This is a genomic window from Clostridium bornimense, from assembly GCF_000577895.1.
GTDB lineage: Bacteria > Bacillota > Clostridia > Clostridiales > Clostridiaceae > Clostridium_AN > Clostridium_AN bornimense.
This window is the reverse complement of the sequence record NZ_HG917868.1, coordinates 1-57,671: the sequence shown is the minus strand read 5'-3', so window position 1 is coordinate 57,671 and position 57,671 is coordinate 1. Positions and strand designations below refer to the sequence as shown.

42 protein-coding genes, 9 tRNA genes, 8 rRNA genes, 1 other RNA gene and 1 other annotated feature (1 of these 61 running past the window's edge) are annotated in these 57,671 nt (G+C 33.8%); of the genes, 5 read left to right on the top strand and 55 right to left on the bottom strand.

Annotated elements, in window-relative coordinates; genetic code table 11:
- From CM240_RS00295 to CM240_RS00275, 5 genes are all read right to left on the bottom strand, one after another.
- Nucleotides 1-1,302 (bottom strand): 23S ribosomal RNA (locus CM240_RS00295) (it extends 1,599 nt beyond the left edge of the window).
- Nucleotides 1,303-1,737: 435 nt separating this feature from the next.
- Nucleotides 1,738-3,251, bottom strand: a 16S ribosomal RNA gene (locus CM240_RS00290).
- The 16S and 23S rRNA genes sit together here, the layout of an rRNA operon.
- Nucleotides 3,252-3,838: 587 nt before the next feature.
- Nucleotides 3,839-4,978, bottom strand: a complete 1,140-nt coding sequence (locus tag CM240_RS00285; RefSeq protein ID WP_044035719.1) for a pyridoxal-phosphate-dependent aminotransferase family protein — start codon at nt 4,976-4,978, stop codon at nt 3,839-3,841.
- 94 nt (nt 4,979-5,072) lie between these two features.
- The gene (locus CM240_RS00280) at nt 5,073-5,522 is read right to left on the bottom strand and encodes a VanZ family protein (RefSeq protein ID WP_044035718.1); all 450 of its coding nucleotides are present in this window, start codon (nt 5,520-5,522) and stop codon (nt 5,073-5,075) included.
- Nucleotides 5,522-5,818, bottom strand: coding sequence for a hypothetical protein (locus CM240_RS00275; RefSeq protein ID WP_044035717.1), 297 nt, complete (start codon nt 5,816-5,818; stop codon nt 5,522-5,524). The genes CM240_RS00280 and CM240_RS00275 overlap by 1 nt, the downstream gene beginning before the upstream one ends.
- 129 nt (nt 5,819-5,947) lie before the next feature.
- On the opposite strand from CM240_RS00275, the gene CM240_RS16615 reads away from it, so the two are divergent.
- Nucleotides 5,948-6,436 carry a LysM peptidoglycan-binding domain-containing protein gene (locus CM240_RS16615; protein ID WP_051483604.1) on the top strand — a complete coding sequence of 163 codons (489 nt, stop codon included), beginning with the start codon at nt 5,948-5,950 and terminating at the stop codon, nt 6,434-6,436.
- A gap of 117 nt (nt 6,437-6,553) precedes the next feature.
- Here the strand turns inward: CM240_RS16615 and CM240_RS00265 are convergent.
- From CM240_RS00265 to CM240_RS00215, 12 genes are all read right to left on the bottom strand, one after another.
- Nucleotides 6,554-6,629, bottom strand: a tRNA-Lys gene (locus CM240_RS00265).
- A 5-nt stretch (nt 6,630-6,634) separates the two neighbouring features.
- A 5S ribosomal RNA gene (rrf, locus tag CM240_RS00260) occupies nt 6,635-6,752 on the bottom strand.
- A gap of 56 nt (nt 6,753-6,808) precedes the next feature.
- Nucleotides 6,809-9,709 (bottom strand): 23S ribosomal RNA (locus CM240_RS00255).
- Nucleotides 9,710-10,144: 435 nt separating this feature from the next.
- Nucleotides 10,145-11,658 (bottom strand): 16S ribosomal RNA (locus CM240_RS00250).
- 515 nt (nt 11,659-12,173) lie between these two features.
- Nucleotides 12,174-13,226 carry a collagen-like domain-containing protein gene (locus CM240_RS16610; protein ID WP_051483603.1) on the bottom strand — a complete coding sequence of 351 codons (1,053 nt, stop codon included), beginning with the start codon at nt 13,224-13,226 and terminating at the stop codon, nt 12,174-12,176.
- Nucleotides 13,227-13,334: 108 nt separating this feature from the next.
- Entirely contained in the window at nt 13,335-13,613 is a 279-nt protein-coding gene (locus tag CM240_RS00240; RefSeq protein ID WP_044035716.1) for a YaaL family protein, read from the bottom strand.
- 62 nt (nt 13,614-13,675) lie between these two features.
- Nucleotides 13,676-14,272 (bottom strand): recombination mediator RecR, encoded by a 597-nt coding sequence (gene recR, locus CM240_RS00235; protein ID WP_044035715.1) that lies wholly within the window; start codon nt 14,270-14,272, stop codon nt 13,676-13,678.
- A gap of 15 nt (nt 14,273-14,287) precedes the next feature.
- Nucleotides 14,288-14,632 carry a YbaB/EbfC family nucleoid-associated protein gene (locus tag CM240_RS00230; protein ID WP_044035714.1) on the bottom strand — a complete coding sequence of 115 codons (345 nt, stop codon included), beginning with the start codon at nt 14,630-14,632 and terminating at the stop codon, nt 14,288-14,290.
- 54 nt (nt 14,633-14,686) lie between these two features.
- A complete protein-coding gene (gene dnaX / locus CM240_RS00225; protein ID WP_044035713.1) occupies nt 14,687-16,300 on the bottom strand; it encodes a DNA polymerase III subunit gamma/tau in 1,614 nt (537 codons plus the stop codon).
- 141 nt (nt 16,301-16,441) lie between these two features.
- Nucleotides 16,442-16,705: signal recognition particle sRNA large type (gene ffs / locus CM240_RS17095), an RNA gene on the bottom strand.
- A 3-nt stretch (nt 16,706-16,708) separates the two neighbouring features.
- A tRNA-Ser gene (locus CM240_RS00220) sits at nt 16,709-16,800 on the bottom strand.
- 158 nt (nt 16,801-16,958) lie between these two features.
- A complete protein-coding gene (locus tag CM240_RS00215) occupies nt 16,959-17,834 on the bottom strand; it encodes a metal ABC transporter solute-binding protein, Zn/Mn family (protein ID WP_051483602.1) in 876 nt (291 codons plus the stop codon).
- Between the two features lie 281 nt (nt 17,835-18,115).
- Here CM240_RS00215 and CM240_RS00210 point away from each other — a divergent pair, with 281 nt between their 5' ends.
- Entirely contained in the window at nt 18,116-18,361 is a 246-nt protein-coding gene (locus CM240_RS00210; RefSeq protein WP_044035711.1) for an AbrB/MazE/SpoVT family DNA-binding domain-containing protein, read from the top strand.
- A gap of 103 nt (nt 18,362-18,464) precedes the next feature.
- Here CM240_RS00210 and CM240_RS00205 read toward each other — a convergent pair whose 3' ends face one another.
- The 4 genes from CM240_RS00205 to CM240_RS00190 form a co-directional block, all read right to left on the bottom strand.
- A complete protein-coding gene (locus tag CM240_RS00205; protein ID WP_044035710.1) occupies nt 18,465-18,689 on the bottom strand; it encodes a (2Fe-2S)-binding protein in 225 nt (74 codons plus the stop codon).
- Nucleotides 18,690-19,136, bottom strand: a complete 447-nt coding sequence (locus CM240_RS00200; RefSeq protein ID WP_044035709.1) for a nucleoside deaminase — start codon at nt 19,134-19,136, stop codon at nt 18,690-18,692.
- A gap of 55 nt (nt 19,137-19,191) precedes the next feature.
- A tRNA-Arg gene (locus CM240_RS00195) sits at nt 19,192-19,268 on the bottom strand.
- 64 nt (nt 19,269-19,332) lie between these two features.
- A complete protein-coding gene (locus CM240_RS00190; protein WP_044035708.1) occupies nt 19,333-19,905 on the bottom strand; it encodes a TetR/AcrR family transcriptional regulator in 573 nt (190 codons plus the stop codon).
- A 159-nt stretch (nt 19,906-20,064) separates the two neighbouring features.
- Between CM240_RS00190 and CM240_RS00185 the strand changes: the two genes are divergently transcribed.
- Entirely contained in the window at nt 20,065-20,952 is an 888-nt protein-coding gene (locus CM240_RS00185; protein ID WP_044035707.1) for a phosphatidylserine decarboxylase, read from the top strand.
- 150 nt (nt 20,953-21,102) lie between these two features.
- On the opposite strand, the gene CM240_RS00180 is transcribed toward CM240_RS00185, so the two are convergent.
- The gene (locus tag CM240_RS00180) at nt 21,103-22,572 is read right to left on the bottom strand and encodes a nicotinate phosphoribosyltransferase (protein ID WP_156930480.1); all 1,470 of its coding nucleotides are present in this window, start codon (nt 22,570-22,572) and stop codon (nt 21,103-21,105) included.
- A gap of 247 nt (nt 22,573-22,819) precedes the next feature.
- Between CM240_RS00180 and CM240_RS00175 the strand changes: the two genes are divergently transcribed.
- Together CM240_RS00175 and CM240_RS00170 are read left to right on the top strand one after the other, a co-directional pair.
- On the top strand, nt 22,820-23,635 hold the full coding sequence (locus CM240_RS00175; RefSeq protein WP_044035705.1) for a C39 family peptidase: 816 nt from the start codon (nt 22,820-22,822) through the stop codon (nt 23,633-23,635).
- 302 nt (nt 23,636-23,937) lie between these two features.
- Nucleotides 23,938-24,429, top strand: a complete 492-nt coding sequence (locus tag CM240_RS00170) for a hypothetical protein (RefSeq protein WP_044035704.1) — start codon at nt 23,938-23,940, stop codon at nt 24,427-24,429.
- 73 nt (nt 24,430-24,502) lie between these two features.
- Here CM240_RS00170 and CM240_RS00165 read toward each other — a convergent pair whose 3' ends face one another.
- The 33 genes from CM240_RS00165 to dnaA form a co-directional block, all read right to left on the bottom strand.
- The gene (locus CM240_RS00165) at nt 24,503-25,654 is read right to left on the bottom strand and encodes an NAD(P)-dependent malic enzyme (RefSeq protein WP_044035703.1); all 1,152 of its coding nucleotides are present in this window, start codon (nt 25,652-25,654) and stop codon (nt 24,503-24,505) included.
- 26 nt (nt 25,655-25,680) lie between these two features.
- A complete protein-coding gene (locus CM240_RS00160; protein ID WP_044035702.1) occupies nt 25,681-26,205 on the bottom strand; it encodes a Fe-S-containing hydro-lyase in 525 nt (174 codons plus the stop codon).
- Entirely contained in the window at nt 26,202-27,044 is an 843-nt protein-coding gene (locus CM240_RS00155) for a fumarate hydratase (protein ID WP_044035701.1), read from the bottom strand. Before CM240_RS00155 ends, CM240_RS00160 begins: the two co-directional genes overlap by 4 nt.
- 171 nt (nt 27,045-27,215) lie before the next feature.
- Nucleotides 27,216-27,737 (bottom strand): metal-dependent hydrolase, encoded by a 522-nt coding sequence (locus CM240_RS00150; protein WP_044035700.1) that lies wholly within the window; start codon nt 27,735-27,737, stop codon nt 27,216-27,218.
- A gap of 153 nt (nt 27,738-27,890) precedes the next feature.
- Entirely contained in the window at nt 27,891-28,124 is a 234-nt protein-coding gene (locus tag CM240_RS00145; protein WP_044035699.1) for a hypothetical protein, read from the bottom strand.
- A 355-nt stretch (nt 28,125-28,479) separates the two neighbouring features.
- Nucleotides 28,480-28,556, bottom strand: a tRNA-Arg gene (locus tag CM240_RS00140).
- 65 nt (nt 28,557-28,621) lie between these two features.
- Nucleotides 28,622-29,155: a GNAT family N-acetyltransferase gene (locus CM240_RS00135; RefSeq protein WP_044035698.1), complete on the bottom strand. Its 534-nt coding sequence runs from the start codon at nt 29,153-29,155 to the stop codon at nt 28,622-28,624.
- A gap of 124 nt (nt 29,156-29,279) precedes the next feature.
- Nucleotides 29,280-29,371 (bottom strand) — tRNA-Ser (locus tag CM240_RS00130).
- A 26-nt stretch (nt 29,372-29,397) separates the two neighbouring features.
- Nucleotides 29,398-29,488, bottom strand: a tRNA-Ser gene (locus CM240_RS00125).
- A 224-nt stretch (nt 29,489-29,712) separates the two neighbouring features.
- Nucleotides 29,713-29,803: transfer RNA gene (locus tag CM240_RS00120), tRNA-Ser, on the bottom strand.
- 78 nt (nt 29,804-29,881) lie between these two features.
- Nucleotides 29,882-30,622: a transglutaminase-like domain-containing protein gene (locus CM240_RS16605; protein WP_051483601.1), complete on the bottom strand. Its 741-nt coding sequence runs from the start codon at nt 30,620-30,622 to the stop codon at nt 29,882-29,884.
- 23 nt (nt 30,623-30,645) lie between these two features.
- A complete protein-coding gene (locus tag CM240_RS00110; protein WP_044035697.1) occupies nt 30,646-31,137 on the bottom strand; it encodes a hypothetical protein in 492 nt (163 codons plus the stop codon).
- 122 nt (nt 31,138-31,259) lie between these two features.
- On the bottom strand, nt 31,260-33,428 hold the full coding sequence (locus tag CM240_RS00105) for a heavy metal translocating P-type ATPase (protein ID WP_044035696.1): 2,169 nt from the start codon (nt 33,426-33,428) through the stop codon (nt 31,260-31,262).
- 152 nt (nt 33,429-33,580) lie between these two features.
- Complete coding sequence (gene serS / locus CM240_RS00100; RefSeq protein WP_044035695.1) at nt 33,581-34,858, bottom strand: serine--tRNA ligase; 1,278 nt, start codon at nt 34,856-34,858, stop codon at nt 33,581-33,583.
- 77 nt (nt 34,859-34,935) lie between these two features.
- Nucleotides 34,936-35,125: a binding site (T-box leader), on the bottom strand.
- 60 nt (nt 35,126-35,185) lie between these two features.
- Nucleotides 35,186-35,485, bottom strand: a complete 300-nt coding sequence (locus tag CM240_RS00095) for a DUF1667 domain-containing protein (protein WP_084485322.1) — start codon at nt 35,483-35,485, stop codon at nt 35,186-35,188.
- A gap of 1 nt (nt 35,486) precedes the next feature.
- A complete protein-coding gene (locus tag CM240_RS00090) occupies nt 35,487-36,875 on the bottom strand; it encodes an NAD(P)/FAD-dependent oxidoreductase (protein ID WP_044035694.1) in 1,389 nt (462 codons plus the stop codon).
- A 104-nt stretch (nt 36,876-36,979) separates the two neighbouring features.
- Nucleotides 36,980-39,712: a UPF0182 family membrane protein gene (locus tag CM240_RS00085; protein ID WP_044035693.1), complete on the bottom strand. Its 2,733-nt coding sequence runs from the start codon at nt 39,710-39,712 to the stop codon at nt 36,980-36,982.
- 10 nt (nt 39,713-39,722) lie between these two features.
- Nucleotides 39,723-40,226 carry a transcription repressor NadR gene (locus CM240_RS00080; protein WP_044039603.1) on the bottom strand — a complete coding sequence of 168 codons (504 nt, stop codon included), beginning with the start codon at nt 40,224-40,226 and terminating at the stop codon, nt 39,723-39,725.
- A 1-nt stretch (nt 40,227) separates the two neighbouring features.
- On the bottom strand, nt 40,228-40,734 hold the full coding sequence (locus CM240_RS00075; RefSeq protein WP_044035692.1) for an HD domain-containing protein: 507 nt from the start codon (nt 40,732-40,734) through the stop codon (nt 40,228-40,230).
- A 49-nt stretch (nt 40,735-40,783) separates the two neighbouring features.
- On the bottom strand, nt 40,784-41,032 hold the full coding sequence (locus CM240_RS00070; protein WP_044035691.1) for a hypothetical protein: 249 nt from the start codon (nt 41,030-41,032) through the stop codon (nt 40,784-40,786).
- A gap of 2 nt (nt 41,033-41,034) precedes the next feature.
- Nucleotides 41,035-42,858 carry an LTA synthase family protein gene (locus CM240_RS00065; protein ID WP_044035690.1) on the bottom strand — a complete coding sequence of 608 codons (1,824 nt, stop codon included), beginning with the start codon at nt 42,856-42,858 and terminating at the stop codon, nt 41,035-41,037.
- 192 nt (nt 42,859-43,050) lie between these two features.
- Nucleotides 43,051-43,126, bottom strand: a tRNA-Ala gene (locus tag CM240_RS00060).
- Nucleotides 43,127-43,129: 3 nt separating this feature from the next.
- A tRNA-Ile gene (locus tag CM240_RS00055) sits at nt 43,130-43,206 on the bottom strand.
- 6 nt (nt 43,207-43,212) lie between these two features.
- Nucleotides 43,213-43,330, bottom strand: a 5S ribosomal RNA gene (rrf, locus tag CM240_RS00050).
- Between the two features lie 56 nt (nt 43,331-43,386).
- Nucleotides 43,387-46,287 (bottom strand): 23S ribosomal RNA (locus CM240_RS00045).
- A gap of 435 nt (nt 46,288-46,722) precedes the next feature.
- A 16S ribosomal RNA gene (locus CM240_RS00040) occupies nt 46,723-48,236 on the bottom strand.
- Between the two features lie 514 nt (nt 48,237-48,750).
- Nucleotides 48,751-51,240 (bottom strand): DNA gyrase subunit A, encoded by a 2,490-nt coding sequence (gene gyrA, locus CM240_RS00035; protein ID WP_044035689.1) that lies wholly within the window; start codon nt 51,238-51,240, stop codon nt 48,751-48,753.
- Nucleotides 51,241-51,259: 19 nt separating this feature from the next.
- Entirely contained in the window at nt 51,260-53,188 is a 1,929-nt protein-coding gene (gene gyrB / locus CM240_RS00030) for a DNA topoisomerase (ATP-hydrolyzing) subunit B (RefSeq protein ID WP_044035688.1), read from the bottom strand.
- Between the two features lie 20 nt (nt 53,189-53,208).
- Nucleotides 53,209-53,472, bottom strand: coding sequence for an extracellular matrix regulator RemB (gene remB, locus CM240_RS00025; protein WP_044035687.1), 264 nt, complete (start codon nt 53,470-53,472; stop codon nt 53,209-53,211).
- A gap of 11 nt (nt 53,473-53,483) precedes the next feature.
- A complete protein-coding gene (gene recF / locus CM240_RS00020) occupies nt 53,484-54,584 on the bottom strand; it encodes a DNA replication/repair protein RecF (RefSeq protein ID WP_044035686.1) in 1,101 nt (366 codons plus the stop codon).
- A 43-nt stretch (nt 54,585-54,627) separates the two neighbouring features.
- Nucleotides 54,628-54,834: a S4 domain-containing protein YaaA gene (yaaA, locus tag CM240_RS00015; RefSeq protein WP_044035685.1), complete on the bottom strand. Its 207-nt coding sequence runs from the start codon at nt 54,832-54,834 to the stop codon at nt 54,628-54,630.
- A gap of 92 nt (nt 54,835-54,926) precedes the next feature.
- On the bottom strand, nt 54,927-56,027 hold the full coding sequence (gene dnaN / locus CM240_RS00010) for a DNA polymerase III subunit beta (protein ID WP_044035684.1): 1,101 nt from the start codon (nt 56,025-56,027) through the stop codon (nt 54,927-54,929).
- Between the two features lie 260 nt (nt 56,028-56,287).
- The gene (gene dnaA / locus CM240_RS00005) at nt 56,288-57,637 is read right to left on the bottom strand and encodes a chromosomal replication initiator protein DnaA (protein ID WP_044035683.1); all 1,350 of its coding nucleotides are present in this window, start codon (nt 57,635-57,637) and stop codon (nt 56,288-56,290) included.
- Nucleotides 57,638-57,671 lie beyond the last annotated feature (34 nt).

The following is a 57,671-nucleotide window of genomic DNA, read 5'->3' as shown; positions in this document are numbered from 1 at the left end:
TCGCTACTTATGCCAACATTCTCACTCCTGTACAGTCCACCGCTCCTTTCGGTACGACTTCAGCCCATACAGGAAGCTCCTCTACCACTCCGTTAGGAGTCCGTAGCTTCGGTAGTAGATTTTAGCCCCGGACATTTTCGGCGCAAGGTCTCTCGACTAGTGAGCTATTACGCACTCTTTAAATGAGTGGCTGCTTCTAAGCCAACATCCTAGTTGTCTTAGAAACCTCACATCCTTTACCACTTAATCTACATTTAGGGACCTTAGCTGACGGTCTGGGCTGTTTCCCTTTTGACTACGGATCTTATCATTCGCAGTCTGACTGCCTGGGTACAAGTGTATGGCATTCGGAGTTTGATAAGGTTCGGTAAGCCTCGCGGCCCCCTAGCCCATTCAGTGCTCTACCTCCATCACTTAATTTACCAGACGCTAGCCCTAAAGCTATTTCGAGGAGAACCAGCTATCTCCGAGTTCGATTGGAATTTCTCCGCTATCCACAGCTCATCCCATGGTTTTTCAACACCAACGTGGTTCGGTCCTCCACGAGGTTTTACCCTCGCTTCAACCTGGCCATGGATAGGTCACCCGGTTTCGGGTCTACAGCATGCAACTAGTCGCCCTATTCAGACTTGGTTTCCCTTCGGCTACGTACCATAAGTACTTAACCTTGCTGCATACCGTAACTCGTTGGCTCGTTCTACAAAAAGCACGTCGTCACACACATAAGGTGCTTCGACCGGTTGTAGGCACAGGGTTTCAGGTTCTATTTCACTCCCCTCCCGGGGTTCTTTTCACCTTTCCCTCACGGTACTGCTTCACTATCGGTCACTAGGTAGTATTTAGCCTTGGGAGGTGGTCCTCCCTGCTTCCCACAAGGTTTCACGTGTCTCGTGGTACTCTGGATCAGTTCTGACTTTTTCGTTCTTTCGCCTACATGACTATTACATTCTGCGGTGCAACTTTCCAGTTGTCTTCGACTAGAATTCCAAAGTATTTATGAACTGTCCGCAACCCCAAGAGCAAGCTCTTGGTTTGGGCTCTTTCCGTTTCGCTCGCCGCTACTCAGAAAATCGATGTTTCTTTCTCTTCCTCCGGGTACTTAGATGTTTCAGTTCCCCGGGTTACCTTCCTTAAGCTATGTATTCACTTAAGGATACATGAGGTTTCTCATGTGGGTTTCCCCATTCGGAAATCTGTGGATCACGGCCTATGTGCGGCTACCCACAGCTTATCGCAGCTTATCACGTCCTTCATCGGCTCCTAGTGCCAAGGCATTCGCCCTGCGCCCTTTGTAGCTTGACCTATCATTTATTCTACTATAAACTGCGCATTACTTCGTCAGCTACGTCGCTCATTTCGTTCACATACAAAAGTATTGTTCACTCATTCGCTCCTTGCTTCCTCGTACTGCTTGTTTCTAGCGAATAAATCTATACAATCTTTACTAGATTAGTATAGGTATATAAATCAGTAAATCTATAATAGATTTTAAAGTCTTTATTGTAACTATGCAATTTTCAAAGAACAATCTGCTCTACTATAAGCTTCGCATTACTTCGTCAGCTACGTCACTCATTTCGCTCATATACATAAGTATTATTCGCTCATTCGTTCCTTGCTTCCTCGTACTGCTCGCTTCTAGCGAACATATAATTTTGAAAGATTCTATGATCTTTCAAAATTGAACAGAAGACATAAACCTTTTTGCTTAGGTTCTCCCTAAACATATATCCTTAGAAAGGAGGTGATCCAGCCGCAGGTTCTCCTACGGCTACCTTGTTACGACTTCACCCCAATCACTAATCCCACCTTCGGCCGCTGGCTCCTTGCGGTTACCTCACGGACTTCGGGTGTTACCAGCTCTCATGGTGTGACGGGCGGTGTGTACAAGGCCCGGGAACGTATTCACCGCGACATTCTGATTCGCGATTACTAGCAACTCCAACTTCATGTAGGCGAGTTGCAGCCTACAATCCGAACTGGGATGAGTTTTTGAGTTTTGCTCCACCTCACGGTTTTGCGTCTCTTTGTACTCACCATTGTAGCACGTGTGTAGCCCTAGACATAAGGGGCATGATGATTTGACGTCATCCCCACCTTCCTCCGCGTTAACCACGGCAGTCTTGCTAGAGTGCTCAACTTAATGGTAGCAACTAACAATAAGGGTTGCGCTCGTTGCGGGACTTAACCCAACATCTCACGACACGAGCTGACGACAACCATGCACCACCTGTCTTCCTGTCCCCGAAGGGACTTCCTCGATTAAGAGTAATTCAGGAGATGTCAAGTCTAGGTAAGGTTCTTCGCGTTGCTTCGAATTAAACCACATGCTCCGCTGCTTGTGCGGGCCCCCGTCAATTCCTTTGAGTTTTAATCTTGCGACCGTACTCCCCAGGCGGAATACTTAATGCGTTTGCGACGGCACGGAGGTCATGACAACCCCCACACCTAGTATTCATCGTTTACGGCGTGGACTACCAGGGTATCTAATCCTGTTTGCTCCCCACGCTTTCGAGCCTCAGCGTCAGTTATCGTCCAGTAAGTCGCCTTCGCCACCGGGGTTCTTCCTAATCTCTACGCATTTCACCGCTACACTAGGAATTCCACTTACCTCTCCGACACTCTAGACCTCCAGTTTGAAATGCAGCACCCAAGTTGAGCTCGGGTATTTCACATCTCACTTAAAGGTCCGCCTACGCTCCCTTTACGCCCAGTAAATCCGGACAACGCTTGCCACCTACGTATTACCGCGGCTGCTGGCACGTAGTTAGCCGTGGCTTCCTCCTTTGGTACCGTCATTATCGTCCCAAAAGACAGGGCTTTACGATCCGAAAACCTTCATCACCCACGCGGCGTTGCTGCATCAGGCTTTCGCCCATTGTGCAATATTCCCCACTGCTGCCTCCCGTAGGAGTCTGGACCGTGTCTCAGTTCCAATGTGGCCGATCACCCTCTCAGGTCGGCTACGCATCGTCGCCTTGGTGAGCCGTTACCTCACCAACTAGCTAATGCGCCGCGGGTCCATCTTATAGCGGATTGCTCCTTTAAAGCTAAAGCCATGCGACTTCTACTTCTTATGCGGTATTAATCTTCCTTTCGGAAGGCTATCCCCCTCTATAAGGCAGGTTACCCACGTGTTACTCACCCGTCCGCCGCTAACTCCACTCCCGAAGGAGCTTTGTTCGCTCGACTTGCATGTGTTAAGCACGCCGCCAGCGTTCGTCCTGAGCCAGGATCAAACTCTCAATTTAAAAAGTTTGATTACTAGCTTAGTACTAGTTTGCTGACTTCATATATATGAGTCAATTTAAAGAATTAACTGGTTATATGTTTCTTCTGTTCAATTTTCAAAGATCATCTGTCGCTCTCTTGCGACGCTCATTTATTATATCAAAGCTATCGAATCTTGTCAACAACTTTTTTTATTTTTTCACTGCTCTCTCGCAGCGACAAGGATTATTATATCACTGTACTTTTTTAATAATATACCAAAAATCGCTATTTGTTATATTTATACTTATATTTCTTTATATATTCTATCTTTTTCTCTTAATATCATATATTGATACACTAGGATTAGTGTATCGTTGTTTTCCTCTATCTATTATCATATAATATATAAATTTCTCTTACTTTATCTGACTTTACTAATAATTAACGATATTCTATTCAATTACTATTAATCACATGTTATATGAATATATAATTTAAAATTATCTTATGAATATAAAAAATAATTTCTAATTTTCATTATAAATCAAGAAACAAAGAAGGCTATTACCCAAAACTTTATAGATAGTTTTATGTAATAACCTCTGTTTTAATAAAAATATAATTTTTATAAATAACTAAGAAATGTTTTACTTAAATCGACTTTGCATTGAAATCCAACTTCTTTTAGTGTCATTTCCAATGATAATAATGTATATGCAACTTTATCAACCCTTGCACTTTCTCCCATGTGACCTATTCTTAATACTTTATTCTCCAAGTATCCAAATGATCCTGCTATAAATACATTATATTTTTCTCTTAATATTTTCAATAACTTATTACAGCATATTCCCTCAGGTATCTTTACCACAGTAACAGTATTGGAATTATCTGATTCAATTATATTTAATTCTAATCCAGCATCAATAATAGTTTTTCTTACAGCATTTCCTATATTACTATGTCTGCTTATAACATTCTCTATTCCTTCATCTAATATATTATCAATAGCTGTAGCTAATCCCTTAATATCACTTATAGGCATCGTATACGGAAACCACTTATTCTCATAATAATTCTCCCATATTAATAAATTACAATAGAAACCCGCTATAGGTTGTTTTCTATTCTTCATTACATTTATTGCATCATCTGAAATAGTAACGATACTTAATCCTGGAGGAGCTGATATAGCCTTCTGTGATCCACCTAATGCTATATCAATACCCCATTCATCAATTTTTACTTCTTCCCCTATCATAGCAGAGACAGTATCAACTACTGTTAATATTCCTTTACTTTTTAAAAGTTTACATATTTCTTCTATATTATTTAAAACACCAGATGGAGTATCACAATGTACCACTGTTGCATATTTAAAATTACTATCTTTATCTAAAAATAACTTTAATTCATTAATATCTATAGCCTTTCCCCTATTGCCTTTAAATAAGATAGGATTTCCTCCATACATATTAACAAAATCCTTAAATCCTTCTCCATAAATTCCATTATCTATAACTAATACCCTATCATTATTTTCTGTCAATGATGCGCATGCTGCTTCTAATCCTAAAATACCTTCTCCAGAAAGAATCCTGACTCTATTTTTAGTATGAAGTAATTTACCTATCTTATCACAAGTTTCTTTGTAAAAATCATAAAATTCTAAATCAAGATCTGGATTAGTACACTTTTCTGCTCGTGAAAACATAACATTTTCTTTTACATCCGTTGGTCCTGGTGTCATTATAGTATATTTCATATATTTCCCCTCCTATACCGTCATATACTATTCATTATACTTAATAGTCTTCTATTTTTAAAATGTATCCATACACAAAAAGATTCACTAAAATTTATAAGTGAATCTTTTTTAATCTATCTTTTATTTTTAATAAAATTGCTCCAATTGAAGCTCCGATACTGTCAATCATTACATCAAATATTCTCATTTCTCTTCCTGGCACAAAATATTGATGAACTTCATCTGATATAGAATAGCAAATTGTTATTATTAATGATAATAAAATTTTTCTTTCAACATTTTCATATTCTTTAACAGCCATGTAAACTAATAAAAATAATATCAAGTATTCGGTAGCATGTGCAGTCTTCCGGACTATAAAGGAGGCATTCCCATTAGATATCATATCTAAATCAATACCTAAATATAATTTAATTAAATTTATAACAGCAGAACTATCACCTGTAGATTTATCTCCTTCTCTACTAGACATATAAAATATAAATAGCATAAAAATTACAACTAGAAACCACTTAAGTATTTTTCTCGTTCTACTCTTCATTAATTTATCTTCTTCCTTAATGATAAATCTATAGACCATCCAACTATTATAGTTATAAATAAAACTATAAGTAATACTAAGCTTACTATTTGACTAGAATTAAATAATAATATAGCTCCAGTCATTATTGAAATAGCTCCAACAATAATGTTTATTAAAATTCTTTTCTTTAAATAATTAACTATATCCTTATTTGCATTTCCTTCTAATTTTTTATTTTTCTTGTTCATTAATATTGAACCACCTATAATTGCAATTCCAAGTGTTATCATCAATATTGAAACAGTATTCTCCATACTTTATCCCTCCTATATATATGTAATTAAATTATTATAACATTAAATATGATTATACCAAATTTTTCTCATAAATATGTATATAAAATATTTTTTTGTCAATTATTTAAATGAAGGGAGGTATTGAATATGAATAAGAAAAAAGTAATAGGACTATCTGCAATATTAATCTTAGTATTAATAGGTGGCTTAGTCATTTATAATAATGCTACTTCAACTCTACAGAAGGATATTAAAAGCTCTAGTAAAGTAAATAATGATTCTTCTGCAATAGAAGATGCTAAAGCAAAAACTATAAATGATTTAAATTCTACCTTTAATACAGAAAATAATTCTACTGAAGATAATTCTACTAATGATAAAAATATTAATGAATCAGATAACACTGAATCAAAAACTACTGCTACAAATATAGCAAAAGAGGGCGTTCATTTTAACTATATCAATTATACTGTTAAATCAGGTGATACACTTTTCTCTATAGCTAAAGAAAATGCTCCTAACCTTGCTATAAATGATGTTATTAATAACATTAAAATTAGAAATAAATTATCTGATGAAAACTTAATAAAATCTGGTGATACAATTTCTATTCCATCATCTATAAACATAAAGTAACTTTCTATTTTATACCATATATAAGCCATTGTAAAATACTCAATTTTACAATGGCCTTTTATTTTTTTGTAAAAAATTTAAATATAAAAAAAGACTTAGATATTAATCTAAGTCTTTTGGTGGCTCACCGGGGAATCGAACCCCGGACAACATGATTAAAAGTCATGTGCTCTACCAACTGAGCTAGTGAACCATATTACCTGGCAACATCCTACTCTCCCACACAGTCTCCCGTGCAGTACCATCGGCCCTCTGAGGCTTAACCATCGTGTTCGGTATGGGAACGGGTGTATCCCTTAGAGGCATCATCACCAGATTTGAAAGATATTGTTCTTTCAAAATTGCATGCTACAATAAACTTTTTTATATACATTGGACAAGCCCTCGACCTATTAGTATCAGTCAGCTAAATATGTTACCACACTTACACCTCTGACCTATCAACCTGGTAGTCTTCCAGGGGTCTTACTGACTTAACGTCATGGGAAATCTTATCTTGAGGTGGGCTTCACGCTTAGATGCTTTCAGCGTTTATCCCTTCCCGACATAGCTACCCAGCTGTGCTCCTGGCGGAACAACTGGTACACCAGAGGTCAGTCCATCCCGGTCCTCTCGTACTAAGGACAGCTCCTCTCAAATTTCCTACGCCCGCGACGGATAGGGACCGAACTGTCTCACGACGTTCTGAACCCAGCTCGCGTGCCGCTTTAATGGGCGAACAGCCCAACCCTTGGGACCTACTACAGCCCCAGGATGCGACGAGCCGACATCGAGGTGCCAAACCTCCCCGTCGATGTGGACTCTTGGGGGAGATCAGCCTGTTATCCCCGAGGTAGCTTTTATCCGTTGAGCGATGGCCCTCCCACGAGGAACCACCGGATCACTAAGCCCGACTTTCGTCCCTGCTCCACTTGTAAGTGTCGCAGTCAGGCTCCCTTCTGCCTTTGCACTCTTCGAACGATTTCCGACCGTTCTGAGGGAACCTTTGGGCGCCTCCGTTACTTTTTAGGAGGCGACCGCCCCAGTCAAACTGCCCACCTAACAATGTCCCGTGACCTGATTCAAGGCCTCCGGTTAGAAATTCAGTACTGTCAGGGTGGTATCCCAAGGATGACTCCACACAGGCTGACGCCCATGCTTCCTAGTCTCCCACCTATCCTGTACAGACAATACCAAATCTCAATGCTAAGCTACAGTAAAGCTCTACGGGGTCTTTCCGTCCAATCGCGGGTAACCAGCATCTTCACTGGTACTACAATTTCGCCGGATTTGCAGTTGAGACAGTGCCCAAATCATTACGCCATTCGTGCGGGTCGGAACTTACCCGACAAGGAATTTCGCTACCTTAGGACCGTTATAGTTACGGCCGCCGTTTACTGGGGCTTAAGTTCACACCTTCGCTTGCGCTAAGTGATCCCCTTAACCTTCCAGCACCGGGCAGGCGTCAGCCCCTATACATCAGCTTTCGCTTTAGCAGAGACCTGTGTTTTTGCTAAACAGTTGCTTGGGCCTATTCTCTGCGGCCTACATTTCTGTAGGCACCCCTTCTCCCGAAGTTACGGGGTCAATTTGCCGAGTTCCTTAACTGCAATTCTTCCGCTGGCCTTAGGATTCTCTCCTCATCTACCTGTGTCGGTTTGCGGTACGGGTACCAAACTCCTCCCTAGAAGCTTTTCTTGGCAGCGTGGAATCAGGTACTTCGCTCATACGAGCTCCCCATCACACCTCAACTTAGTCTCCGGATTTGCCTAGAGACATGTCTAAGTGCTTAGACAGACATCCAATAGTCTGCACACCCTATCCTCCTGCGTCACTCCATTGGTAATAACGTCATTTGGTAGTATCGGAATATCAACCGATTGTCCATCACCTACGCCTTTCGGCCTCGGCTTAGGTCCCGACTAACCCTGGGCGGACGAGCCTTCCCCAGGAAACCTTAGATTTTCGGCCATTGAGATTCTCACTCAATTCTCGCTACTTATGCCAACATTCTCACTCCTGTACAGTCCACCGCTCCTTTCGGTACGACTTCAGCCCATACAGGAAGCTCCTCTACCACTCCGTTAGGAGTCCGTAGCTTCGGTAGTAGATTTTAGCCCCGGACATTTTCGGCGCAAGGTCTCTCGACTAGTGAGCTATTACGCACTCTTTAAATGAGTGGCTGCTTCTAAGCCAACATCCTAGTTGTCTTAGAAACCTCACATCCTTTACCACTTAATCTACATTTAGGGACCTTAGCTGACGGTCTGGGCTGTTTCCCTTTTGACTACGGATCTTATCATTCGCAGTCTGACTGCCTGGGTACAAGTGTATGGCATTCGGAGTTTGATAAGGTTCGGTAAGCCTCGCGGCCCCCTAGCCCATTCAGTGCTCTACCTCCATCACTTAATTTACCAGACGCTAGCCCTAAAGCTATTTCGAGGAGAACCAGCTATCTCCGAGTTCGATTGGAATTTCTCCGCTATCCACAGCTCATCCCATGGTTTTTCAACACCAACGTGGTTCGGTCCTCCACGAGGTTTTACCCTCGCTTCAACCTGGCCATGGATAGGTCACCCGGTTTCGGGTCTACAGCATGCAACTAGTCGCCCTATTCAGACTTGGTTTCCCTTCGGCTACGTACCATAAGTACTTAACCTTGCTGCATACCGTAACTCGTTGGCTCGTTCTACAAAAAGCACGTCGTCACACACATAAGGTGCTTCGACCGGTTGTAGGCACAGGGTTTCAGGTTCTATTTCACTCCCCTCCCGGGGTTCTTTTCACCTTTCCCTCACGGTACTGCTTCACTATCGGTCACTAGGTAGTATTTAGCCTTGGGAGGTGGTCCTCCCTGCTTCCCACAAGGTTTCACGTGTCTCGTGGTACTCTGGATCAGTTCTGACTTTTTCGTTCTTTCGCCTACATGACTATTACATTCTGCGGTGCAACTTTCCAGTTGTCTTCGACTAGAATTCCAAAGTATTTATGAACTGTCCGCAACCCCAAGAGCAAGCTCTTGGTTTGGGCTCTTTCCGTTTCGCTCGCCGCTACTCAGAAAATCGATGTTTCTTTCTCTTCCTCCGGGTACTTAGATGTTTCAGTTCCCCGGGTTACCTTCCTTAAGCTATGTATTCACTTAAGGATACATGAGGTTTCTCATGTGGGTTTCCCCATTCGGAAATCTGTGGATCACGGCCTATGTGCGGCTACCCACAGCTTATCGCAGCTTATCACGTCCTTCATCGGCTCCTAGTGCCAAGGCATTCGCCCTGCGCCCTTTGTAGCTTGACCTATCATTTATTCTACTATAAACTGCGCATTACTTCGTCAGCTACGTCGCTCATTTCGTTCACATACAAAAGTATTGTTCACTCATTCGCTCCTTGCTTCCTCGTACTGCTTGTTTCTAGCGAATAAATCTATACAATCTTTACTAGATTAGTATAGGTATATAAATCAGTAAATCTATAATAGATTTTAAAGTCTTTATTGTAACTATGCAATTTTCAAAGAACAATCTGCTCTACTATAAGCTTCGCATTACTTCGTCAGCTACGTCACTCATTTCGCTCATATACATAAGTATTATTCGCTCATTCGTTCCTTGCTTCCTCGTACTGCTCGCTTCTAGCGAACATATAATTTTGAAAGATTCTATGATCTTTCAAAATTGAACAGAAGACATAAACCTTTTTGCTTAGGTTCTCCCTAAACATATATCCTTAGAAAGGAGGTGATCCAGCCGCAGGTTCTCCTACGGCTACCTTGTTACGACTTCACCCCAATCACTAATCCCACCTTCGGCCGCTGGCTCCTTGCGGTTACCTCACGGACTTCGGGTGTTACCAGCTCTCATGGTGTGACGGGCGGTGTGTACAAGGCCCGGGAACGTATTCACCGCGACATTCTGATTCGCGATTACTAGCAACTCCAACTTCATGTAGGCGAGTTGCAGCCTACAATCCGAACTGGGATGAGTTTTTGAGTTTTGCTCCACCTCACGGTTTTGCGTCTCTTTGTACTCACCATTGTAGCACGTGTGTAGCCCTAGACATAAGGGGCATGATGATTTGACGTCATCCCCACCTTCCTCCGCGTTAACCACGGCAGTCTTGCTAGAGTGCTCAACTTAATGGTAGCAACTAACAATAAGGGTTGCGCTCGTTGCGGGACTTAACCCAACATCTCACGACACGAGCTGACGACAACCATGCACCACCTGTCTTCCTGTCCCCGAAGGGACTTCCTCGATTAAGAGTAATTCAGGAGATGTCAAGTCTAGGTAAGGTTCTTCGCGTTGCTTCGAATTAAACCACATGCTCCGCTGCTTGTGCGGGCCCCCGTCAATTCCTTTGAGTTTTAATCTTGCGACCGTACTCCCCAGGCGGAATACTTAATGCGTTTGCGACGGCACGGAGGTCATGACAACCCCCACACCTAGTATTCATCGTTTACGGCGTGGACTACCAGGGTATCTAATCCTGTTTGCTCCCCACGCTTTCGAGCCTCAGCGTCAGTTATCGTCCAGTAAGTCGCCTTCGCCACCGGGGTTCTTCCTAATCTCTACGCATTTCACCGCTACACTAGGAATTCCACTTACCTCTCCGACACTCTAGACCTCCAGTTTGAAATGCAGCACCCAAGTTGAGCTCGGGTATTTCACATCTCACTTAAAGGTCCGCCTACGCTCCCTTTACGCCCAGTAAATCCGGACAACGCTTGCCACCTACGTATTACCGCGGCTGCTGGCACGTAGTTAGCCGTGGCTTCCTCCTTTGGTACCGTCATTATCGTCCCAAAAGACAGGGCTTTACGATCCGAAAACCTTCATCACCCACGCGGCGTTGCTGCATCAGGCTTTCGCCCATTGTGCAATATTCCCCACTGCTGCCTCCCGTAGGAGTCTGGACCGTGTCTCAGTTCCAATGTGGCCGATCACCCTCTCAGGTCGGCTACGCATCGTCGCCTTGGTGAGCCGTTACCTCACCAACTAGCTAATGCGCCGCGGGTCCATCTTATAGCGGATTGCTCCTTTAAAGCTAAAGCCATGCGACTTCTACTTCTTATGCGGTATTAATCTTCCTTTCGGAAGGCTATCCCCCTCTATAAGGCAGGTTACCCACGTGTTACTCACCCGTCCGCCGCTAACTCCACTCCCGAAGGAGCTTTGTTCGCTCGACTTGCATGTGTTAAGCACGCCGCCAGCGTTCGTCCTGAGCCAGGATCAAACTCTCAATTTAAAAAGTTTGATTACTAGCTTAGTACTAGTTTGCTGACTTCATATATATGAGTCAATTTAAAGAATTAACTGGTTATATGTTTCTTCTGTTCAATTTTCAAAGATCATCTGTCGCTCTCTTGCGACGCTCATTTATTATACCAAAGCTATCGAATCTTGTCAACAACTTTTTTTATTTTTTTCACTGCTCTCTCGCAGCGACAAGGATTATTATATCATCGAAATTCACTCGTTATACACATATACATCTATTTTAAGTAATTTATATTTATCTATCTCTATATTACTTCATTTTACTATGTTTTTTATATATAGATACACCTGGTATAGTAGCTTTTTAAATTATCTATTTAATGTCACATATATCTTAAATTATGTCCTCACAATACACTTTAACAAAGGAGGTTCTATCTAATTAATCTTAGTTAGAACCTCTTTATTACTATAATATTCATTTTGTGACAATACAAAATTTATCTATCGTTAAGTACATATTTATCCTTATTACGTTATTTATTAACAACAACAATTTTTCTCTATAACTTTTATCACAGCAATTTGACATACTAAAACTGCTGTACATTTTCCAATAACAACTATACTTCTACCAACGTTTGTTATTGGGCCTTCTATACATGCACCTTGAACCTTTAATTCTATCTCAACAGATGCATTCCTACGTCTTAACATATCTAAAAAAGTAGTTATACTATCTACTGCATTTTCTGGTTCTTCTGGCAATGGCGCTAACTCTACATCTGCTACTCCATTTCCTTTAACTACGGCAATACTATTCAACGGAATAAATGCTGTCTCATCTATGCTTCTTATTTCTGCAAGAGCATCAAAAACGTTTGTCACTGTTGATCTTCTGAATTCTTCTCCTCTATTTGCATCTGTTAATATATCTACTGTCAATCCAGCATCTTTAACACCAGATAATAAAGTAGCCATTCCTAAATAACAAACTCTACTTGAATCTTCTCCTGCTGGTCCCATTGGTCCCATAGGTCCTACTGGCCCTGCTGGTCCTATAGCTCCTCTTGGTCCAATTGGTCCTCTTGGCCCTACTGCACCTGCTGGTCCTACTGCACCTGCTGGTCCCATTGGTCCCATAGGTCCTACTGGTCCTCTTGCTCCTGCTACACCAGCTACTCCTGCTGGCCCCATTGGTCCCATTGGTCCCATAGGTCCTACTGGTCCAACTGGTCCTCTTGGCCCTACTGGTCCTTGTTCTCCTTTTGGTCCACATGGTCCACATGGCCCACATTTACCACAACTTCCGCAAGCTCCACATGGTCCTACTGGTCCCCTTTCTCCACGTTCTCCTTTTGGTCCTCTTGGCCCCATTGGTCCCATCGGTCCCATTGGTCCTACTGGTCCTCTATATCCTCTTGGTCCTCTATAAATAGGTATTCCTATTTCTATATTATTAACTCCAACCAACTCTGCTCCACTTGCTGCTGCAATTTGAGCTGCTTGAGCCGCTTGTGCAGCTTGTGCTGCTTGAGCTGCTTGAGCTGCTGATGTTCCTCCGTTATTAAAACCATCTGTATAACAATTTCCCATCTTAGAATCTCCTTTTCTATTACAATGCTATACTTATAATATATTTGACAACGTATTAATTCGTTACAATTATAATAAAAAAGACTTTCATCATATATCTATATAACTCTACTCATTAGAAATTTCTTCTAAATTGTTGTAATAAGTAAATTCTACATTTATATTTTTTATTTTTGCCAACTTTAATAAATAATCATATTTATTTTTTAATGCAGCCTCATAATAAATTGCAAATTCTAATAATGATGAGTCCGTTGAATCTTCAAATAAACCTCTACATGTTTCTAAATCTCTTTGAACTTCATTAATTGAATCAACTATTTCTCTTTTTTCTTCTTCATACTTTATTTTTTCAGCTTTATAAACTTTATCAAATCCAAAATCCATAAAAATACCTCCTAGATTATATTGTTATTATTAACATAATCTAGGAGGTGTATTCATCTTTATTAAATTTCTGTTCTACCTTCTATAGCTTTTGATAAAGTTACTTCATCTGCATACTCTAAATCTCCACCTACAGGTAACCCGTGTGCAATTCTAGTAACCTTAACTTCTAAAGGTTTTAATATTCTAGATATATACATAGCTGTAGCTTCCCCTTCAACAGTAGAATTAGTAGCCACTATAACTTCTTTAACTTCACCATTCATTCTACTTACTAATTCTTTTAATCTTATATCATTAGGTCCTCTACCAGCCATAGGAGATATATTTCCATGTAATACATGATATACTCCATTATATTCTCTTACTTTTTCTACAGCCATAATATCTTTTGGCTCCTCTACTACACAAATAACTGAAGAATCTCTATTTGGATTACTACAAATAGCACATGGATCTTTTTCTGTATAATTTCCACATACTGAGCAATATTTTATAGTTCCTCTTCCTTTAACCAAAGCATCTGCAAATGCATTTACTTCTTCTTGCGGTAGATTTAAAACATGTAATGTAAGCCTCTGGGCTGTTTTATATCCTATACCAGGAAGCTTAGCAAATTCTTCTATAAGTTTTTCTATTGCAATAGGATAAAAATCCAATTTATTTCACCTCAATTAGAACATTCCTGGAATATTCATTCCTCCAGTTATTCTAGACATTTCTCTTTGAGTTTCTTCATCAGCTTTTGCCATAGCTTCTCTTAAAGCTCCAAGAATCATATCTTCTAAAGTTTCTACGTCTTCTGGATCCACAACTTCTGGATCTATTGAAACTTTTTGAATATCTTTTTTACCATTTACAGAAACAGTAACCATTCCGCCACCAACAGAAGCCACAAATTCTTTTTCTTCTATAGCTTTTTGCATCTCCATCATTTGTTGTTGCATTTTTTGTGCTTGTTTCATTAAATTATTCATATTTCCTCCGCCGAAGCCTCCTGGAAACCCACCCTTTGCCATAAAATAATACCTCCTAAAACTTAATACTATTATTTATTTTATCATTATACCATATTATTCTTCAATGAACTCAATGGAATCACCATAAAGTTCCCTCAACTGTTGTTCTTTAGTCTTTTCTTCTTCACCTTTATCTAACATATACCTTATCCTTATTTTCTCCTTAAGTACTTCTGTAAATATTTCTTCTACCTTAGTACGTTGTTCTAAATTACTATCTAAATTTTTCTTTGCGAACCCATACAAAGGGCTGAATGTTATATCTAAGATACCTTCTTTAAATGAAGTTGGACTTCCTGGAGATACATATGCATATAATGACATTAATCTTCTGCCCTTTAATAATTCTAATACTTCATTCCATTTCTTTTTAATATCATCTAAAGTAAGTTTTGTAGATAAATTTCTTTCAATATCTTCTTCATTTTTTTCTTCGTTAACTATTGTTTTATTTACTTTAACTTTTTTGTTTTTATTTGATATCACATTTCCTTCTTGTGCATTTATATTTATTGCACCACTTCTTATAGAACTTTCTAGTTTATTTACTCTTGCTAATATCATCTCCGGTGATGTATCAAACTCTATTTTACACATCTTTATTATGGCAATTTCGATATATACTCTACTTTGTTTACTCCACTTAGTATTTTCATCAGCTTCATTTAATATGTTTATAAATCTCATTATCTCTTCTGTTCTTATTTTATTACTTTGTTCTTTAAGTTGTGCTATATTTTCCTTCGACATATCAACTAATTCTTCTGGATTATTACTAACCTTAACCATAAGTAAATTTCTAAAATGAGTAATACATTCTTTTATTAGTAATCCTACATCTTTTCCATTAAAAATTATCTCATCCACTAGATTCATAGATTTTGTAATATCTCTATCTATAATATGATCTACTAACTCTATTAACTTATCATTAGTAACCATTCCTACCATAGACAATACATCTTCATATCTAATTGCTCCATCTCCCATAGATATGCATTGATCTAATATACTTACAGCATCTCTCATTGCTCCATCACAAATTCTAGAAATAAAATCTAAACTATTTTCATCTGCAAGTATACCTGAATCCGTTACAATTTCTCTCAACCTTTCTTTTATATCATTATGATTTATTCTCTTAAAATCATATCTTTGACAACGGGATAGAATTGTAATAGGCAATTTTTGCGGATCTGTAGTAGCTAAAATAAATATTACATTCTTAGGTGGTTCTTCTAATGTTTTTAAGAAAGCATTTACAGCTCCTATTGTTAGCATATGAACCTCATCTATAATATAAACCTTATATTTTGCTTCACTGGGTGGAATTTGAACTTCTTCTATTATATCTCTTATATTTTCTACCTTATTTTTAGATGCTGCATCCATTTCAACTACATCTATGGCTAGACCTTTAGATATCTTTTGACACATCTCACACTCATTACAAGGATCTCCATCTTGAGGATTTAAACAATTTACTGCTTTTGCAAGTATCTTTGCTGTAGTTGTCTTTCCTGTTCCTCTAGTTCCGCATAAAAGATATGCATGAGCTATCCTTCCGCTATCTACTGCATTTTTTATTGTAGTTGTAATATGTTTTTGACCTACTACTTCGCTAAAAGTTTGAGGTCTCCATACTCTATATAAAGCTTTATAAGCCATAAGTTCACCTCTTTTACTTATCTCATATAACTATAATTATAACATTTATATATAATATTATATCTCTAAAATAATATATAAAAATAAAAACCCTAGTTTATAACTAGAGTTTATTTCTCAAAATATCTTATTATACAAAAACCGTGCATCTAACTCTGACAGTATTACATATACGTTACCTAGATAGTTAACTCAAACCAGGTTTTTCCACGGCACACGAGAGGTTTCACTTATCGCTGCTTCCTTCCGGACCTGACGAGGTTCATGAATTCCCGTTGCGTGGGACCCAATTATCAACATCACTTTTCTAGGTCAGACTATACGTAATAAAGCCTCGGTTAGACATCGATCCTGCTAAAGCGGATTGCAGGTTACAGGGCACCGCTAGCTCCCCATCTAGCACGGCATTGGCGGAGAGAAGGGGATTCGAACCCCTGGTAGAGTTTCCCCTAACACACGCTTTCCAAGCGTGCTCCTTAAGCCAACTCGGACATCTCTCCATACTTATTTAAAACGTATCCTCATTTTATCATAGGGCGATTAAACTGTCAATTAATATAAAATTCCATTTTTCTATTTTTTTAATAACATAAAATTTATTAATATTAAAAGGAGTCGCCCCTATATTTGCGACAACTTCCTTTTAATCACTTATATTCTACTTAAGAGCCTCATAAATCTTTTGTAAGTTTTCTTGCATACCTTCTATATAATCCCCTTCACCTTCAAAGGTTTCTATAGTTTCAACTTTAGCTCCAGCTTCTCTTGCCAATGTTTCTGCTACTTCAGTACTTCCAATTTCCTCTGCAAATACAGTCTTTATATTATTATCCTTACAGTATGTTATAAGCTCTGCTAATTTAGCTGGTGATGGTTCACCTTCTGCAAATACGCCTTGTATTGCTATTTGTTCCAATCCAAATTCTCTACATAAATATCCAAAAGCCTTATGACCTGTTACAAACTTATTATTTGCTATAGAATCAAATTTTGATTTATATTCATCATATATTGACTCTAATTCTTTTTTGGCATTCTCATAATTTTTTTCATAATAAGTACTATTTTTAGAATCTATCTTGACCAATGCATTCTTTATATTCTCTAATTCAACAATCGCATCTTTTAATCCTAACCATGTATGAGGATCAATTACGCCATCATTATTTATAGTGGTTACATTAGCTGATGCTTCAACTACTTCTACATTACTATTCTTTAAGAAATTTTCTACCCAATGTTCCATTCCAAGTCCATTATAAACAAATAATTTTGACTTAGATAATTCCTTGATATCTTTTGTTGTAGGTTCAAAATCGTGTGCTTCTGTTCCTTCTGGAATAACTACTTCTACATCTACTTTTTCATCCCCAACTAATTCTACTAATTCTTCCATAGCATGAAAAGATACTAATACCTTAATTGTATCACTATTATTGTCTGCATTATCTTGTGCTCCACTTTCTTTCCCACATCCTACCATAAACGTCGCCATCATAATAGTTGTAATAAAAATTAAAAAAATTTTTTTCAATATTCTTCACCTCACGTATAATTTTTAACTAATATGTAAATAATGTTAATGAATAACACACTAATTGCTATTGTTAATTGCAAATGATTTATTGCAAATGGTTTGCATTTATATATTATACCATTTATATATTAGTTTGCAACTATTATCAAAAATTATTAATCAAATAACAATTTGCAATTTTATTAAATGTGGTTTAATAAAATATTGACTTTTATTGCTAGTAATGTTATTATACATGTGGTAATTGTCGAATTTAGAAATATTAGGAGGAAAAGTACATGAAATCAACAGGAATTGTAAGAAAAGTTGACGAGTTAGGGAGAATAGTTATCCCTATAGAATTAAGAAGAACTTTAGATATCGAAATCAAGGATGCTTTAGAAATATATGTTAACAGTGATGAAATTATTCTAAAGAAATATCAACCATCTTGCTTATTCTGCGGAGAAGTTAAAGATGTTGAAAACTTCAAAGGAAAGAAGATCTGTCATTCTTGCTTACAAGATATTAAAGAAAATATCTAATAAAAAAATGAAGCTGTATCAAAAATATTTTGATACAGCTATTTTATTAGCAATAAAGAATATTATAAAAGCATATAACAATACCACAATATTGCACAATATACTATTCTTCGAACTGAGAATAATATTCCTTTAGTAACTCCTCAATTTTATATGCACATCTTTTACCATTGCATCCACCAACAGTAGCTCCAGTCGCTTCCTTAACTTCTTCTACAGTTCTAGCACCTTTTTTTATTGCTTCTTTTATTGTAGCCCTTGAAATTCCTTTACATAAGCAAACCTTCGTTATTTTATCAAGAATTTCTGGTTTTATATTTTGCTCCATTTACTTATCTCCATTTCTTCTACATTTAAAAAATTCTTTTAAGATATTACTACATCTTTCATCATATTGCCATATAACATTAACATGATTATTTATATCATCTCTATTAATTATATTATCTATGGTCCCACATCCGCCCATTCGTTCATCAAATGTTCCTATATATAACCTACTTAATCTAGCCTGCGCTATAGCAGCAGCACACATAAAACATGGCTCTAAAGTAACATACATCTCACATCCATTAAGCCTCCAATTATTAATTTTTTTGCTGGCATTTCTAATGGCATTTATTTCTGCATGTGCTGTTACATCATTAAGAGTTTCCTTTAAGTTATAACCTTTGGCAATAATTTCTCCGTCCTTAACTATTATTGCACCTACTGGAACCTCACCTTTATTATATGCTTTTTTTGCTTCCTCTAAAGCTATTTTCATATAATCCATGAAATTCTCCTTATATAAAAATTAAAGGTGTGTTTGAGTTTCCTCCTCCACACCTTGGTACACCCGACAGGAATTGAACCTGCGACCAATAGTTTAGGAAACTACTGCTCTATCCTACTGAGCTACGGGTGCTTACTTATTCTACAAATAGAATTTTATACCATGATTCTTTTACTGTCAATTATATATTATTATTTTATTTATTTAATATGTGTAGAATATCATTATACTTTAAAAAATGTTCTATAATTTCATCGTTATCATATTCCTCACCATTTAATAAATCATATAATGCTATAGATACTAAAATTCCTATAAATGAGTATCCAAGAATCTCCGCTTCCTCTTTACTAACAATTCCTTTATCTACTACTCCATGATAACTTTTGGTACTTATGTTTATTAATTTTGATACAGCTTCTCTTAATTCTTCATTTCTTTCACTATCGCCCCAAACTTGACTGATAATTACTCTAAATAAATCTTTATTATCATTCATATATTTTAGCTGTAATTTTGCTGCTGTTTTTACTACTTCATGTGGATCTTCTATATCTTTTATTTCTTCTTCTACAGATTCACTAATTATATTTATTCCTTCGTTGATAATAAATTTAAAAATTTCCTCTTTACTTTTAAAATGGTAATATAGCGTTCCTTTCGCTACACCTGCTCTGCTAGCTACTTCATCCATAGTTGCGCCGTCATATCCACTATGAGAAAACACCTCAATAGCTGCATCAAATATAGCCTTTTTCGTTTTATTCATTCCGATCCTCCTATTTAGACTCCTCAGTCATATATATATATTATATCATTTATATTGTCGATTTAAACCTAAAAATACATTTACATAGAAACTTTATCTTTATTATTATATAATTTTATAAGCAGTAGAATTAGTAATACATCTAATAGGAGGTTTTCTATGATTAAAATATACAACAGAGAATCAAAGAGTTATGAGATTGAAAAGGTCCTTGGTGAAAATTATATAAAATGGACATATGAAAGCCCTATAGGAAAAAGTTTTTTAAATATATTTCTAAAAAGAAAACTTTTTTCTAAACTCTATGGATTCTTTTGTGATAGCAAAAGAAGTGTAAAAAAAATTGATAATATAATTAATGAATATAATATAAATATGAATGAATCTATAAAACAAAGTAAGGATTTTAGAAGTTTTAATGATTTTTTTACAAGAAAATTACATCCTAGCGCTCGTCCAATTTCTAAGAATTGTAATGATTTTGTTTCTCCCGGTGATGGAAGGTTATTAGCTTTTGAAAACATAGACTTGGAAAACATAGTGCAAGTTAAAGGATTCACATATTCTCTTAAAGAACTTATAAATGATGATTCTATAGCTGACAAATATCAAAATGGGACTTGCTTAGTATTAAGATTATGTCCTGTAGATTATCATAGATTTCATTTTGTTGATAACGGAACAATATCTTCTAATAACAAAATTAAAGGATATTATTATTCCGTAAATCCTATTGCTTTAGGTGGTATCAAAAAATTATTTTGTAAAAATAAACGTGAATGGTCTATGTTACATTCAGATAATTTCGGAGATATTTTATATATAGAAGTAGGAGCAACTTGTGTAGGAACTATTAAACAAACTTATACTCCTAATACTAAAGTTTCAAAGGGATCTGAAAAGGGCTATTTTAAATTTGGTGGATCTACAGTAATTTTATTTTTAGAAAAAAATAAGGTAAAAATAGATGATGATATATTATCCGAAACAAAGAAAAATATAGAAACAAAAGTAAAAATGGGAGAAACAATAGGACTTAAATTATAAATTATGTATATAGTACGTACACTATAAATAGCCATTATGTATTATTGTGATAGTTATATTAATTTTCTTATATAATATACTTATATCTTACGTACACCCTACGTACAAAACCCTTCGGAAGTTATTGAATATACTTCCGAAGGGTTCTTTTTAATTAGAATTTCTTTCTATTAACTGAAATTTTAATTTCCATAAATCCTTAGACAAATCAACATAATATTTATGTGGATTTTCAAATCTTAAAAGTTCCGGCCATAATGTATTAATCTGATCTTTACAATAATTTTTAATTTCTTCTAAGCTAGGACATTTATACACACATTCACCAGATTTAAATATTGGTTCTTGAAGTTTTTTTGCCACAAAATTGTTTATTTTCTTTTTCTTGTAAGTATATATCTCATCAAAAATCACGTATTCTTTATCATCATCTATATTCTCATTATTTAAAGTTAAAACATCCGCTATAGCATTTCCAGTTTCCTTATCAAATAATCTCCATGGAACTTTAAATCCAGGGTTTGTAGTTTTAGCTTCATTTTCACTTAATTTTATCTTTGGAATAATTTCTCCGTCCTTTTCTATAGCTGCAAGCTTATATACTCCTCCAAATACTGCTTCCGACTTAGATGTTATTAATCTCTCTCCTACGCCAAAAGAATCTATAACTGCTCCTTGAGAAATTACATCCTTTATTATGTATTCATCTAAAGAATTTGAAACTGTAATTTTACAATCCTCATATCCAGCCTTATCTAGCATCTTCCTGCATTCCTTAGTTAAATATGTTATATCTCCCGAATCAATTCTTATTCCTTTTGGTCTCTTGCCCATAGGTTTTAACACTTCATCAAATACTCTTATAGCATTTGGTATCCCGCTTTTTAATACATTATAAGTATCAACTAATAAATAACAATCATCTGGATAAGTTTCCGCCCAAGTCTTAAATGCATCATATTCTGTTTCGAAGAACATTATCCATGAATGTGCCATAGTTCCCATAGCTGGTAACTGAAACATTTCTTCTGCTACAGTACAAGCTGTTCCAGCACATCCACCTATGTAAGCAGCTCTTGCACCGTAAATTGCTCCATCATATCCTTGTGCTCTTCTACTACCAAATTCAAAAACTGGTCTGCCTTCTGCTACTCTTACTATCCTATTTGCTTTTGTGGCAATTAAACTTTGATGATTTACAGTTAACAATATCATTGTCTCTAGAAGTTGTGCTTCCATTATCGGCGCTCTAACAGTTACTAATGGTACCCCTGGAAATATAGGTGTTCCTTCTGGAATTGCCCATATATCACCAGTGAATTTTAATTCTTTTAAATATGTTAGAAATTCTTCATTAAAATTTGTTTTCTTTCTTAGATAATCTATATCTTCTTCATCAAAATGAATTGATTGAACATATTTTATTAACTGTTCTAATCCCGCCATTACAGCAAACCCACCATTCTCCGGAACTTTTCTGAAGAACATATCAAAATATCCTATTGTATCTCTAAATTCACTATTAAAAAATCCATTCATCATAGTGAATTCATAAAAATCTGTTAGCATTGTTAGATTTCTATTGTCTTTCCAATCAATATTCTTAAAATGTTTTTCCATAATATTCATATCTCCTAAATCACTAATTTAATTAACCACAGCTATTAATCTATATTGTACTCTTTAATCCTTTATCTCAACTTAACCTTTTTAGATATTATAATTCTATTGATTTCTCTGTTTTTTGTCAATTAATAATACATTATATTGTATATATGCTATAATATAATTATACATTTGTTAGTATAGGAATACTTTTGTATAAAATACATATAATTAATTAAACTAATGAAATTAGGTGCTTATTATGAAGAAAAAATCGTCTAACTTCTTAAAAAAATTAGGTTTTATCTCTATAATAGTTTTCCTATGGATTTCTACCTATTCTATTATTAATATTATTCTAGATAGTAATATTTCTCTTACTTCCTCATTAATTTCTAACTCTTCTTCAGAGGATGAAGATTCTAATGATACTAATAAAACCGAAGAAAACGTTTCGCAAGAAGTTATTAATACCATAGAAATACCAAATTCGAAAAAATTAGATGTTCCTTTAATAAGCCAATTACCTGAACTTTATAATGGCTGTGAGATTACCTCTCTTACTATGATGTTAAATTACATAGGAATTGATGTCGATAAAATGACATTAGCTGAAGAAGTAAAAAAGGATCCCACACCTATAATTCGTTCTGGAGATGTCATAACATCTTGGGGAGACCCTCAGTATGGTTTTGTAGGATCTATATCTGGAAATACTGGTATAGGTTATGCTGTATATCCTAAACCGCTAATTCCTTTAATAAATGAGTATACCGATGATCAAGGAGTAGATCTCACTGGTGAATCATTAGATACATTAAAACAATATATTGCTAGTGATCATCCAATAATCGTTTGGGTTACTGCCGACTGGACTATGCCAAGTTTTATTACATGGAATAAAAACGATACAACAATACATGCAACTTTTTCTGAACATGCTGTTCTTTTAACTGGATTTGATGAAAATTATTTTTATTTTAATGATCCTTTAGCAAATCAAAAATCTTATGTATCTATAAATACATTTGAATCTGTTTGGACAGCTATGGGAAGTATGGCTGTATCATATAACTAAATAAAAGATGAATTGAGTCACAATGTTTATTTATTGTGACTCAATTTCTTTTTTATAGTGTACAGTGATAGTTTAGATCATAAATGCAGAGTCATAATTCATAATTTGATCTAAGTCTCTTAATAAATTTAAGTTTTTTAAATTTGTCATAAATCTTTTATTTCTATAATAAATTTAAGTATATAATAAAACTCGTGAACTTTTGTTCGTATTTTTTCAATAAATCTATTGCTAAAAAAAATTGCTATGATATAATAAGAATATACGAACACTTGTTCGAGATGATACAAGGGGGTACTTTTATGAAAAATAAATTTAAATTTTGGGCATTATCTCTTATGATTACCATCGCTTTTGGTATAATATCATTTGAAGTAAATGATATCTTAATTAAAAAAATTAGAACCAATTCAACTAATAACATAATATCATCATTAAAAAATAATAAATCTGTAATAATAGATGTTGAAAATATTGATAATACTTTAGATTCAAATACATATTTTTTAGCTTCTTCCCTAAGAGACTCAAAAACTTTTGATTTATCATTAACTAATACTAATAGAATAGCTGTAACTGCTACAGATGCTAAAGCAAACTATTCAAATAGTATAATAATAAACTTATGTACATTATTAGTATATTCCATATCATTAGTTATTAACTTAAGTATAATTATTACATTAGATATAAAATTACAAACATCTATAATAATTAAAAGAGTAGCTAAAATTATTAAACTAAAACATAAAAAAGAAAAACTACATACTAGACACGTTTATGGAGTTGCCTAAAGCTTAATATAAATATAAAGTGGCTGTTGAAGAAGATTTGTTTTATCCTTCTTCAACAGCCATTTCTATATCTCTACTTTGCAGCTTTTCTAACAGCATCAGCTACAACTTCAGCAACTTCTTTATTTAATGCTGGTGGAATAACAAAATCAGCACTTAATTCTTCTGGCTTAACAAGACTTGCAATTGCTTTTGCAGCGGCAAGTTTCATTTCTGTTGTTATATCATTTACCCTAGCATCTAATGCTCCTCTAAATATACCAGGGAATACTAATACATTGTTTATTTGATTTGGAAAATCTGATCTTCCAGTACCTACAACTTTTGCTCCAGCCTTCTTTGCAAGATCTGGCATTATCTCTGGTGTAGGATTTGCCATTGCAAAGATAATTGCATCTCTATTCATTGATTGAACCATAGCTTCACTTACTATACCTGGTGCTGAAACACCTATAAATACATCTGCCTTTACTAATGCATCTTTTAATAATCCCTTTTCCTTATTAGGATTTGTATTTTCTGATAATTTAACTTTTGCATCATCAAGTTTTTGTGTTTCTGGATCTAATATTCCTTCTTTATCACAAACTACTATATTCTTTGCACCAGCTTCTAATAAAAGATATGTTATCGCATTTCCAGCTGATCCTGCTCCATTTACTACAATCTTGCAATCTTCTATTTTCTTATCTACTACTTTCAATGCATTTATAAGTGCTGATAAAACGACAATTGCTGTACCATGTTGATCATCATGAAATACTGGTATATTTAATTCCTTCTTTAATCTTGATTCTATCTCAAAACATCTTGGCGCAGATATATCTTCTAAATTTATTCCTCCAAAAGTAGGTGCTATAGCCTTAACTATATTAACTATTTCATCTACATTTTTTGTATCTAAGCATATTGGAAATGCATCTACATCGCCAAATTCCTTAAATAAAATAGCTTTTCCTTCCATAACAGGCATAGCAGCTTCAGGACCAATATCTCCTAATCCTAATACAGCTGTACCATCTGAGACAACTGCTACTAAATTACCTTTTGAAGTATATTTATATACATTAGCTTTATCCTTATGTATCTCTCTGCAGCTCTCTGCAACTCCAGGAGAATATGCTAATGATAAATCTTTTTGATTTTCTACCTTAACCTTTGATGATACTTCTAGTTTTCCTTTAAGTTTACCATGTAATTCTAATGATTCTTGAAAAATGTCCATTTTAAAGCCTCCATATTTTCACTTAGTTATTCTTGATATATATTATTTCCCATGCTATCGATAGCAACTATCACAGGAAAGTCTTTAACCTTCATTCGCTTAACAGATTCTGTTCCTAAAAAGTCATATCCAACAACTTCTACAGATTCTATTGATTTTGATATTAATGCACCAAGACCTCCTATAGCAACTAAATATACAGCTTTATTTTTCTTAATGCTCTCTATAACTTCAGGACTTCTCTTTCCTTTTCCTATCATTACCTTAAGTCCTAAGTCTAAAAGTCTAGGTGTAAATTTATCCATTCTACCAGATGTAGTAGGTCCTGCTGGTCCACATGTATGTCCTGGTTTGGTAGGACATGGTTCCGCGTAATATATTGTCTCACCTTCTAGTGGTATTGGTAACTCTTCTTGTCTGTCCAACGCTTCTATCATAAGTTTATGTGCTGCATCTCTTGCTGTATACAAATATCCTGAAAGATATATCATATCGCCAACATTAAGTTTTTCAATATCTTCTGATTTTAATGGCAATTGAAATTTCATCATAAAATCACCTCACTATGTCTAGTTACATGACAATTTATATTTACTGCAACTGGTAAGCCTGCAATATGAGTTGGATAAGTCTTAACTCTTACCTTTAAGGCTGTAGTATCTCCACCTAATCCTTGTGGACCTATTCCAAGCTCATTTATCTTCTTTAATAAAACCTTTTCTAGCTTTTCTTCATACTCACCTTGACTCTTATCATCTAAGTTCATAGATAATGCTTCTTTTGCCATAATTGCTGCCTTTTCCATAGTTCCACCTACTCCTACACCTACAACTATCGGAGGGCATGGATTTGATCCAGCATTTTTTACAGTTTGTAATACAAAATCTATTACCCCTTGTTCACCATCTGCTGGTACTAGCATCTTAAGTGCACTCATATTTTCTGATCCAAATCCTTTTGGACACAATCTAAGTTTAAAACCTCTTCCCGGAACTATTTTGTAATGAATTATAGCCGGTGTATTATCATTGGTATTAACTCTATTTATCGGATGTGCCACTACAGACTTTCTTAAATATCCTTCTTCATATCCTTGCCTTACACCTTCATTAATAGCTTCTTCTAAAGAACCACCGATAATGTGGACATCCTGACCTATCTCAGCAAATACTACCATCATACCTGTATCTTGGCATATAGCAATATTCTCTTTCTTAGCATAATCAGCATTTTCTATTAATTTACTAAGTATATCTTTACCTAACTCTGAAGTCTCTTCTTTACATTTTTGCTCTATAACACTATAAACATCATTTTTTAATATACAATTAGATTCTATACAAGCTTCTTTAACTGCATTAGTTATATCTTGCACCAATATTTCTCTCATAAGGGTCCCCCTCATTTTATTTATTACTTAAATTATAACTGAAACCTTTATGTAAGTACAAATAATTTATGACAAATTTAACATAATATAAGACTTATACCTATACTATAATTGAATTTTTACAATTATAGTTCGTATTTCGCAGGATTATATATATTTTTTCCATAACAATCACTTGTACTTTTTTACCTCATTAAATATATAAATCGCCACTGACATCTTTAATATAAAGCTTATATATTTATCATGCTTTTCTGTTCTTAAATTTAAGATACTATAATTTTTTTTGGTAAATGGATATAATATCGGAATTCCTCTAACAGTTATTATATCTAAAGCTAAATGACTTATTACACCTATTAAGAATCCCGATATCGCTATAATATATAAAATTAATAATTCATGATTATGAACATTATTTAATATTTTATTATAAATCACTAAATATACTATTATATATGGAATTAATGAATGCATCTTTCCTCTATGTCTAAATTTAAATATGCTTCCAAATATCTTATTCCAGTTATTATTTTTAGCATCTACATCTGGAAATGTTCCCCCTAAACCTCCAAAAATAGATATTACTATTAAAAAAATCACCCTTTTAAATACTGGAACGTCTGATAAAATAATATTCCCTACTGCAAATGAAGAAATAACCCCACAAAGTTTATGTGTTTCATATTTCATACCTTCTCCTTATATATTACAAAATTTAAAACTGCTATTAATTTACCAAACTTTTGTTCTCCTTTTTATCTAATATATTATAGTATTATCCTAATTACAAGACGAACACTCCTTAAAATATGTAAATTTTATAATAAAAAAAGATGCATCGTTTTATTCTCTGCATCCCAAATTAAAATATTTATCCTTTTCATCAAATGGTATATTAGTTCCCACTATAAAAAAATCACTTGAATCTATCCACTCTGATACTACAACCCCATCTACTGCATTACATACCTTTATTTTACTAGGATATAGCATTTCTTTAATGTTATAATGCCATCCTTTATGCAATCCTATTGCTTTATAATCATCTCTATCTATGACGCACATAACTCTTATCATGGTATCCTCCTAATATATTTCATATATTAGTAATATATCTTGTCCACTTAAAAGTTTTTTAAACATCTAAAACACTCACAACTAAATTTCGGAAATATGCAGGTACATATATTGTACGTACATACTCAGTATATATTTAAAAATATAAAATAATAACTAAAATATATTACGATTTCTAAATAAACTATACTTACACATTCCATACAATTTACATACATAAACACAATAAGTATTACTGTTAATATATATATATATATAGTTATTTTCGGAAAAAATATTAACAAACTTTTATAATAAAACAAAAACTGGCTAAAATCTAAAACATTAAGTTTCAGATTTTAGCCAGTTATTTCTCTGGTGCGGCGGAGAGGATTCGAACCCCCGACCAAGTGGTTCGTAGCCACCTACTCTATCCAGCTGAGCTACCGCCGCAAGCATAAATATTTTAACATATTTATATTAAAAAATCAAATCTATAATATATTATATTCATGTTTTCAAATTTTATCCACTATTTTTAAAAATTCTTTTCTATTCATTTTCATAACTAATATATCTTTACATTTTCCATCTATCATTATTTTTTCATCTTTCACTTTTTCCGCTATAAATCCACAGTTTCTATAACACTTTCCAGCTCTTTCGTTTTCTAATAATACTTCTAATGATATACTCTCTGCATCTAGTTCATTAAATAAGTATTTCATTACAACCATCATTGCTTCAGTGCCATATCCTCTCCCCCAAAATTTTTTATCTATAGTTATACCTATTATATATCTTTTATCATCATTTTCCATTGATATATAAGTCACATATCCAACTATTACACCTTTTTCATTATCTATACTTAAATATTTTTTCTTGCTTCTAAAAATCGCATCAAAAAAGGTATATAAATCATTAATTGTTGGAATCTCCTTAAGTCCTCCATCAAATTTACATATATCTTCATCACTCCAATATCGTAAATAAGTATGTAAATCTTTCTTAGCTACTTCTCTTAATACAAGTCTATCTCCTTTTAACATATAATCACCACACATATATATAAGTTATTTACATCTATATTATAAATTTTACCATACTGTATATAATATGTTTATAGTGTTTACAAAAAAATAAAAAATCCATCAAATAAATTGATGGATTTTATGGCGGAGATGGAGGGATTCGAACCCTCGCGCCGCTTTCACGACCTACACCCTTAGCAGGGGCGCCTCTTCGGCCAACTTGAGTACATCTCCGAATTATAATAATATTAAATTATTAATGGCGGAGAGATAGGGATTCGAACCCTAGGTACGCTCACACGTACGCCGGTTTTCAAGACCGGTGCCTTAAACCAACTCGACCATCTCTCCATGTATGGCACGTTTTTTATTTTAACAATTTAATTGTATAATGTCAACAGTTATTTTAAAATTTTTTATATCAAGTTCACATAGATTCGATTTTATATAAAATCAAAAATTAATATATTTTACACTTAATATGTATTTAATTCTAAAATGCAATTAATTTATATTTTAAATTTTATTTATTAACATAAACGAAAAAGTCCACCAATTAATTGGTGGACTCCATATGGCGGAGAGATAGGGATTCGAACCCTAGGTACGCTCACACGTACGCCGGTTTTCAAGACCGGTGCCTTAAACCAACTCGACCATCTCTCCAAGTTGACTACGCAGTTTATTATATATAATATTTACTACACTGTCAACAACTTTTTTTCATTTTTTTATTTTTTATTTTTAATCCCAATGGTAACCCATATTTTTAATAGCATCATCTGTAATTAAGAAATATTTTCCCTTAAATAATTTATCACCAGTTATATCTAAATGTAGCCATGTACCATCTATATTTACTAAATTCCAACTATGATTATTTCCATATACCTTACCATTTATCATCTTACTCTCAATATTAACCTCTCTAAGCATCCTATATGTTAATCTAGAAAATCCTATACTATTAGTCTTTCCCTCTACTAAAGCATTATATATACTACTGTTATTTAAATCATCATCTACATCTACATTACTTTTAATGTAGCTATCAATAGCACGAACTTTATCTGTTGTTGACATAGATTCTGTTATATTTTTTTCTAATATGTCATTTATCTTACTTTTTATATCTTCTTCTTGTTCACTATTTTCTATATATTCGATATTGAAATTAGCTACCTTATTGTTTTTTTCTTCTTCTGTTTGCCATTTAAAATTTACTATTGAAGATTTTAAATATGGATCTGTACTTTCTAATTTTTTTGTATATTCATCGATAGCATTTTTTAGTGATTGTGTTGATTGAGTGTATTTAATAGAAAATTCACTATTTCTATCTATAATATTTTCATTCATATTTTCTAATACTTCATCCTCTGGTATATTTTCAATAACATCTTCATTATTACTACATCCACAAACACTTACAACAACTAAAACTCCAATAAATATTATTTTAAAATATTTTTTTAATACTCCCATAATAATTTCCTATCCCCTTATATTTATTTACCAAATAAAGATTTAAAGAACTTTTCTACACCTTTAGTAATACTACCTTTTTCTTCACTGCTCTCTTCTTCTTTATTATTTACTTCTGATTTTTGATTTTTCTCAGCTTCAGCTTTTTTCTTCTCTTGTTCTTCTAATTGTTTTTGATATGCAATTCTTTCTTCTTCTCTTTGCTTTATTTGCTGCTCTCTCGCTTCCTTTGCCTTTTTTTCTTCTTCTTCTGCTTGTTCCTTCATAATATTAGCTAATTTTATTGAATTATCAATTAATGCATCTTCCTTTGAAAATTCTTTCGCTTTTTTATATAAATTAATTGCTTCATCATACCTATTTTTATTTAATGCAGAATCTGCTCTATTAATATATGAATGATATTTATTTTTTTTATTTAAACTCATCATCACTGTTGTCGATACTATGCAAATAGTAGCAATTATCACCGTAGCTATCAGTATATATTTTTTGTTAATTTTCTTTTCTTGCATCAGTTCCTCCTAAATATTCTTTTTTTTATTCTATCATAATTATTAACATTTTTTTATTTTTTAATAAAATTTTAAATAAAATAGGGTTATGCAGACAATTTCTACATAACCCTTAATAGAAGTTATTCTTTTATATTTAATGCTCGCATAGCATTTAATATTGCTATTATTGATACTCCTACATCACTAAATACAGCTTCCCACATTGTTGCTATCCCCATAGCACCAAGTAATAAAAATATTCCTTTAACTACTAGTGCAAAAACTATATTAGTTATTACAATTTGTTTAGTTTTTCTTGATATCTTGATTGCACTAGAAATTTTAGTAAGCTCATCTGTCATTATAACTACATCAGCAGCTTCTATAGCTGCATCTGATCCTAATCCACCCATAGCTATACCTATATCAGCTCTCGCAAGAACTGGTGCATCATTGACTCCATCTCCAACAAATATTACCTTTCCATCTTTATTCTTTTCTAAAATTTCTTCCATCTTTTCAACTTTTCCTGAAGGTAATAACTCACTATAAACCTTATCTATGCCTACTTCTTTAGCTATATTTTCAGCTATAACTTTATTATCTCCTGTCAACATTATTGTATCTCTAATATTTAACTTCTTTAATAATTTAATTCCTTCTTTACTACTCTCTTTTATTTCATCGGCAATTAAAATATATCCTGAATAAGCACCATCTATCGCTACATGAACTATAGTTCCAATCTCATTTATATTAGGTACTTCAAGTCCTAATTTATTCATCAATTTTTCATTTCCAACAGCAACTTCTCTTTCAAATATTGTTGCTTTAATCCCATGTCCGCTTATTTCTTCATAATTTTTAATACTTTCTTTATCAATATTATCTCCAAATGCTTTTAATATAGAAAGTGCTATAGGATGATTTGAATAACTTTCACAGTATGCTGCATATTTCAATAACTCTCTATCATCTATATCAATACTTTCAATCTTAGTTACATTAAAGTTTCCCTTTGTAATAGTTCCTGTCTTATCAAAAACAACTATATTTGCATCTTTTAATATATCGAGATAATTACCTCCTTTTATAAGTATCCCTTTCTTAGATGCCCCTCCTATACCTCCAAAGAAGCTAAGTGGTATAGAAATTACTAATGCACATGGACAAGATATTACTAAAAATATTAATGCTCTATAAAGCCAATCAGAAAATACTTTACCAAAGAATAACGGTGGTACTACTGCAAGTAAAACTGCTACTATTACTACTACTGGAGTATAATATCTAGAAAATTTAGTTATAAAATTTTCTGCTTTAGCTTTTTTAGCGTTAGCATTTTCAACTAAGTCTAAAATCTTTGCCACTGTAGATTCACTAAATTCTTTTGTTACCTTTATCTTTAATAATCCATTTTTATTTATAAATCCACCAAGTATATCATTTCCTTCTTCAACTACTCTAGGAACTGATTCTCCTGTTAAAGCAGATGTATCCATCATAGATTTTCCTTCTGTTATTGTTCCATCTAACGGAACTTTTTCTCCTGGTTTGATAACAATTATATCTCCAATTGAAACTTTCTCAGGAGAAACTTTTTCTTCTTTACCATCTACAAGTAAATTTGCATAATCAGGTCTAATATCCATAAGCTCTGCTATATTTTTTCTAGAATTTGAAACAGCTCTTCCTTGGAAGTACTCACCTACTGAATAGAAAAGCATAACTCCAACACCTTCTGACATCTCTCCTATTGAAAATGCACCTATAGTAGCTATAGCCATTAAGAAGTTTTCATCAAATACTTGACCTCTTAATATATTTTTAAATGCTCTTAATAACACTTCTCCACCAACAATAATATAACTTATTATAAATAACGCTATACTTATATAACTATTACTATTAAATATAATTGCAATTAAAAATATCACTGCTGCGATACCAATCTTTATAAGCTCATTATTGCCCTCACTTCCGTGATCATGTTCGTGATTGTGACCATGATGATTATGAGATTCTTCGTTTGAATCCCTAGAGCAACATCCATCATGACATGTGGAACCTTCATGTTCTATTTTATATCCTTCTTCTCTTACCTTAACATGACTCTCTATTTTTACTACTGTTGCCTTTGCTTCTTCTAAGACCTTTTCATCTCTTGCTTCTATCTTCATCTTTTTTGTTAAAAAATCTATATTTATACTTTCAACTCCATCTAGCTTTGATATAGCCAGCTGAATTTTGTTAGCACAATTTCCACAATCTAATCCATCTAGTATATAAGTCTTTTTTATACTTTTCATACTACCCCTCCTTTTTAACATATGAACAACTGTTCATATGTTAATTATATTCTTTAATTTACCATTTTGCAATAGTCTTTTCTATATTTGTGTTTTTTGAATTAAAAAAGACTGTGCATTTATAATATGCTACAGTCTAATTTTTTTATTACCTATTTAATAATATCTCTTCCACCCATATATGGTTTTAATGCTTCTGGAATTGTTACAGTTCCATCTTCATTTTGGAAGTTTTCTAATATAGCAGCAACAGTTCTACCTATAGCTACCCCTGATCCATTTAACGTATGAACAAATTGAGCTTTTGATTTTGGATCTTCTTTATATTTAATATTTGCTCTTCTTGCTTGGAAATCTTCAAAATTAGAACAGCTTGAAATTTCAACATATCTATTATAACTTGGCATCCAAACTTCTATATCAAATTTTAAAGCAGCTGTAAATCCTAAATCACCTTTACATATTCTTACTACTCTATATGGTAATCCTAAACCTTGAAGTACAGCTTCCGCATCTGCTGTTAATTTATCTAACTCATCATAACTATCTTCTGGCTTTGTGAATTTTACTAACTCAACCTTATTAAATTGATGTTGACGAACAAGTCCTCTTGTATCTCTTCCTGCAGAACCCGCTTCTGCTCTAAAACATGCTGAATAAGCTACATGCTTTATAGGTAACTTATCTCCTGATATTATTTCGTCTCTATACATATTAGTAACTGGTACTTCTGCTGTAGGAATTAAGAAATATCCATTATTCTCTACCTTAAATGCATCTTCTTCAAACTTAGGTAATTGGCCTGTTCCTGTCATAGATGCTCTATTAGCCATATATGGTGGTAATACTTCAACATATCCTTTTTCAGTATGAGTATCTAAGAAATAATTTATTATGGCTCTTTCAAGTCTAGCACCTAGTCCCTTGTAAAAAGTGAATCTTGATCCTGTTACTTTACCAGCTCTTTCAAAATCTAATATATCAAGACCTGTACCTATATCCCAATGAGCCTTTGCTTCAAAATCAAATTTTCTAGGTTCTCCCCATTTTCTAATTTCTACATTGTCTTCATCAGAAGCCCCATCTGGAACTGATGGATTTGGTATATTAGGTATTCTAAGCATATGATAATCTATTTCTTCACTAATCTTTGATACCTTTTCATCTAATCCTTTTATTTCTTCTGAAATTTTCTTCATTTCTGCAAATATTTCATCTACTGGTTCTCCTGCTTTCTTTAATGCCGGAACCTTTGCTGAATCAGCATTTCTCTTACTCTTTAATGCTTCAACTTCAACTAGTATTTTTCTTCTTTCTTCATCTAATTCAACTATTTTATCAATAATAGAGACGTCAAAATCTTCTCCTCTGTTTCCTAACGCTCTTTTTACTTCCTCTGCATCAGTTCTTATTCTTTTTAAATCTAACATTTAAACCTACTCCCTTATCCTAAAATAATTTGTATTTTTTACATAAATATGTATATACAAAAAAACTCCGTCCCCTAACAAGGGACGGAGTTTCCGCGTTGCCACCCTAATTGACATAAAGCCCACTCTATAAAATAACGGTTTGACCCGATTTACTCTTCGTAAATTCCTCTGAGTTGGATTCACAATATTAGTTGTATCGATTTACACCAACCATCGACTCTCTTTGACTTCCAATAAAGTTACTATTCTCTTCACAGGATAAATTATTATATTCACTCTATTATTATAATTTATATCAATTTTCTTTGTCAATAATTTCAAAGATTAATGATCAATATTCTTTGTAGCTATTATATCTATTCCTGTATTTAAGATATTCTTACATATAACATCACCAACAGAAACTGGTATACTTACATATATCCTACTTATAGCCTTAGAAATCTCGATAAACTTTTCTACTTCTATTTCTTCTGATGATTTAACAGGCAATACATTATATGCCTCAGATCCTTTTAGCCTTACTAACGATGTAAATACCTCTTTAGTATTATCGTCTCTTCTTTTAAATTCTATACCATCACAAGTAAAGTCATCCCTAACTTCAATTACCCCCACAGCCATATTATATCTCCTCAAACTCCTTCATTCTACCATTTAAAATATTTGATCCTTGACTCTCCTTAACTATATCTGCTACATTTACATCTAATTCTCTTGCCAATATAGATACAACTCTATTTAAACAAGATGATCCTTTACATGTACCTATCATTGCTCCTGTTCTTCTCTTTACTCCTTCAACAGTACGTGCACCTAAAGGCCTTCTGATTGAATCTATTATTTCTCCTTCTGTTACTAGGTTACATAAGCAAACAATTTTACCATACCTCTTATCTATTTTTATTAATTCATTTCTTTCTTCATCACTTATATCTGTAAATCTATATACTTCTCTTCTTTTATCTATAAAATCTTTCTTTTCAGTGCACTTTATAATATCTAGAACTCTTTCCTTAACTAATCTAGCTATAGCTGGTGTCATTGTCAATTCTCCATAGTTCTTTCCTGATATTTTTATATAAGCCTCTTCTTCTTTAGATTGATCTATTATTATTTCATCAGAATAATAACTATCGCTAAGAAAAGATGTTATATGTTGTGTTCTTAATCCTACAATTAATTTTTTAATTTGATGATTTGCTGTAACTGTATCTAATTCTCCATCAGTAATTACTCCTGCCAGTACATTATGTTTAGTAGGAACTACTAATGTTTTTATGTCATCTTCATAAGCTCTTATTATATTTTCAGGTTCCTTATGAGTATCTATTGTAAAGTAATTTAACCATTTTCTATGCTTTATAAATTCTTCTTCTCTCAAATCATTATCTAAATCATAATTTTTATCTGGAATTGTATTTATCACTATTTTAGATTTAAATTTTCCCTTTGTTGTAGTAATTAAAAATTCCTTAGATACTTTAGATATATTTAAAACAGTTTCTGCAAATCTAAAGTTCACTCCATTTTGAGCTGCTACTTCCCCTAATGCTATTGCAAAATCATATGGTGATACAATTGCTGTATTCCTTGATAGTATTCCCATCAACGGTTCTTTTTTTATTGTACTTTCCATATCCATAGCTGTCTTGCCATCTATTATCTCTATATTGTAAATTCCACGTTCCTTAGCTTTATTGAATTTTCTTATTAATTCTTTTCTTCCACCCTCACTATATGCAATAAATATACTATTTTTATTTTCTAAAGATATATTAAACTTTTTACATATATCATAAATTGCTCTATTTCCTTCAACTTCAAGACTCGCTATCAAATCAGATCTAGCTTGCAATCCATCGTATACTATAGCAGAATTTATGGTATCGATCTCCGTTACAATATCATATTCTTTCTCTATTAATGCTATATTTAAGCTATATTTAGATAGCTCATATGCAATGGCACACCCGTAAGTACCACCACCTAAGATAATAACATCGTAATCCATACTTCCCTCCTATTAACATAGCTCTAGATATAATTTTACACTAAATTAATATAACTTCAACAACATAAAAAATAACCAGTTAAAAAACTGATTATTTTTTAATTCTATTTAGAAAGTTCTGAGATTATATCTCCAACCTCTTTTTGTAATTCACCATATTTAGCCCAATCGCCATTTTTTTGTGCTTCTATCATCTCATTAAACTTTTCACTAGCTTTCTTAGCTAGTTCTTTTTCATCTTCCTTTTCAAAAACATTCTCATTTTCATCTTGAGGAATCACTGTTTCATTACTACTTGTATCAATATTAAACAATTTATTAAGAGCATCATCTATATTTTCTCCCATAACAATCTTACTACCATTGGCTAAAATTATTCTCTTAACTTCTGGTACTGAATTGTTCCCTGTAGACTCTACATAAATCGGCATAGCATATAATAATGAATTTTCTATAGGTACTATTAATATTTCTCCATACTCAACAGATGATCCATTAGAATTTAATAAAGTTATTTCCTTGGATATTGTTGTATCCTGTTGCACAGTATTCTTAAAAAATTGTGGTGACTCAATTGATGTATCTGTTGGTAGTCTCAGTAACATTAGTTTTCCATAATTATCTCCATCCATTCTTCCAGCGAAGATAGCTGCCATAGTCTTTTTAGCACTTGGATTTAAATAATTAACTATAACCATTTCTTCTTTTTCTTCGCCTGGTAACTTAAATGTTACATAATCTCCCTCTTTTACAGTAGTGTCTTCATTTTCTACACCATATTCTAATTCAGACACATCCCATAAATCTCCCTTACTAAAGAATACATTTGCATCTTCAACATGGTATCTTCCTAAAACTTCACTTTGTAAGTCAAATAAATATTGTGGATACTTAAGATGATTTTTTATATCCTCTGATAATTCATTAATATCTTTAAATAATCCTTTATATATTTTTGAATAAGTTGCCGCTATTGGATCATTATCATCTACTATATAAAAATCTACATTACCATTGTATCCATCAACAACAATCTTAATAGAATTTCTTATATAATTAATTCCATCATATCTTTCTGCTAATGGATATAAATTAGATGTTGTATAGGCATCGATTATCCACTTTATTTTTCCCTCTGTTATAACTGGATATGGATCTTCATCTAATGTAAGAAATGGAGCTATTTTATTAACTCTATCGATAATATTTCTATTTATTAATATTTTTGAGTTACTATTTATATTTGACGATATCATCATATTATAATCGCCTTTATTTATAGCAAATAATAATTTATTTATAAAATTTAACTTTATACCAGCTTCTCCTGTATAATCATACGTATTTTCTTTACCGTCTTCAGGATAATCTGTTTCTTTCAATGTAGTATTTACAATAGCATAATCTTTAGTCTTTTCTCCAAAGTATATACGTGGATTATCTATATTTATATCTGTAATATTATTTATTGGAACATCCTTCATAACAAAATCCGGTCTCCCAGAGTCAGTAACAGCATTTACTCTACTCATAGCCAATCCATATCCATGAGTATATAATAAATGTTTTCCTTGCCAACTATCTGCATTACCTTGTAGCCCTTCTATATTTATTTCTCTTGGTGTAATAAATACTTGCGTCATTTTTCCATCTATCTCATATCTATCTACATCAATATCTTGAAAATCATAATATGATCTTAATGTTTGTGCCTGATTAAAAAATTTTAACGCAGGATAATATGAATTAATCTTTAGATTATTTATAGTATCCATATTCTTTAACACAGTATCCCCATCTAGGTTATCTCCTAATTTAACATCTTTCACTTCTATATCATCGATATTAAATCCTTTTTGAGTCATCTCGATATTATTTTTTATATATTTTGCTTCTAAGTCTCTTTGATTTGGCTTTACATATAAATTATCATATAACTCAGCAATTATAGGTTCCGCTATCATTAATGCAAATAATGCAACTACAGAAAAAACTATCGGTTTAATTCTGCCTCTTATAACTGATATAAAGACAATCACCGAAGCAATTATCGATACTATAGCTATGACTTTATAAAAATTTAAACTTATTGTATTATCGGTATATGATGTTCCGAAAACTACACCTCTACCAGAGTATACTAACCCGTAACCTTTTAATACATATCCTACAGCTAAAGTAATAAATATTAAAGAAACTACTATTGCAAGTTGTTTTCCGGCAAAAGAATTTAAAGGATTTTTAGTAGTTATAAAATCTTTTGCTGAGAAGCTTTCTAGATTGATATTTCCTATCTTTTTACCACTCAATAAATTAGTAACTAAATAAAATACTCCTGTAAACAACACCATTAAAATAAGTATATTAAACACTAATGAGCAAATAGAATTTATAAATGGTAACTTAAATATATAGAATGATACATCTTTATTAAATATAGGATCTGTAACATTAAAATCAGTGGAATTTATAAATGTTAAAGCATCATACCAATATGCACTAGTTAATGTAATTGACATTACTAATGATGCAAATAATATAATCCCTCTTGTAATACGCTTTAACTTCTTATCCCCTTCTTTATTAATCTCTCTTATTGCAGTACTTTTCTTATAATTTTTTATTAATATATTGCCATATATACTTAAAGATATAAAAATTATTAAGAAAATAGGTACAAATATAACAAGTCTTGCAAATATTCTGGTCCATAATACTGATGTATATCCTACTTCATTAAACCATTGAATATCGATAATAAAACTTGATAATCCTACAAAACCACCGATAATAACCAATAATAATATAGCAATTATCGTTAATAACTTTTTCTTCATCTCTTCCTCCTCATATACTAATTAAATAACCTGACTTAATTAATTCATTAATTATCTTATCCATACTCTCCTTATTATCTGTATATATAGTATGTAAGTGTACTCCTCCTGATGCCTTAGATAAAACAGATACATTTAATTTATCAATCTTGTCCATAAACATATCTATATCATGTAATGTCTTAATCATAATTTTTCCTGTTACTTCACCATACAAAGGATGTTCTATAGTTATATCTTCAACGACACCTCCATATTTAATAATTATTTCAAGTTCATCTTTTATTTGATTTTCATCATGATTTACTGCTATTACTTTTCTTATCCCAATACTATTATTTAATATATAGCCAGATGATGTTGATATTATCTCTAGCCCCTCAGCTTTTAATATAGAGATATCTTTTACAATAACTTGCCTTGTAACACTAAACCTTTGAGCTAATTCTGCTCCTTTAATAGGATTTGTACCTAATAATTCTTTTATATTTTGTCTTCTTTCTATTGAATTCATCTTAACATTCATCATCGCTTTCTTTAAGTATTTCCATATATATATTTCTTCTCTTATTACGTATATTACTGCTACTATGATGATATCTTATTGCATCTAAGATTTCTTCACTATATTTCTTATCTTTTAATAAGTTATATCCCATTTCTCCATGCTCATAATAAACTTTTACTGATTTTATATTAATGAACTTTTTAAGTAACTTTGGAAGTATTTTATTTAAAATTACAAATATAGATTTTTCTATGACATTGACATGCTTATAGCTCTTCCCTATATCATGTAATAGAGCTATCTTTATCATACTATTTTCATCTAGCATATCATATCTATTAAGTTTATTCAAAGCATTATAGCATACTTTAACAGAATGTTTTTGTTCATTATTAGACAGACTATAAAATAATATTTTTTCATCTTCATTTAAGTTATTATTAACAAAATTTATATCATCATCATTCATTTTATCTGTAATATTCCACCAAAATTGCTTAACTCTATAAAACATAAATCCTCCTAATAATAATATAAGGCATCAAAATTGACACCTTATATTTTTACATAAATAACTTTAAAACTATATCTTGAATATTAGTAACTATTAAATAATGCATAGCACCTAGAAACCAACATACCAATAATAATTGTATAGATTTCTTTATTTTACTTTCTATATTTCTTTTTTCATAGGTATAACATTTATATATGCCTATTAACCCTATCATCCATCCAATTACCCCTTCATAGGTTAAAATAGGAACTATAAGAAAGAACGGTGTAATTATATATAGCCATCTATCTTTCATAATTATCTACCCCTCTCTCCATTACAAAAATAATTACTTCTTATCATCATATCAGAAATATTTAAACTTTTTATCTTTTCTTTCTTTTCTTTCTTATTATCTCCTCTATACTCACCAGTAGTCAATACTACAAAGTTCTGATTTGTATTTAATAAGTTTCTCCCCATCGCCGTATCTGTATATTCGCTCTCTTCAATCCCTAACAGATAACTTATAGTAGGAAGAAAATCAACTTGTCCTCCGTAAGTTTCGATTTCTTTTCCCTCAAGGTTTTTATCATAAATAATTAATGGAACACGTCTATCATTATTTATTGCATCATTTCCTAGCTCTTGATTTTTATCTATTTCATCTTTGTAAAATTTGGTGACACCTTCATGATCCCCATAAAATACTACTATAGAATTATCTAGTATTCCTTCTTTATCTAATGAATCCATAAACTTTCCAATTACATAATCAGTGTATGATATTGCTGTTACATATCCACCTAATTTAGTATCTTTTATATCCTTACTCAATCCTAATTTATCAAACTCATCGGGCATATTAAAAGGAGTATGTGATGATATACTTATCATAAAACTATAAAACGGAGTTTTTTCTTTCTTTAACTTCGGTATAACTTGATCAAAAAAAGATTCATCTGTAAGCCCTAATCCGTAAAATTCCGTTTCCTTAAAATCAGAAATATCATATGCGTTTTCAAATCCTAATGATAACTCTGAAACCTTCCAATTCCAATAAGATCCCTTCTCAGGATGCATTGTATATGTATTATATCCATTATTTTTTAATATCGTAGGTAAAGAATTATATGTATTATTAGGATAATCGAAATTAACAGATCCTCTTTTCACTGGTAACATCGATGTATTAGATACAAATGTCCCATCAGAAGTTGTACCATTTAAAGTTTGCTCAAAATAATTACTGAAGTAATATGAATTCTTTAATAGCTTATTTAGATTAGGAGTTATCTCCTTTCCTTCTATTTTCTCATTTATAACAAAGTTTTCTAAAGACTCAACTTGAACTACTATTAAATTCTTATTTTTAAATTTTCCAAAGTCCTCTGTCTTCTCTAATCCGCTTTCTTTACTATCATAATAATATTTAATCTTATCTTTATCCTTATCATTTAATTTACATGGTTTTGAATCTATATAAAATCTATAACTATCATATATATGATAACCTATTGGACTTAAGTTAAACATTTGTGCATTAGATGACCATATTGCTTTAAATAAATTTTGTCCTGTATAACCACCATTAAACTTGTCTATTTTTACATATCCATAAGAAATATATCCTATTCCTATAGCAAATACAAATACAAACATCTTAATTTGCCTATTAATTATTGAATTTTTATCTTTTTTTATGATCCATATATAGATAGGTATATCAAGTAAGAAAAGAATATCAACCCATCTTATCATAGATGCTATACTTTCTCCTAAATTATCAAGATTAGAAGTCATTTTAAACATATATAAATTTAAAAATGATCCGAAACCTCTATAATACCAAAGATCTCCTATTAAAATAATAGAAAAAACTAAATCTAACATAATAACATATATGATACGTCCTTTATTTTTAAATAGATATATAAAAGATATAAATATTAATATAAAAGCTATATATACTAATATTTGAGGCACACCTACAAATAATTGCTTAAAATTAATTTTAGATGCTTTAGAATCCGATATAAGCATTATAAATAAGATAGTTTTTATAAACATAGAAAGTAAAATAAATATAAAACTTTTATCTTCTTTTAGCTTTTTAAGATTATTTGCTATATAATCAAACATAATTACTCCTCTTTCTTTTTTATTACTACCTTATATAATACAATATATTGAATTGTTTGGATATATCTATAATAATTAACTTTTTCTTAAGATATGTTAATATTTAATCAACTTATTTATATAATTTTTAAAATATATGCAAAAAACAAAAATAAAAGGAACTACACTAATTGTAATTCCTTCTATCTTCTATGGTGGAGATAAAGAGATTCGAACTCTTGACCCCCTGCGTGCAAGGCAGGTGCTCTCCCAACTGAGCTATACCCCCATATGGTGGACCATCAGGGACTCGAACCCCAGACCTACCGGTTATGAGCCGGTTGCTCTAACCAACTGAGCTAATGATCCATATTTACCTGGCAACATCCTACTCTCCCACACAGTCTCCCGTGCAGTACCATCGGCCCTCTGAGGCTTAACCATCGTGTTCGGTATGGGAACGGGTGTATCCCTTAGAGGCATCATCACCAGATTTGAAAGATATTGTTCTTTCAAAATTGCATGCTACAATAAACTTTTTTATATACATTGGACAAGCCCTCGACCTATTAGTATCAGTCAGCTAAATATGTTACCACACTTACACCTCTGACCTATCAACCTGGTAGTCTTCCAGGGGTCTTACTGACTTAACGTCATGGGAAATCTTATCTTGAGGTGGGCTTCACGCTTAGATGCTTTCAGCGTTTATCCCTTCCCGACATAGCTACCCAGCTGTGCTCCTGGCGGAACAACTGGTACACCAGAGGTCAGTCCATCCCGGTCCTCTCGTACTAAGGACAGCTCCTCTCAAATTTCCTACGCCCGCGACGGATAGGGACCGAACTGTCTCACGACGTTCTGAACCCAGCTCGCGTGCCGCTTTAATGGGCGAACAGCCCAACCCTTGGGACCTACTACAGCCCCAGGATGCGACGAGCCGACATCGAGGTGCCAAACCTCCCCGTCGATGTGGACTCTTGGGGGAGATCAGCCTGTTATCCCCGAGGTAGCTTTTATCCGTTGAGCGATGGCCCTCCCACGAGGAACCACCGGATCACTAAGCCCGACTTTCGTCCCTGCTCCACTTGTAAGTGTCGCAGTCAGGCTCCCTTCTGCCTTTGCACTCTTCGAACGATTTCCGACCGTTCTGAGGGAACCTTTGGGCGCCTCCGTTACTTTTTAGGAGGCGACCGCCCCAGTCAAACTGCCCACCTAACAATGTCCCGTGACCTGATTCAAGGCCTCCGGTTAGAAATTCAGTACTGTCAGGGTGGTATCCCAAGGATGACTCCACACAGGCTGACGCCCATGCTTCCTAGTCTCCCACCTATCCTGTACAGACAATACCAAATCTCAATGCTAAGCTACAGTAAAGCTCTACGGGGTCTTTCCGTCCAATCGCGGGTAACCAGCATCTTCACTGGTACTACAATTTCGCCGGATTTGCAGTTGAGACAGTGCCCAAATCATTACGCCATTCGTGCGGGTCGGAACTTACCCGACAAGGAATTTCGCTACCTTAGGACCGTTATAGTTACGGCCGCCGTTTACTGGGGCTTAAGTTCACACCTTCGCTTGCGCTAAGTGATCCCCTTAACCTTCCAGCACCGGGCAGGCGTCAGCCCCTATACATCAGCTTTCGCTTTAGCAGAGACCTGTGTTTTTGCTAAACAGTTGCTTGGGCCTATTCTCTGCGGCCTACATTTCTGTAGGCACCCCTTCTCCCGAAGTTACGGGGTCAATTTGCCGAGTTCCTTAACTGCAATTCTTCCGCTGGCCTTAGGATTCTCTCCTCATCTACCTGTGTCGGTTTGCGGTACGGGTACCAAACTCCTCCCTAGAAGCTTTTCTTGGCAGCGTGGAATCAGGTACTTCGCTCATACGAGCTCCCCATCACACCTCAACTTAGTCTCCGGATTTGCCTAGAGACATGTCTAAGTGCTTAGACAGACATCCAATAGTCTGCACACCCTATCCTCCTGCGTCACTCCATTGGTAATAACGTCATTTGGTAGTATCGGAATATCAACCGATTGTCCATCACCTACGCCTTTCGGCCTCGGCTTAGGTCCCGACTAACCCTGGGCGGACGAGCCTTCCCCAGGAAACCTTAGATTTTCGGCCATTGAGATTCTCACTCAATTCTCGCTACTTATGCCAACATTCTCACTCCTGTACAGTCCACCGCTCCTTTCGGTACGACTTCAGCCCATACAGGAAGCTCCTCTACCACTCCGTTAGGAGTCCGTAGCTTCGGTAGTAGATTTTAGCCCCGGACATTTTCGGCGCAAGGTCTCTCGACTAGTGAGCTATTACGCACTCTTTAAATGAGTGGCTGCTTCTAAGCCAACATCCTAGTTGTCTTAGAAACCTCACATCCTTTACCACTTAATCTACATTTAGGGACCTTAGCTGACGGTCTGGGCTGTTTCCCTTTTGACTACGGATCTTATCATTCGCAGTCTGACTGCCTGGGTACAAGTGTATGGCATTCGGAGTTTGATAAGGTTCGGTAAGCCTCGCGGCCCCCTAGCCCATTCAGTGCTCTACCTCCATCACTTAATTTACCAGACGCTAGCCCTAAAGCTATTTCGAGGAGAACCAGCTATCTCCGAGTTCGATTGGAATTTCTCCGCTATCCACAGCTCATCCCATGGTTTTTCAACACCAACGTGGTTCGGTCCTCCACGAGGTTTTACCCTCGCTTCAACCTGGCCATGGATAGGTCACCCGGTTTCGGGTCTACAGCATGCAACTAGTCGCCCTATTCAGACTTGGTTTCCCTTCGGCTACGTACCATAAGTACTTAACCTTGCTGCATACCGTAACTCGTTGGCTCGTTCTACAAAAAGCACGTCGTCACACACATAAGGTGCTTCGACCGGTTGTAGGCACAGGGTTTCAGGTTCTATTTCACTCCCCTCCCGGGGTTCTTTTCACCTTTCCCTCACGGTACTGCTTCACTATCGGTCACTAGGTAGTATTTAGCCTTGGGAGGTGGTCCTCCCTGCTTCCCACAAGGTTTCACGTGTCTCGTGGTACTCTGGATCAGTTCTGACTTTTTCGTTCTTTCGCCTACATGACTATTACATTCTGCGGTGCAACTTTCCAGTTGTCTTCGACTAGAATTCCAAAGTATTTATGAACTGTCCGCAACCCCAAGAGCAAGCTCTTGGTTTGGGCTCTTTCCGTTTCGCTCGCCGCTACTCAGAAAATCGATGTTTCTTTCTCTTCCTCCGGGTACTTAGATGTTTCAGTTCCCCGGGTTACCTTCCTTAAGCTATGTATTCACTTAAGGATACATGAGGTTTCTCATGTGGGTTTCCCCATTCGGAAATCTGTGGATCACGGCCTATGTGCGGCTACCCACAGCTTATCGCAGCTTATCACGTCCTTCATCGGCTCCTAGTGCCAAGGCATTCGCCCTGCGCCCTTTGTAGCTTGACCTATCATTTATTCTACTATAAACTGCGCATTACTTCGTCAGCTACGTCGCTCATTTCGTTCACATACAAAAGTATTGTTCACTCATTCGCTCCTTGCTTCCTCGTACTGCTTGTTTCTAGCGAATAAATCTATACAATCTTTACTAGATTAGTATAGGTATATAAATCAGTAAATCTATAATAGATTTTAAAGTCTTTATTGTAACTATGCAATTTTCAAAGAACAATCTGCTCTACTATAAGCTTCGCATTACTTCGTCAGCTACGTCACTCATTTCGCTCATATACATAAGTATTATTCGCTCATTCGTTCCTTGCTTCCTCGTACTGCTCGCTTCTAGCGAACATATAATTTTGAAAGATTCTATGATCTTTCAAAATTGAACAGAAGACATAAACCTTTTTGCTTAGGTTCTCCCTAAACATATATCCTTAGAAAGGAGGTGATCCAGCCGCAGGTTCTCCTACGGCTACCTTGTTACGACTTCACCCCAATCACTAATCCCACCTTCGGCCGCTGGCTCCTTGCGGTTACCTCACGGACTTCGGGTGTTACCAGCTCTCATGGTGTGACGGGCGGTGTGTACAAGGCCCGGGAACGTATTCACCGCGACATTCTGATTCGCGATTACTAGCAACTCCAACTTCATGTAGGCGAGTTGCAGCCTACAATCCGAACTGGGATGAGTTTTTGAGTTTTGCTCCACCTCACGGTTTTGCGTCTCTTTGTACTCACCATTGTAGCACGTGTGTAGCCCTAGACATAAGGGGCATGATGATTTGACGTCATCCCCACCTTCCTCCGCGTTAACCACGGCAGTCTTGCTAGAGTGCTCAACTTAATGGTAGCAACTAACAATAAGGGTTGCGCTCGTTGCGGGACTTAACCCAACATCTCACGACACGAGCTGACGACAACCATGCACCACCTGTCTTCCTGTCCCCGAAGGGACTTCCTCGATTAAGAGTAATTCAGGAGATGTCAAGTCTAGGTAAGGTTCTTCGCGTTGCTTCGAATTAAACCACATGCTCCGCTGCTTGTGCGGGCCCCCGTCAATTCCTTTGAGTTTTAATCTTGCGACCGTACTCCCCAGGCGGAATACTTAATGCGTTTGCGACGGCACGGAGGTCATGACAACCCCCACACCTAGTATTCATCGTTTACGGCGTGGACTACCAGGGTATCTAATCCTGTTTGCTCCCCACGCTTTCGAGCCTCAGCGTCAGTTATCGTCCAGTAAGTCGCCTTCGCCACCGGGGTTCTTCCTAATCTCTACGCATTTCACCGCTACACTAGGAATTCCACTTACCTCTCCGACACTCTAGACCTCCAGTTTGAAATGCAGCACCCAAGTTGAGCTCGGGTATTTCACATCTCACTTAAAGGTCCGCCTACGCTCCCTTTACGCCCAGTAAATCCGGACAACGCTTGCCACCTACGTATTACCGCGGCTGCTGGCACGTAGTTAGCCGTGGCTTCCTCCTTTGGTACCGTCATTATCGTCCCAAAAGACAGGGCTTTACGATCCGAAAACCTTCATCACCCACGCGGCGTTGCTGCATCAGGCTTTCGCCCATTGTGCAATATTCCCCACTGCTGCCTCCCGTAGGAGTCTGGACCGTGTCTCAGTTCCAATGTGGCCGATCACCCTCTCAGGTCGGCTACGCATCGTCGCCTTGGTGAGCCGTTACCTCACCAACTAGCTAATGCGCCGCGGGTCCATCTTATAGCGGATTGCTCCTTTAAAGCTAAAGCCATGCGACTTCTACTTCTTATGCGGTATTAATCTTCCTTTCGGAAGGCTATCCCCCTCTATAAGGCAGGTTACCCACGTGTTACTCACCCGTCCGCCGCTAACTCCACTCCCGAAGGAGCTTTGTTCGCTCGACTTGCATGTGTTAAGCACGCCGCCAGCGTTCGTCCTGAGCCAGGATCAAACTCTCAATTTAAAAAGTTTGATTACTAGCTTAGTACTAGTTTGCTGACTTCATATATATGAGTCAATTTAAAGAATTAACTGGTTATATGTTTCTTCTGTTCAATTTTCAAAGATCATCTGTCGCTTCAGGCGACTTCTTTATAATATCACTTTCGACCATCTGTGTCAACAACTTTTTTTATTTTTCTTTGTTGTTTTTTTCACTGGTCGCTTGCGACAATGACTATTATATATAATTTAATATTAAAATACTTAAATATATATTTTATTATATGAATTTATATAATTCATTCTCTATTTTTCTCTATTTTTCTTGTATATACTGTCATTGATACACCAGAACAAGTTGTTATATATATTCGTCTATATATTAACTTATGTAGGAATATATGTGTTAATCTTAATATATATTAGTTAACAAATAAAATTTAGTAAATAACTTAATTTTATTCATATTACTATTTACATAATAAAAAACTACTGTATCTTTTATAAATAAGATACAGTAGTTTTCTCACTTTATATTAATTATCTTCACTATTCTCTGGAGAAGTTACCTCTTCATCAATCTTTAATTGTTCTACTTCTTCTTTATCCTCTGCTATTATTTTTGCTATAGCAATTACTGTAACCTCTTCTTCAGTCTTCATTAACTTAACACCCATAGTGCTTCTTCCAGTAACAGATATATCCGATGCATTTATTCTTATAGCTATGTCCTTAGAGTTAATAAGCATAAGTTCATCATCATCACTTACCATCTTAGCTCCTATTACTTTTCCTGTCTTCTCGTTAGTCTTATAGGTTATAATACCCATACCACCTCTATATTGAACTTTATATTCATCTACATTTGTTCTTTTTCCAAGTCCATTTTCACTAACTACTAATACCTTAAGTTCAGGATCTACTACTTCCATAGCAACTACACTATCATTTTCTCTTAATGATATACCTTTAACTCCAGATGCCATTCTTCCCATTTCTCTTACGTCAGTTTCTTTAAATCTTATAGAATATCCTTCTGATGTAAACATCATTATATCATCATTACCGCTAGTAAGCTTTACTGATATAAGTTCATCTTCTTCTCTTAAAGTTATAGCATTTAATCCGCTCTTTCTTATATTTTTAAAATTATCTAATGATGTTCTCTTTACTATTCCTTTTTTAGTTCCCATTATTAAATAATCATCTGGATTAAATTCTTTCATACAAATTACAGCTTCAACTTTTTCATCTGGTCTAAGCATTAATATATTTATAATATTAGTACCCTTAGATGTTCTTGAACCTTCAGGAATTTCATATCCCTTTAGCTTATATGCTCTACCTTGGTTAGTAAAGAATACTATATGATTATGAGTAGATGTAACAAATAGATTTTCTATAATATCATCTTCTTTAGTTGTTCCAGCTACTATTCCTCTGCCCCCTCTTTTTTGAGCAGTATATGCATCTTCTGGTATTCTCTTTATATAACCATCTCTTGTTAATGTTACGACAACATTTTGTTCTTGAATTAAATCCTCTATATTAATATCATCTGATGATTGTTCGATACTTGTTCTTCTTTCATCACCATATTTTAACTTAATTTCTCTAAGTTCATCTTTAATAATATTTAATATTAATTCTTCTGAACTTAATATTTCTCTTAACTTAGCTATTAATTCTCTTAACTCATTTAATTCATTTTCAATCTTTTGTCTTTCTAAACCTGTTAAAGCTCTTAATCTCATCTCTACAATTGCTGATGACTGAGCTTCACTTAAATTAAACTTATCTTGAAGTCTTTCCTTTGCTTCTGCTGTATTTTTACTACTTCTTATTATATTTATAACTTCATCAATATGATCAAGTGCAACTTTTAATCCTTCTAAGATATGCTCTCTTGTTTCTGCTTTCTTTAGTTCAAAAATAGTTCTTCTTCTTATAACTTCTTTTTGGAAGTCGACATAATGACTTAAAATTTGCTTTAAGTTCAACACCTTTGGTTCATTATTAACTAATGCTAGCATAATTATTCCAAAAGTATCTTGCATTTTAGTATGTTTATAAAGTTGATTTAAGATTATGTTTGGATTAGCATCTCTCTTAAGTTCTATAACTATTCTCATACCTTCTCTATCTGATTCGTCTCTAAGATCTGATATTCCAACAATTCTTTTATCCTTAACAAGATCAGCTATATTTTCAATAAGCTTAGCTTTATTAACTTGATATGGTATCTCAGTAACTACAATTTTATGTCTTCCATTTTCTTCTTCTATCTCTGCTCTAGATCTTACTATTATCTTACCTCTACCAGTTTCATAAGCCTCTCTTATACCTCTCATTCCCATTATAATACCTGCCGTTGGGAAATCAGGTCCTTTTATATGAAGCATTAATTCAGCAATTGTGCAATCAGGATTATCAATAAAATAATTAATTCCGTCTATTACTTCTACTAAATTATGAGGTGGAATGTTTGTAGCCATACCAACAGCTATTCCTGCAGATCCATTTACTAAAAGATTAGGAAATCTTGAAGGTAAAACTATTGGTTCCTTCTCAGTTCCATCAAAGTTTTCTCCAAAATCTATTGTATCTTTATTTATGTCTCTTATCATTTCTACGGCAATTTTAGCCATCTTAGCTTCTGTATATCTCATTGCTGCAGCGCTATCACCATCTACAGATCCAAAGTTACCATGACCATCTACTAATGTATATCTAATAGAGAAATCTTGAGCCAGTCTAACTAAAGCATCATAAACTGATGAATCACCATGTGGATGATACTTACCTAATACATCTCCGACAATTCTAGCACATTTTCTATACCCTTTACTAGGATCAAGCCCCAGTTCATACATAGAATACAATATTCTTCTATGTACAGGCTTTAGCCCATCTCGAACGTCTGGAAGTGCACGACCAACTATAACACTCATAGCATAGTCAATATAGCACCTCTTCATCTCTGCACTTATATCAACAGGCAGAAATTTTCCTTCGTTGTTATTCATCTGTTCTCACCTCTCTAATCTAAATATCAAGATTAACTACATTCTTAGCATTTTCTTGAATAAATTCTTTTCTCGGTTCAACTTTCTCACCCATTAAGATAGTAAAAATTTCATCTGCTTTCATAGCATCTTCTATATTAACCCTTAGTAATATTCTCTTTTCAGGATCCATTGTTGTATCCCATAATTGATGGGCATCCATTTCTCCAAGACCTTTGTATCTTTGTATAAAGGTATTGTTATCTTTACCACCCATTTCATCAACTAAGGCTTCTAATTCTGTATCAGAATAAGCATATCTCTCATTTTTACCTTTTTTAACTTGGTATAAAGGTGGTTGTGCAATAAATACGTGTCCACCCTCAACTAAATCTCTCATGTATCTATAGAAGAATGTTAATAATAATGTTCTAATATGCGCACCATCAACGTCTGCATCTGTCATTATTATAATTCTATGATATCTTATCTTTGATATATCAAACTCTTCTCCTATGCCTGCTCCAAATGCTGTTATCATTGATCTTATAGTATCTGATACTAATATTTTATCTAATCTTTGTTTTTCAACATTAAGTATTTTACCTCTTAAAGGTAATATAGCTTGGAATCTTCTATTTCTTCCTTGTTTAGCTGACCCACCGGCAGAATCCCCTTCGACTATATATATTTCACACTCTTGAGGATCTTTAGATGAACAATCTGCTAATTTTCCTGGAAGTGTAGAACTTTCTAATGCTGACTTTCTTCTTGTTAATTCTCTAGCCTTTTTAGCTGCTTCTCTAGCTCTTGCCGCTGTTAAAGCTTTTTCGCATATAATCTTACCTATAGCCGGATTTTCTTCTAGGAAATTTTGCATTGTTTCTCCTAATATAGAATCAACAATTCCTCTTACTACAGAATTTCCAAGCTTAGTCTTAGTTTGGCCTTCAAATTCAGGTTCAGATAACTTTACTGATACGACAGCAGTTAAACCTTCTCTTATATCTTCACCTGATAGATTTTTATCTCCCTCTTTTAAAAATCCAAATTTTCTAGCATACTCATTAAACACCCTTGTTATCGCTGTTCTAAATCCAACTAAATGGGTTCCACCTTCTATGGTATCTATATTATTAGCAAAAGAAAAAATATTTTCTGTATAGCCATCATTATATTGAACTGCTATCTCTACGTAGCAATCATTTTTTTCTCCTTCTACATAAATCGGTTCAGGGAATAAAGGATCTTTATTTCTATTTAGGTATGATACAAATGACTTAATTCCACCCTCATAGTGATATGCTTCTTCCTTAACATTCCCTTCTTCATCTTCTTCTCTTTCATCTCTTAATATTATTTTTATTCCCTTATTAAGAAATGCAAGTTCTCTTAATCTTTGAGATAATACATCATATTCATATTCTAAAGTTTCAAATATCTCATCATCTGCCATGAAATCTACAGTAGTCCCATGTTCATTAGTATCCCCTATTATTTCTAAGTCAGATACTACTGCCCCTTTTTCATAACTTTGTCTCCATATGTGACCATCTCTTTTTACTGTAACAATACACTTGGATGATAATGCATTGACGACAGATGCACCAACTCCATGAAGACCACCAGATACTTTATATCCGCCGCCTCCAAACTTACCACCAGCATGCAATACTGTCATAATAACTTCTACAGTAGGTTTTCCCATCTTAGGATGCATACCTACTGGCATACCTCTACCATTATCAGTAACTGTAATAGAATTATCCTTATGTATAGTAACTTCTATACTATCACAATATCCTGCTAAAGCTTCATCTATTGAATTGTCAACTATTTCATAAACTAAATGATGTAATCCTCTTACAGAAGTACTTCCAATATACATTCCCGGTCTTTTTCTAACAGCTTCTAATCCCTCTAGAACCTGTATCTGATCTTCTCCATAAGATTGTTTATTTTCTGTCATAGCTATCCTCCTAACTATCTTTATTGTTCATCATATTCTATTTTGGTTCTCTTACTTAATGTAGATGAAGATATTGGTGATAAAAATACCTTAGCTTTTTTATCAACTTCTGCAACAATAAAAGATTTTGGATGATCTTCTGTTATCCTTTCAATAAATCCATCTTCTTCCGCAAGCCTTAAAAATTGGTTAGTATCTGCGCTATACATAGTAGTTTCCAAATCAAATATTCCAATTATATCTTTTATTGGTACTACTACATTTTCTCCCAAATGAAGAAACATACTTCTCCTCCTTATTCTTCTATAATTTTTTCAATACTTCCTTCTTTAACCATAAATAACTTAAAGTCATCTTTAAGGTAATTCCTTATAGTCTCCATTCCTGTACATGTAATTATAGTCTGAACATTTTTTAAAGAGTTTAATATAAAACTTTGTCTATTTACATCTAATTCTGATAGAACATCGTCTAGAAGTAGCACAGGATATTCACCAATAAATTCTTTAATTATCTCCAATGAAGCAAATTTTATAGTAAGTATTGCAGTACGTTGTTGTCCTTGTGATCCATAAACTCTAGTATCAACTCCATTTATGTCTATTAGAAAGTCATCTCTATGCGGTCCCTTAGATGTGATTCTTTTATTTATATCTCTACTTCTATTTTTAGAAATAAGTTCATATAAATCGCTTTCTAGACTGGAATAACTTTTAAGATCTGAAATATATCTAAAATTTATTTTTTCTTTGTTCTTTGTTATGTCACTATGGATCTTTTCTCCATACTGTTGTAATTTTTGTAAATATAAAATTCTCTGTTTTACTATAACTGACCCAAGTTTTGCTAATTGTCTATCATAGATTTCTAATATTTCTTCTAGGTTGTCATTGTATGTTTTTAAAATAGTATTTCTTTCACTTAAAACTTTATTATAACTAACTAGAGTCGTATAATATTTAGGTTTAAGCTTACTTAATTCGATGTCTAAAAATTTTCTTCTAAAAGATGCAGATTCTTTTACAACTTTTAAGTCTTCTGGCGAAAAAATAACCGCATTAAAAACTCCTATTAACTCTGAAATTTTTCTAAGTCTAATAGAATTTATTGTGATTGATTTTTTTCCTTCCCTAGAAAACTTTATATCTATCTTTTTATCCAATCGTTCTCTTGCAACATCTAATACTATTTCACCATAACTCTCATTCCACTTAATAAGTTCTTTATCTTTAGATGTCCTATGAGATCGTCCTAAAGAAGAATAATATATACTCTCCAATATATTAGTCTTTCCTTGAGCATTATCTCCTGTAAAAACATTAACATTTTTACTTAAACTTAAGCTTAAGTTTGAGTAATTTCTATAATTCTTTATGGCTAATTTCTTTATATACATAAATCCACCTTATATTATATCACAAACTGTCAATGAATGCTTATTAAACTATTTTGAAGGTTTCCCCATTAAATTCTACTACATCATCTTTATAAAGCTTTTTTCCTCTTCTCGTTTCAACTTCTCCATTCACATATACTTGGCCTTCTTGGATATAGAACTTTGCTTCTGTTCCAAGTGATGCTACTCCAGCAAATTTCAAAAATGAATCTAATTTAATAAATTCTGTAGTTATCTTAATTTCTTCCACAATATCACTCTTTTCTATTTTCTAAATAATAATCCAATTTGCCTAAAGACAAATTGGAAAATCATTTATTCATTTATTTGTATACTTATTCATTATCTTGTTGATACTCTTACAGGTAAAACAAGATAAGTACAATTATCTTTTTCTATATTTTTTATTACACATGGTGAAACAGCGGATGTAAATTCCATATATATTTTTTCTTCATCCATTATTTTAAGTATATCAATTAAGTATTTAGAATTAAATGCAATTTGAATTCCGTCACCTTGCAAATTTATATTAACTTCTTCTCGAACATTTCCCAATTGAGAATTGGAAGTTATAACAATTGTGTCATCTTCTATATCAAATTTTACTAAGTTAGTATTTCCTTCTTTTCCAACTAGTGAAGCTCTTTCTATAGAATTTAAAAGAATATTTTTATCCACAATAACTGTTGATTTATGTTCTTCTGGAATTATAGAATTATATTTTATAAATTCTCCTTCAAGTAACCTAGATATTATTCTTGTCTCATTAATTGTAAATAATACATGATTTTCATTAAATGTTAATGTTACATCATCATCTTCGCCTAATATCTTAACAACTTCATTTAATGTTTTACCAGGTATTACTGCATTTACTTCGTCATCGAATTCGATACTTTCTTTTTTTAATGCCAATCTATATCCATCTAATGAAACTAAATTTAAGGTTTTATCCTTTGATTCCATTAGAACACCAGTTAATATAGGTCTAGTTTCATCTTGTGCAACTGCAAATATAGTACCTTTTATCATATTTTTTAAACATTTTTGAGCTATGTTTAATTGCTTATTACCTTCTACTGATGGTAAAGATGGATAATCTTCTGCATCCATATGTATTACATTAAATTTAGATTTTTCACATTTTATTTCTATTGAATTTTCAGATATAGATGCTACTTCTACGTCTGAGTTAGGTAGTTTTCTTATAATATCTCCAAATAATCTAGCATCTACAACTAGAGATCCTTCTTCTAAAACTGCTGCTTTTACTTTTGTTTCTATACTTAAATCAATATCTGATCCAGTTATAATAAGAGTATCATTTTTAGCATTAATTAAAATACCTCCAAGTATAGGCATTGTTGATTTTCCTGTAACTGCTTTTTGAGCTATTGAAATTCCTTCTACAAGGGCATTTTTTTCACATATAAATTTCATTGAAATACCTCCTTTTATCCACAACTATATTTATTTATTAATTAAATAAAAGTATATATAAATAATAATAGTAGTAGTAGTAGGGGCTGTGGATATGTTGATAAAACCCCAGAGATACTGTAAATACTACTATTGGGCATAAAATAACTGTGGATAAATATGTTCTTAACTTAGATGTTTTATCCACAGAATTCAGTATAACATTATTGTTTATATTTTATCCACAACTAAATCACAAGTTATTATAAACAGGTTGTGGATTATTTTTTATTTAATTTTTTAGATAAAGATTCTATATCACTTTTTAATAGTGGATCTTTATCCTTATTTAAAGCATCAGATATTTTTTCATATGCATGAATTACAGTAGTATGATCTCTACCACCAAACTCTTCACCTATTTTAGGTAATGAATTATCGGTATTTTTTCTGCAAAGGTACATAGCTATTTGTCTAGGATAAGTGATGCTTTTTGTACGGCGAGCAGATTTTAAGTCTTCTACAGTAACATTAAAGTAGTTCGCTACCATTTCTTGAATATATTCAATAGTAATTGCTTTTGAACTTCTATTAGCGATTATATCTCTTAAAGCTAATAAAGCTAAATCAACGGATATTTCTTTATTAGTAAGAGATGAAAATGCAACTATTCTAATAAGAGCACCTTCTAATTCTCTAATGTTTGATTTTATAGTATTTGCGATATAACCTAATACATCATTAGGTATATCTAAATTTTCTTCATCAGCCTTTTTCTTCAATATAGCTATTCTAGTTTCAAAATCAGGCGGTTGAATATCAGCTATTAGTCCCCATTCAAACCTTGATCTTAAACGATCTTCAAGGGTTGGAATTTCCTTAGGGGGTCTGTCTGAAGATAAAATGATTTGTTTATTTGCATCATGTAGTGCATTAAAAGTATGGAAGAATTCTTCTTGTGTTCGTTCTTTTCCAGCGATAAATTGTATATCATCTATTAGTAATACATCTACATTTCTATATTTACTTCTAAATTCTTCATTAGTATCATCCTTAATAGAGTTGATAAGTTCATTAGTAAACTTTTCAGAAGAAATGTACGCAACTCTAGCTTTGGGATTTTTATTTAAGATGTAGTGACCAATAGCATGCATTAAATGAGTTTTTCCAAGACCAACGCCTCCATATATAAATAGAGGATTATATGCTTTAGCTGGAGATTCAGAAACAGCAAGAGAAGCAGCATGAGCAAATCTATTACTATTCCCTATTACAAAAGAATCAAATGTATATTTTGGATTCAAAACTGCTTGCATGCCATCAGCAGGTGAAGACATTACAATATTTTGTTTAGGAGTCTCAGATTTAGTTATTGCTTCTTCACTACCAATAAGAAATTCAATTTTATATTCTTTATTAGTAGCAACTTTAATTGCATTAATAAGTAAATCCTTATATCTTCCTTCTAAAATTTCACGGGTGAAATCATTAGGTACACTTAATTTTATAGTGTCGCCTGTAATTTCTATAGGACAAATACTTTTTATCCAAGTATTAAAGCTAACTTCAGTAAGCTCATTTTGCATAATTTCTAATGTTTTAGCCCATAAATCATCTAATTGGACTTTCATTGTAATATCCTCCAGTCTAATTTAATAAAAAAAA

What these genes read in the sequence shown, in the direction of transcription:
- CM240_RS00285 (WP_044035719.1), bottom strand. Translation starts at nt 4,978, where the DNA reads ATGAAATATACTATAATGACACCAGGACCAACGGATGTAAAAGAAAAT.
- CM240_RS00280 (WP_044035718.1), bottom strand. Translation starts at nt 5,522, where the DNA reads ATGAAGAGTAGAACGAGAAAAATACTTAAGTGGTTTCTAGTTGTAATT.
- CM240_RS00275 (WP_044035717.1), bottom strand. Translation starts at nt 5,818, where the DNA reads ATGGAGAATACTGTTTCAATATTGATGATAACACTTGGAATTGCAATT.
- CM240_RS16615 (WP_051483604.1), top strand. Translation starts at nt 5,948, where the DNA reads ATGAATAAGAAAAAAGTAATAGGACTATCTGCAATATTAATCTTAGTA.
- CM240_RS16610 (WP_051483603.1), bottom strand. Translation starts at nt 13,226, where the DNA reads ATGGGAAATTGTTATACAGATGGTTTTAATAACGGAGGAACATCAGCA.
- CM240_RS00240 (WP_044035716.1), bottom strand. Translation starts at nt 13,613, where the DNA reads ATGGATTTTGGATTTGATAAAGTTTATAAAGCTGAAAAAATAAAGTAT.
- CM240_RS00230 (WP_044035714.1), bottom strand. Translation starts at nt 14,632, where the DNA reads ATGGCAAAGGGTGGGTTTCCAGGAGGCTTCGGCGGAGGAAATATGAAT.
- dnaX (WP_044035713.1), bottom strand. Translation starts at nt 16,300, where the DNA reads ATGGCTTATAAAGCTTTATATAGAGTATGGAGACCTCAAACTTTTAGC.
- CM240_RS00210 (WP_044035711.1), top strand. Translation starts at nt 18,116, where the DNA reads ATGAAATCAACAGGAATTGTAAGAAAAGTTGACGAGTTAGGGAGAATA.
- CM240_RS00205 (WP_044035710.1), bottom strand. Translation starts at nt 18,689, where the DNA reads ATGGAGCAAAATATAAAACCAGAAATTCTTGATAAAATAACGAAGGTT.
- CM240_RS00200 (WP_044035709.1), bottom strand. Translation starts at nt 19,136, where the DNA reads ATGGATTATATGAAAATAGCTTTAGAGGAAGCAAAAAAAGCATATAAT.
- CM240_RS00190 (WP_044035708.1), bottom strand. Translation starts at nt 19,905, where the DNA reads ATGAATAAAACGAAAAAGGCTATATTTGATGCAGCTATTGAGGTGTTT.
- CM240_RS00185 (WP_044035707.1), top strand. Translation starts at nt 20,065, where the DNA reads ATGATTAAAATATACAACAGAGAATCAAAGAGTTATGAGATTGAAAAG.
- CM240_RS00180 (WP_156930480.1), bottom strand. Translation starts at nt 22,572, where the DNA reads ATGGAAAAACATTTTAAGAATATTGATTGGAAAGACAATAGAAATCTA.
- CM240_RS00175 (WP_044035705.1), top strand. Translation starts at nt 22,820, where the DNA reads ATGAAGAAAAAATCGTCTAACTTCTTAAAAAAATTAGGTTTTATCTCT.
- CM240_RS00170 (WP_044035704.1), top strand. Translation starts at nt 23,938, where the DNA reads ATGAAAAATAAATTTAAATTTTGGGCATTATCTCTTATGATTACCATC.
- CM240_RS00165 (WP_044035703.1), bottom strand. Translation starts at nt 25,654, where the DNA reads ATGGACATTTTTCAAGAATCATTAGAATTACATGGTAAACTTAAAGGA.
- CM240_RS00160 (WP_044035702.1), bottom strand. Translation starts at nt 26,205, where the DNA reads ATGATGAAATTTCAATTGCCATTAAAATCAGAAGATATTGAAAAACTT.
- CM240_RS00155 (WP_044035701.1), bottom strand. Translation starts at nt 27,044, where the DNA reads ATGAGAGAAATATTGGTGCAAGATATAACTAATGCAGTTAAAGAAGCT.
- CM240_RS00150 (WP_044035700.1), bottom strand. Translation starts at nt 27,737, where the DNA reads ATGAAATATGAAACACATAAACTTTGTGGGGTTATTTCTTCATTTGCA.
- CM240_RS00145 (WP_044035699.1), bottom strand. Translation starts at nt 28,124, where the DNA reads ATGATAAGAGTTATGTGCGTCATAGATAGAGATGATTATAAAGCAATA.
- CM240_RS00135 (WP_044035698.1), bottom strand. Translation starts at nt 29,155, where the DNA reads ATGTTAAAAGGAGATAGACTTGTATTAAGAGAAGTAGCTAAGAAAGAT.
- CM240_RS16605 (WP_051483601.1), bottom strand. Translation starts at nt 30,622, where the DNA reads ATGGGAGTATTAAAAAAATATTTTAAAATAATATTTATTGGAGTTTTA.
- CM240_RS00110 (WP_044035697.1), bottom strand. Translation starts at nt 31,137, where the DNA reads ATGCAAGAAAAGAAAATTAACAAAAAATATATACTGATAGCTACGGTG.
- CM240_RS00105 (WP_044035696.1), bottom strand. Translation starts at nt 33,428, where the DNA reads ATGAAAAGTATAAAAAAGACTTATATACTAGATGGATTAGATTGTGGA.
- serS (WP_044035695.1), bottom strand. Translation starts at nt 34,858, where the DNA reads ATGTTAGATTTAAAAAGAATAAGAACTGATGCAGAGGAAGTAAAAAGA.
- CM240_RS00095 (WP_084485322.1), bottom strand. Translation starts at nt 35,485, where the DNA reads ATGGCTGTGGGGGTAATTGAAGTTAGGGATGACTTTACTTGTGATGGT.
- CM240_RS00090 (WP_044035694.1), bottom strand. Translation starts at nt 36,875, where the DNA reads ATGGATTACGATGTTATTATCTTAGGTGGTGGTACTTACGGGTGTGCC.
- CM240_RS00085 (WP_044035693.1), bottom strand. Translation starts at nt 39,712, where the DNA reads ATGAAGAAAAAGTTATTAACGATAATTGCTATATTATTATTGGTTATT.
- CM240_RS00080 (WP_044039603.1), bottom strand. Translation starts at nt 40,226, where the DNA reads ATGAATTCAATAGAAAGAAGACAAAATATAAAAGAATTATTAGGTACA.
- CM240_RS00075 (WP_044035692.1), bottom strand. Translation starts at nt 40,734, where the DNA reads ATGTTTTATAGAGTTAAGCAATTTTGGTGGAATATTACAGATAAAATG.
- CM240_RS00070 (WP_044035691.1), bottom strand. Translation starts at nt 41,032, where the DNA reads ATGAAAGATAGATGGCTATATATAATTACACCGTTCTTTCTTATAGTT.
- CM240_RS00065 (WP_044035690.1), bottom strand. Translation starts at nt 42,858, where the DNA reads ATGTTTGATTATATAGCAAATAATCTTAAAAAGCTAAAAGAAGATAAA.
- gyrA (WP_044035689.1), bottom strand. Translation starts at nt 51,240, where the DNA reads ATGAATAACAACGAAGGAAAATTTCTGCCTGTTGATATAAGTGCAGAG.
- gyrB (WP_044035688.1), bottom strand. Translation starts at nt 53,188, where the DNA reads ATGACAGAAAATAAACAATCTTATGGAGAAGATCAGATACAGGTTCTA.
- remB (WP_044035687.1), bottom strand. Translation starts at nt 53,472, where the DNA reads ATGTTTCTTCATTTGGGAGAAAATGTAGTAGTACCAATAAAAGATATA.
- recF (WP_044035686.1), bottom strand. Translation starts at nt 54,584, where the DNA reads ATGTATATAAAGAAATTAGCCATAAAGAATTATAGAAATTACTCAAAC.
- dnaN (WP_044035684.1), bottom strand. Translation starts at nt 56,027, where the DNA reads ATGAAATTTATATGTGAAAAAAATGCCCTTGTAGAAGGAATTTCAATA.
- dnaA (WP_044035683.1), bottom strand. Translation starts at nt 57,637, where the DNA reads ATGAAAGTCCAATTAGATGATTTATGGGCTAAAACATTAGAAATTATG.